This window comes from Streptomyces sp. NPDC043427, assembly GCF_056436655.1.
This window is the reverse complement of record NZ_JBWKCC010000025.1, coordinates 1-57671: the sequence shown is the minus strand read 5'-3', so window position 1 is coordinate 57671 and position 57671 is coordinate 1. Positions and strand designations below refer to the sequence as shown.

General features: G+C 70.4%; 43 protein-coding genes and 1 pseudogene (1 of these 44 running past the window's edge). 27 read left to right on the top strand and 17 right to left on the bottom strand.

The genetic code is table 11. The annotated features are described in order from the left end of the window. The 4 genes from AC067M_RS31890 to AC067M_RS31875 all read left to right on the top strand — a co-directional run. Positions 1 to 225 carry the end of a hypothetical protein gene (locus AC067M_RS31890; RefSeq protein ID WP_478700516.1) on the top strand. 528 nt of this gene lie to the left of the window's left edge, so only the last 225 of its 753 coding nucleotides appear in the window; its start codon lies off the left edge, out of view; its stop codon occupies positions 223 to 225. Continuing rightward, entirely contained in the window at positions 222 to 932 is a 711-nt protein-coding gene (locus tag AC067M_RS31885) for a DUF4166 domain-containing protein (RefSeq protein ID WP_478700515.1), read from the top strand. Before AC067M_RS31890 ends, AC067M_RS31885 begins: the two co-directional genes overlap by 4 nt. Further along, the gene (locus tag AC067M_RS31880; protein ID WP_478700514.1) at positions 929 to 1597 is read left to right on the top strand and encodes a TetR/AcrR family transcriptional regulator; all 669 of its coding nucleotides are present in this window, start codon (positions 929 to 931) and stop codon (positions 1595 to 1597) included. Before AC067M_RS31885 ends, AC067M_RS31880 begins: the two co-directional genes overlap by 4 nt. A 110-nt stretch (positions 1598 to 1707) precedes the next feature. Then, positions 1708 to 2568 (top strand): leishmanolysin-related zinc metalloendopeptidase, encoded by an 861-nt coding sequence (locus AC067M_RS31875; protein ID WP_478700513.1) that lies wholly within the window; start codon positions 1708 to 1710, stop codon positions 2566 to 2568. 84 nt (positions 2569 to 2652) lie between these two features. Here AC067M_RS31875 and AC067M_RS31870 read toward each other — a convergent pair whose 3' ends face one another. Continuing rightward, entirely contained in the window at positions 2653 to 3636 is a 984-nt protein-coding gene (locus AC067M_RS31870; protein ID WP_478700512.1) for an ArsR/SmtB family transcription factor, read from the bottom strand. Positions 3637 to 3710: 74 nt separating this feature from the next. Between AC067M_RS31870 and AC067M_RS31865 the strand changes: the two genes are divergently transcribed. The 4 genes from AC067M_RS31865 to AC067M_RS31850 all read left to right on the top strand — a co-directional run bounded on the left by AC067M_RS31865 (position 3711) and on the right by AC067M_RS31850 (position 7679). After that, positions 3711 to 4988: an MFS transporter gene (locus AC067M_RS31865; protein ID WP_478700511.1), complete on the top strand. Its 1278-nt coding sequence runs from the start codon at positions 3711 to 3713 to the stop codon at positions 4986 to 4988. A 22-nt stretch (positions 4989 to 5010) separates the two neighbouring features. Further along, positions 5011 to 5520 carry a MarR family winged helix-turn-helix transcriptional regulator gene (locus AC067M_RS31860; RefSeq protein ID WP_478700510.1) on the top strand — a complete coding sequence of 170 codons (510 nt, stop codon included), beginning with the start codon at positions 5011 to 5013 and terminating at the stop codon, positions 5518 to 5520. Positions 5521 to 5563: 43 nt separating this feature from the next. Next, a complete protein-coding gene (locus AC067M_RS31855; protein ID WP_478700509.1) occupies positions 5564 to 5902 on the top strand; it encodes a DUF3817 domain-containing protein in 339 nt (112 codons plus the stop codon). Between the two features lie 76 nt (positions 5903 to 5978). Then, positions 5979 to 7679, top strand: a complete 1701-nt coding sequence (locus AC067M_RS31850; RefSeq protein WP_478700508.1) for an acyl-CoA mutase large subunit family protein — start codon at positions 5979 to 5981, stop codon at positions 7677 to 7679. 215 nt (positions 7680 to 7894) lie between these two features. Here the strand turns inward: AC067M_RS31850 and AC067M_RS31845 are convergent, their stop codons facing one another. Next, positions 7895 to 8512 carry a TetR/AcrR family transcriptional regulator gene (locus tag AC067M_RS31845; RefSeq protein ID WP_478700507.1) on the bottom strand — a complete coding sequence of 206 codons (618 nt, stop codon included), beginning with the start codon at positions 8510 to 8512 and terminating at the stop codon, positions 7895 to 7897. A gap of 267 nt (positions 8513 to 8779) precedes the next feature. Between AC067M_RS31845 and AC067M_RS31840 the strand changes: the two genes are divergently transcribed. From AC067M_RS31840 to AC067M_RS31825, 4 genes are all read left to right on the top strand, one after another. Next, the gene (locus AC067M_RS31840) at positions 8780 to 9754 is read left to right on the top strand and encodes a tetratricopeptide repeat protein (protein ID WP_478700506.1); all 975 of its coding nucleotides are present in this window, start codon (positions 8780 to 8782) and stop codon (positions 9752 to 9754) included. 649 nt (positions 9755 to 10403) lie between these two features. Beyond that, entirely contained in the window at positions 10404 to 11036 is a 633-nt protein-coding gene (locus tag AC067M_RS31835) for a DUF6230 family protein (protein ID WP_478700505.1), read from the top strand. Between the two features lie 117 nt (positions 11037 to 11153). Next, positions 11154 to 11738 (top strand): DUF6114 domain-containing protein, encoded by a 585-nt coding sequence (locus AC067M_RS31830; protein WP_478700504.1) that lies wholly within the window; start codon positions 11154 to 11156, stop codon positions 11736 to 11738. Continuing rightward, positions 11728 to 13116, top strand: a complete 1389-nt coding sequence (locus tag AC067M_RS31825; protein WP_478700503.1) for a hypothetical protein — start codon at positions 11728 to 11730, stop codon at positions 13114 to 13116. The genes AC067M_RS31830 and AC067M_RS31825 overlap by 11 nt, the downstream gene beginning before the upstream one ends. A gap of 105 nt (positions 13117 to 13221) precedes the next feature. Here the strand turns inward: AC067M_RS31825 and pyk are convergent, their stop codons facing one another. The 3 genes from pyk to pta form a co-directional block, all read right to left on the bottom strand. Continuing rightward, the gene (gene pyk, locus AC067M_RS31820; protein ID WP_478700502.1) at positions 13222 to 14652 is read right to left on the bottom strand and encodes a pyruvate kinase; all 1431 of its coding nucleotides are present in this window, start codon (positions 14650 to 14652) and stop codon (positions 13222 to 13224) included. Between the two features lie 155 nt (positions 14653 to 14807). Then, the gene (locus tag AC067M_RS31815) at positions 14808 to 16013 is read right to left on the bottom strand and encodes an acetate kinase (RefSeq protein ID WP_478700501.1); all 1206 of its coding nucleotides are present in this window, start codon (positions 16011 to 16013) and stop codon (positions 14808 to 14810) included. After that, positions 16010 to 18112, bottom strand: coding sequence for a phosphate acetyltransferase (gene pta / locus AC067M_RS31810; protein ID WP_478700500.1), 2103 nt, complete (start codon positions 18110 to 18112; stop codon positions 16010 to 16012). Before pta ends, AC067M_RS31815 begins: the two co-directional genes overlap by 4 nt. A gap of 228 nt (positions 18113 to 18340) precedes the next feature. Here pta and AC067M_RS31805 point away from each other — a divergent pair, with 228 nt between their 5' ends. Continuing rightward, positions 18341 to 19366 carry an ATP-dependent 6-phosphofructokinase gene (locus AC067M_RS31805; protein ID WP_478700499.1) on the top strand — a complete coding sequence of 342 codons (1026 nt, stop codon included), beginning with the start codon at positions 18341 to 18343 and terminating at the stop codon, positions 19364 to 19366. On the opposite strand, the gene AC067M_RS31800 is transcribed toward AC067M_RS31805, so the two are convergent. Then, on the bottom strand, positions 19363 to 20070 hold the full coding sequence (locus AC067M_RS31800; RefSeq protein WP_478700498.1) for a helix-turn-helix domain-containing protein: 708 nt from the start codon (positions 20068 to 20070) through the stop codon (positions 19363 to 19365). The genes AC067M_RS31805 and AC067M_RS31800 overlap by 4 nt on opposite strands. Positions 20071 to 20247: 177 nt before the next feature. Between AC067M_RS31800 and AC067M_RS31795 the strand changes: the two genes are divergently transcribed. Further along, a complete protein-coding gene (locus AC067M_RS31795) occupies positions 20248 to 20709 on the top strand; it encodes a PPOX class F420-dependent oxidoreductase (protein WP_478700497.1) in 462 nt (153 codons plus the stop codon). 21 nt (positions 20710 to 20730) lie between these two features. Here AC067M_RS31795 and AC067M_RS31790 read toward each other — a convergent pair whose 3' ends face one another. Continuing rightward, complete coding sequence (locus tag AC067M_RS31790) at positions 20731 to 22716, bottom strand: tetratricopeptide repeat protein (protein ID WP_478700496.1); 1986 nt, start codon at positions 22714 to 22716, stop codon at positions 20731 to 20733. 88 nt (positions 22717 to 22804) lie between these two features. Then, positions 22805 to 23674, bottom strand: a complete 870-nt coding sequence (mtnN, locus tag AC067M_RS31785; RefSeq protein ID WP_478700495.1) for a 5'-methylthioadenosine/S-adenosylhomocysteine nucleosidase — start codon at positions 23672 to 23674, stop codon at positions 22805 to 22807. Between the two features lie 63 nt (positions 23675 to 23737). Between mtnN and AC067M_RS31780 the strand changes: the two genes are divergently transcribed. Further along, a complete protein-coding gene (locus AC067M_RS31780; RefSeq protein ID WP_478700494.1) occupies positions 23738 to 24301 on the top strand; it encodes a hypothetical protein in 564 nt (187 codons plus the stop codon). A gap of 7 nt (positions 24302 to 24308) precedes the next feature. Here the strand turns inward: AC067M_RS31780 and AC067M_RS31775 are convergent, their stop codons facing one another. Continuing rightward, positions 24309 to 25007 (bottom strand): response regulator, encoded by a 699-nt coding sequence (locus tag AC067M_RS31775; protein WP_478700493.1) that lies wholly within the window; start codon positions 25005 to 25007, stop codon positions 24309 to 24311. After that, complete coding sequence (locus AC067M_RS31770; protein ID WP_478700492.1) at positions 25004 to 26632, bottom strand: sensor histidine kinase; 1629 nt, start codon at positions 26630 to 26632, stop codon at positions 25004 to 25006. The genes AC067M_RS31775 and AC067M_RS31770 overlap by 4 nt, the downstream gene beginning before the upstream one ends. Before the next feature lie 122 nt (positions 26633 to 26754). On the opposite strand from AC067M_RS31770, the gene AC067M_RS31765 reads away from it, so the two are divergent. After that, entirely contained in the window at positions 26755 to 28182 is a 1428-nt protein-coding gene (locus tag AC067M_RS31765; RefSeq protein WP_478700594.1) for a cation:dicarboxylate symporter family transporter, read from the top strand. A 169-nt stretch (positions 28183 to 28351) separates the two neighbouring features. Here the strand turns inward: AC067M_RS31765 and AC067M_RS31760 are convergent, their stop codons facing one another. Then, positions 28352 to 28969 carry a TetR/AcrR family transcriptional regulator gene (locus AC067M_RS31760; RefSeq protein ID WP_478700491.1) on the bottom strand — a complete coding sequence of 206 codons (618 nt, stop codon included), beginning with the start codon at positions 28967 to 28969 and terminating at the stop codon, positions 28352 to 28354. Between the two features lie 155 nt (positions 28970 to 29124). Between AC067M_RS31760 and AC067M_RS31755 the strand changes: the two genes are divergently transcribed. Next, complete coding sequence (locus AC067M_RS31755; protein ID WP_478700490.1) at positions 29125 to 30894, top strand: MFS transporter; 1770 nt, start codon at positions 29125 to 29127, stop codon at positions 30892 to 30894. A 78-nt stretch (positions 30895 to 30972) separates the two neighbouring features. Continuing rightward, positions 30973 to 31608 (top strand): TetR/AcrR family transcriptional regulator, encoded by a 636-nt coding sequence (locus AC067M_RS31750; RefSeq protein ID WP_478700489.1) that lies wholly within the window; start codon positions 30973 to 30975, stop codon positions 31606 to 31608. On the opposite strand, the gene AC067M_RS31745 is transcribed toward AC067M_RS31750, so the two are convergent. Continuing rightward, a complete protein-coding gene (locus AC067M_RS31745; RefSeq protein ID WP_478700488.1) occupies positions 31592 to 32488 on the bottom strand; it encodes an aldo/keto reductase in 897 nt (298 codons plus the stop codon). The two genes, AC067M_RS31750 and AC067M_RS31745, sit on opposite strands and share 17 nt — an antisense overlap. A gap of 1 nt (position 32489) precedes the next feature. Further along, entirely contained in the window at positions 32490 to 33431 is a 942-nt protein-coding gene (locus AC067M_RS31740) for an NAD-dependent epimerase/dehydratase family protein (RefSeq protein WP_478700487.1), read from the bottom strand. Positions 33432 to 33470: 39 nt separating this feature from the next. Here AC067M_RS31740 and AC067M_RS31735 point away from each other — a divergent pair, with 39 nt between their 5' ends. The 9 genes from AC067M_RS31735 (at position 33471) to AC067M_RS31695 (ending at position 51228) form a co-directional block, all read left to right on the top strand. After that, positions 33471 to 33980, top strand: coding sequence for an Lrp/AsnC family transcriptional regulator (locus tag AC067M_RS31735; protein WP_478700486.1), 510 nt, complete (start codon positions 33471 to 33473; stop codon positions 33978 to 33980). Positions 33981 to 34009: 29 nt separating this feature from the next. Further along, positions 34010 to 34438 carry a MerR family transcriptional regulator gene (locus AC067M_RS31730; RefSeq protein WP_478700485.1) on the top strand — a complete coding sequence of 143 codons (429 nt, stop codon included), beginning with the start codon at positions 34010 to 34012 and terminating at the stop codon, positions 34436 to 34438. Continuing rightward, positions 34435 to 34767 (top strand): thioredoxin family protein, encoded by a 333-nt coding sequence (locus AC067M_RS31725; protein ID WP_478700484.1) that lies wholly within the window; start codon positions 34435 to 34437, stop codon positions 34765 to 34767. The genes AC067M_RS31730 and AC067M_RS31725 overlap by 4 nt, the downstream gene beginning before the upstream one ends. 189 nt (positions 34768 to 34956) lie before the next feature. After that, positions 34957 to 37188, top strand: a complete 2232-nt coding sequence (locus AC067M_RS31720; RefSeq protein ID WP_478700593.1) for a HelD family protein — start codon at positions 34957 to 34959, stop codon at positions 37186 to 37188. Positions 37189 to 37269: 81 nt separating this feature from the next. Further along, positions 37270 to 38676, top strand: coding sequence for a cytochrome P450 family protein (locus tag AC067M_RS31715; protein WP_478700483.1), 1407 nt, complete (start codon positions 37270 to 37272; stop codon positions 38674 to 38676). Between the two features lie 411 nt (positions 38677 to 39087). After that, positions 39088 to 43431 carry a LamG-like jellyroll fold domain-containing protein gene (locus AC067M_RS31710; protein ID WP_478700482.1) on the top strand — a complete coding sequence of 1448 codons (4344 nt, stop codon included), beginning with the start codon at positions 39088 to 39090 and terminating at the stop codon, positions 43429 to 43431. 158 nt (positions 43432 to 43589) lie between these two features. Continuing rightward, positions 43590 to 50552 (top strand): polymorphic toxin-type HINT domain-containing protein, encoded by a 6963-nt coding sequence (locus tag AC067M_RS31705; RefSeq protein WP_478700481.1) that lies wholly within the window; start codon positions 43590 to 43592, stop codon positions 50550 to 50552. Continuing rightward, on the top strand, positions 50549 to 50821 hold the full coding sequence (locus AC067M_RS31700; RefSeq protein ID WP_478700480.1) for a hypothetical protein: 273 nt from the start codon (positions 50549 to 50551) through the stop codon (positions 50819 to 50821). The genes AC067M_RS31705 and AC067M_RS31700 overlap by 4 nt, the downstream gene beginning before the upstream one ends. Before the next feature lie 5 nt (positions 50822 to 50826). Continuing rightward, positions 50827 to 51228, top strand: coding sequence for a hypothetical protein (locus AC067M_RS31695; RefSeq protein WP_478700479.1), 402 nt, complete (start codon positions 50827 to 50829; stop codon positions 51226 to 51228). Between the two features lie 71 nt (positions 51229 to 51299). Here AC067M_RS31695 and glgB read toward each other — a convergent pair whose 3' ends face one another. The 4 genes and pseudogenes from glgB to AC067M_RS31675 form a co-directional block, all read right to left on the bottom strand. Continuing rightward, a complete protein-coding gene (gene glgB, locus AC067M_RS31690) occupies positions 51300 to 54032 on the bottom strand; it encodes a 1,4-alpha-glucan branching enzyme (protein WP_478700478.1) in 2733 nt (910 codons plus the stop codon). A 37-nt stretch (positions 54033 to 54069) separates the two neighbouring features. Beyond that, complete coding sequence (locus AC067M_RS31685; RefSeq protein WP_478700477.1) at positions 54070 to 55458, bottom strand: maltokinase N-terminal cap-like domain-containing protein; 1389 nt, start codon at positions 55456 to 55458, stop codon at positions 54070 to 54072. An 87-nt stretch (positions 55459 to 55545) separates the two neighbouring features. After that, the gene (gene treS, locus AC067M_RS31680; RefSeq protein ID WP_478700476.1) at positions 55546 to 57246 is read right to left on the bottom strand and encodes a maltose alpha-D-glucosyltransferase; all 1701 of its coding nucleotides are present in this window, start codon (positions 57244 to 57246) and stop codon (positions 55546 to 55548) included. Beyond that, positions 57243 to 57671: pseudogene (locus AC067M_RS31675) on the bottom strand (alpha-1,4-glucan--maltose-1-phosphate maltosyltransferase); the annotation flags it as partial. The gene treS and the pseudogene AC067M_RS31675, both read right to left, overlap by 4 nt.

Below are 57671 nucleotides of genomic sequence, written 5' to 3'. Positions count from 1 at the left end.
ACCCTCTGCTGCACCGGACTCGGCCTCGGTTCCCTCCTGCGCCTCCTCGGCCCGTTCGCGGCGAACACGGCCTACCTGTGCCCGCTGCTGCTGGCCGTCGCCATCTGCGTCGCCCTGTTCAAGTCGCCGCTGGCCTGCACCCCGGCCGCCCGCCGCTGTCTGCGGCAACCGCCCACGCGCGTGCGTGCGCCACGCCTGATGCGAGCCCTGGAGAACCCGCGATGACTTCTGCCGCGCGCGACGCGACCGCTCCCGCCTCGATCTTCCGCACGGTGATGGGCGCCGACTTCCACCGCCTGCACCCGCGGCTCCAGCGCCGCTTCTCGGTCGGCCTCGCGAGCGGGGAGGCGTGTACGGGGCGCGGGGTGATGGACCGCGTCTGGCACGGCCGTGCCTTCGTGAAGCCGTTCCTGGCGCTCGGTTCCACCCGCAACATCCTTGTCCCCAGGGCCGGCCGGAACGTTCCCTTCGTCATCGAGAACGTTCCGTACACCGACACCTTCGGCCGTGAGACGGTGACCTTCGTGCGTACCTTCGACCTGCCCGGCCGCTCACGCCGCTTCGACGCCCAGATGGTGCTGAGCCCCAAGGGCGACCGCGTCCTCGACTACCTGGGCACCCACCAGCACCTCGCCAGCGACCTCCACTTCCACGCCGAGCCCGACGGTTCGCTGCTGATCCGCTCCGGTGAACACCGGTTCAGGGAAGGGGTGGTGGACGTGCGGGTGCCGGAGCTGATCGGGGCGAGTGCGGAGGTGCGGGAGTCGTACGACGACGTCACCGACCGCTTCCGTATCCGGGTACGGGTGGTGAACCGGTACTTCGGGCCGCTGTTCGGCTACGAGGGCTCCTTCACCGCGACCTACACCGATGTCCGGCGGTGCGGTGTGCGGGCCGGGCTGCGGCCGGTGCGCGAGGAGGTCCGTGCGTGAGTCCGGAGACGGCGAAGTCGCAGGAGACGAAGACCAAACTCCTGGAGGGGGCGCTGCGGACGCTCACCGAGCAGGGGATCGCGAAGGTCTCGGCGCGTACGATCGCGGCGGCCGCCGGGGTCAACCAGGCGTTGGTCTTCTACCACTTCGGCTCCGTGGACGAACTGCTGGCGGCGGCCTGCCGGTACGGCGCTGAGCGGACGGTGGCGCGCTACCGGGCCCGGTTCGCCGCGGTCACGTCGCTGTCCGAGCTGCTGGCCGTGGGGCGGGAGATCCATGAGCAGGAGCGGGCCGGGGGCCATGTCGCGCTGCTGGGCCAGTTGCTTGCGGGCGCCCAGACCCACGAGAGCCTCGGCCCCGCGACCGCGGCGGGTCTCGAACTGTGGATCGTGGAGATCGAGCAGGTGCTCGTACGGGTGCTCGCCCAGACGCCGTTCGCAGAATTCGTGGATGCACCGGGACTGGCGCGGGCGGTGGCGGGGTCCTTCGTGGGGATCGAGCTGTACGAGGGCGTGGACGCGGTGGGTGCCACCGCGGCGCTGGACGCCCTGGAGCAACTCGGCATGCTGGTAGGGGCGTTGGAGGAACTGGGGCCGGTGGCGCAGCGGGCGGTCCGGCATCGGCTGCGGCGCTCCGGCCGGCGTGGACCGACGCCACCCTCGTAGTTGTTCGCTCAACTGCATTGCGTGGGCGGCCGACAGGCACGCCTACTCCTTCCGGCCTAGCCTGGAACGCGGGGGTGGCCTCGTTGGGCCGGATCCGAAGGAGATGTGTGATGGGCAAAGTCATGAGCGCCTTCAGGACGTACAGGTCGGTCGCCAGTTTCGAGCGGGCGAAGGAAGTCGCGGACACGACGTCACCGTTCACCATCGAGGTCCGCTTCCTCGGCGGACTCACCCAGAGCCAGGAGGACGCCTTCGCGGCGGCCGCCGACCGCTGGTGCAGGGTCATCGTGGGGGACCTGGACACCGCGGTCGTCAGGGACGACGTCATCGACGATCTGCTGATCGAGGCCGAGGGCGTCGAGATCGACGGACCCCAGGGCGTGCTGGGCATGGCGGGTCCCACCGACTTCCGTGACGACAAGGCGCAGTTCGGCGCGTCCCTGCCGGCCAAGGGCGTGATGAGGTTCGACTCCGCCGATCTCGCCGAGATGGAGGCGGAGGGCACGCTCGTCGACGTCATCACGCACGAGATGGGGCACGTGCTGGGCATCGGCACCCTGTGGATCACCTTCGACCTCCTGATGGGCGCCGGCGGCGACGACCCCACCTTCGAGGGCCCGGGCGCCAAGGCCGAGTTCGCCGCGCTCATCGGCGAGGCCCAGCCGGTGTCGGTACCGGTCGCCAACTTCGGTGAGCCCGGCACCCGGGACAGCCACTGGCGTGAGGCCGTGTTCCTCGACGAGCTCATGTCGCCGTTCATCTCCGGCCCCGGCAACCCGCTGAGCAGGCTGACCGCGGCGAGCCTCGGAGACATGGGCTACCAGGTCGACCTCGACGGCGCCGAACCGTACACGCTGCCGAACCTGCTCGAGGCGGCCAGGGAAGGACGCGTGGTACCGCACACCGCGCCGATCGGCCGCGGCGTCATGCTGCCCGTCGTACCCACCCGGCTCCCCGCCGCGACACCCTGACCGGCACCCTGGAACGCCGCGGTCCACCCGCACGGGCGTGGGCCGCGGCCCACCCGCGACTCGCATCCACCCGCTATGACGTCGTCAGCCCCCGCCCGACGCCAACGCCATCCCCAGCGGCGTCCGTTCGTACAGCACCTGATGGCCGTACCGGCGCGCGACCAGCAGACCCGCGTCGCGCAGGGTCGTCAGGTGGGCGGAGACCGAGGACGGGGCGAGGGCGAGGCGGTGGGCGAGGGCGGTCGTGGTGGCCGGGTCGGTGAGGGCCATGAGGACGGTGGCCCGCCCGCGTCCCAGGAGGCGTACGAGCGCGTCGGGAGTGTCGGCGGCCGGCTCCGACCACAGGGCGGCGATCCCGCGGGCCGGATAGACCAGGGTGGGCTGCCACGGCGGGTCGAAGGCGCTGACGACATCCGGCCAGGCGAACGCGCTCGGCATCAACACCAGGCCCCGGCCGCCCAGGTGGCGCTCGTGCTCGCCCTTGGAGTCCACCGTCAGGGTTCCGGCGTGCCAGCCGCAGCGGCGGTTGATCTCCGGGAGCAGACCGCCCAGGCCCACCTCGGCGAGCCGCCGGGAGTGGAACGCCACGTCCGCCTCCAGCAGCGCGCGCAGTCTCGGCCAGTCGGGCTCGACGAGAGTGAGCCAGACCCGCTCCAGCGTGTCGGCCAGTTCCTCCACCATCCGCGCCGGGTCGGCGAGCCACGCCCGGCCGTGCGGCGAGTCGAGCGCGCCCGGCGTGTCCGCGAGGGAACGGGCCGTGTCCTCGCGGGCCGCCCCGGGATCGGCGGCCCGCACCGCGGCGATCTCCTCCTCGAAGGAGGCCGCCGGCCCCGCCGGCGGCGGGCACAGCCAGTCGGGCGAGTGGCCGCGGCGCGGCATCAGCAGCCACAGCCCGGTCAGGTCGAGCGCGTCGGCCGCCGTACGGACCCGGCGCAGCCAGGGCACGTGGTAGCCGTGCCGGTCGGGCCGCTTGAGCGTGCGCGCCACCTCCTGCGTCTCCCACAGCGGGGACACGGCGAAGCGGCAGCGGAGAAAGTCGTCCTCCCTGAAGTGCAGGCGTGAGGGCACGGTCACCTCCGGAGAAGATTCGGCTGCCGCCGAAACTCTACGCAGCGCCGCACGAACTCAGCACGCTGCTGCCCATGCCACCAGAACAGACGACGGACCACCCGACAGCATCCATTCCGACACCGCCCACCCCCACCGGCCACGGCCGCTACCCCGACGTCTTCGCCGTCCGTGAGTTCCGAGCCGTCTTCGCCGCCCATCTGCTGTCCATGCTGGGCCTGATCGTCAGCGAGATCGCGCTCTCCGTCCTCGTCTACGACCTGACCGGATCCCCGCTGATGAGCGCGCTGACGTTCGCGCTCGGCTTCCTGCCGTACGTCGTCGGCGGCACCCTGCTCGCGGGCGTCGCCGACCGCTTCCCGGCCCGGCGGGTGCTGGTGGCGTGCGATCTGGTGTGCGCCGGGTGCGTCGCACTCATGGTGACGCCGGGCGCCTCCATCGCCGTACTGCTGGCCCTGCGCTGCTGCCTCGCCGTCGTCTCGCCGGTGTTCGCGGGGACCCGGATGGCGACGCTGGCCGATGTGCTCGGCGACGGCGACCTCTTCGTGCTCGGCCGCTCCCTGCTGCGGATCACCGCCCAGAGCTCGCTGCTCGTCGGCTACGGCCTCGGCGGGCTGCTGCTCACCGTGGTCACCCCGCGCCACGCCCTCCTCATCACCGTCGGGACCTTCCTCGCCTCCGCCACGCTGCTGCGCTGCGGCACCCGGCATCGGCCCGCCCGGGCCGGGGACGGCGGGGCGGCGCTGGTGACGGACTCCCTCAAGGGCGCCCGCAAGGTCCTCGCCGACCGGCGGACGCGGGTCCTGCTGCTGCTCTTCTGGGTGCCGCCGATGTTCTCCGTCGCGCCGGAGGCGTTGGCCGCCCCGTACGCCGACGACCTCGGGGTCGGATCGACCGGCCTGGGCCTGCTGATGTGCGCGCTGCCCGTCGGTACGGTCGCCGGCGAGCTGTACGCGGGGGCCCGGCTGCGGCCCGACGCCCGGGAGCGGGTCGTGCTGCCGCTGGTCTGCCTCACTCTGCTGCCGTACCTCGGCTACGCCCTGTGCCCCGGCCTCGCCGTCTCGCTGCTCCTGCTGCTGGTCTCCGGGGCGGGGTCCGCGTACACGCTGGGCCTGGACCAGTGGTTCGTGCGGGCCGTGCCGGAGGAGCTGCGGGGCCGGGCGATGACGCTGCTCACGGCGGGACTGATGACCGTGCAGGGGGTGGGTATGGCGCTGGCGGGGTTGGCGGCGGAGCTCGTGGGGGTGACGGCGACCGTGACCGGGGCGGGTGTGCTGGGGACGGTGTGCTGTGCGCTGCTCGCCGTTCAGGTCCGCGGACCGAAGGGCGAGACGGGGCTGACCACCATGTGACCGGCCGGTAAGGTCTGGAGACGTGCCGAAGCCGCTCAGTCTCCCGTTCGACCCCATCGCCCGCGCCGACGAGCTCTGGAAGCAGCGGTGGGGAAACGTGCCGTCCATGGCCGCGATCACCTCGATCATGCGCGCGCACCAGATCCTGCTCGCCGAGGTCGACGCCGTGGTCAAGCCGTACGGGCTGACGTTCGCGCGGTACGAGGCGCTGGTGCTGCTGAACTTCTCGAAGGCCGGTGAGCTGACGATGTCGAAGATCGGCGAGCGGCTCATGGTGCATCCCACGTCGGTCACCAACACCGTCGACCGCCTGGTCAGATCGGGTCTGGTGGACAAGCGCCCCAACCCCAACGACGGCCGCGGCACCCTCGCCTCCATCACCGACAAGGGCCGCGAGGTGGTCGAGGCGGCCACCCGCGACCTGATGGCGATGGACTTCGGCCTCGGTGTCTACGACGCCGAGGAGTGCGCGGAGATCTTCGCGATGCTGCGGCCGCTGAGGATCGCGGCACACGACTTCGACGAGGACTGACCCGGGACAAGATCTCCCGGAACGCGTGGTTACGCTCGGTCCCATGAAAAAGAGCGTGCTGACCCGCTACCGCGTCATGGCCTACGTCACCGGCGTGCTGCTGGTCCTGCTGACCCTGGGCGTCATCGCCAAGTACCTGCTGAAGATCGACGGCGCCGACGGCTTCACGAGCGTGGTGGGCATCGCGCACGGCTGGCTCTACGTCCTCTACTTGATCGTCGCCTTCGACCTGGGCTCCAAGGCGAAGTGGCCGGTGCGCAAGCAGCTGTGGGTGCTGCTGGCCGGGACGGTTCCGACGGCCGCGTTCTTCGTGGAGCGCAACGTCACCCGCGAGCTGGAGACGAAGGTCGCGGACGAGTCGCCCGCGGTGGCCAAGGCGTAACCGGCACCGCCGTACGGATGAGCGTGCGGCGGTCTGCCATCGACAATTACTAGGACGTCCTAGTAAATTTGAGAGCATGGACGCTGACGCCATCGAGGAGGGCCGCCGTCGCTGGCAGGCCCGGTACGACGCCGCGCGCACGCGCGACGCTGATTTCACCACGCTCTCCGGCGATGCCGTGGAGCCGGTGTACGGGCCCCGGCCGGGAGACAGGTACGAGGGCTTCGAGCGGATCGGGTGGCCGGGGGAGTACCCCTTCACGCGTGGGCTGTATCCGACCGGGTACCGGGGGCGTACCTGGACCATCCGGCAGTTCGCCGGGTTCGGCAACGCCGAGCAGACCAACGAGCGGTACAAGATGATCCTCGCCAACGGCGGGGGCGGTCTGTCCGTCGCCTTCGACATGCCGACCCTCATGGGGCGCGACTCCGACGACCCGCGCTCGCTCGGCGAGGTCGGGCACTGCGGTGTGGCGATCGACTCGGCCGCCGACATGGAGGTCCTGTTCAAGGGCATCCCGCTCGGTGACGTCACGACGTCCATGACCATCAGCGGGCCGGCCGTGCCCGTCTTCTGCATGTACCTCGTCGCCGCCGAGCGACAGGGTGTGGATCCGGGGGTGCTCAACGGGACCCTCCAGACCGACATCTTCAAGGAGTACATCGCACAGAAGGAGTGGCTCTTCCAGCCCGAGCCCCACCTGCGCCTGATCGGCGACCTCATGGAGTACTGCGCGGCCGGCATCCCCGCCTACAAGCCGCTGTCCGTCTCCGGCTACCACATCCGCGAGGCCGGGGCGACGGCCGCGCAGGAGCTGGCGTACACGCTCGCCGACGGGTTCGGGTACGTGGAGCTGGGGCTCAGCCGCGGACTCGACGTGGACCTCTTCGCGCCCGGCCTGTCCTTCTTCTTCGACGCGCACGTCGACTTCTTCGAGGAGATCGCCAAGTTCCGCGCGGCCCGCAGGATCTGGGCGCGCTGGATGCGGGACGTGTACGGGGCGAAGAGCGAGAAGGCGCAGTGGCTGCGCTTCCACACCCAGACCGCCGGCGTCTCGCTGACCGCCCAGCAGCCGTACAACAACGTGGTGCGTACGGCGGTGGAGGCGCTCGCGGCGGTCCTCGGCGGGACCAACTCGCTGCACACCAACGCCCTCGACGAGACCCTCGCGCTGCCGAGCGAGCAGGCCGCGGAGATCGCGCTGCGCACCCAGCAGGTGCTGATGGAGGAGACGGGCGTCGGCAACGTCGCGGACCCGCTGGGCGGTTCGTGGTACATCGAACAGCTGACGGACCGGATCGAGGCCGACGCCGAGAAGATCTTCGAGCAGATCAAGGAGCGGGGGCTGCGGGCCCACCCCGACGGACAGCACCCGATCGGGCCGATCACCTCCGGGATCCTGCGGGGCATCGAGGACGGCTGGTTCACCGGCGAGATCGCCGAGTCCGCCTTCCGCTACCAGCAGTCCCTGGAGAAGGGCGACAAGAAGGTGGTGGGCGTCAACGTCCACACCGGGTCCGTCACCGGCGACCTGGAGATCCTGCGGGTGAGCCACGAGGTGGAGCGGGAGCAGGTCCGGGCGCTCGCGGGCCGCAAGGGCGCGCGGGACGACGCGGCCGTACGCGCCGCGCTGGACGCGATGCTCGCGGCCGCGCGCGACGGCTCCAACATGATCGCGCCGATGCTGGACGCCGTACGGGCCGAGGCGACCCTGGGCGAGATTTGCGGGGTGCTGCGGGACGAGTGGGGGGTCTACACGGAACCCGCCGGGTTCTGACGCCCCTGAGACGCCTGGGTCGTATCCGCAAAGCAGCGCCGTCTGCCCGCAGGGCAGGGCTCGCGGCGTCTGGTGCGGTGACTCGCAAGGCGGAGGGTCGCCTGCGTACTGGGCGTACGCGGGCGATCCCGACAACGCGGCGAGGGGCCGTGCCAGACGCCGCGAGCCAGACGGGACTTTGCGGACACGGCCCAGCGAGTGGGTGCGTGCCCGGCCTACGCGGACGACATCAGCCCCAGCAGCAGCACCCGCGTGAAGCTGCGCACCCACTCCTCGTCCGCCGGTTCCGCGCTCACCAGCGTGCGGTGGACGACCGCTCCCGCCACCATGTCGAAGATGAGGTCGACCGTGCGGGCGGTCTCCTCGGGGCTGGCCTCCGGGGGGAGTTCGCCGCGCGCCTGGGCCCGGGTGCGGCCCTGGAGGACCAGACGCTTCTGGCGTTCGACGATGGAGGCGCGGATCCGCTCGCGCAGCGCGTCGTCGCGGGTGGACTCGGCCACCACCGCCATCAGCCCGCTCTTGGCCTCGGGACGGGCCAGGATGGCCGCGAACTGCAGGACGACGCCCTCGGTGTCGGCGGCGAGGCTGCCCCGGTCGGGGAGTTCCAGTTCGTCGAAGAGTTCCGCCACCGCGTCGACGACGAGTTCGTGCTTGCCGGCCCAGCGTCGGTAGAGCGTCGTCTTCGCAACCCCGGCGCGCGTGGCCACGTCTCCGAGGGTGAGCTTCGACCAGCCCAGCTCGACCAGTGCCTGACGCGTGGCGGCCAGGATCGCGGTGTCCGCGGCCGCGCTGCGCGGGCGGCCGGGGCGGCCCGAGGGGGTGCTGGTCTGCATGCCTCGACCATAACCGGCCAGTGTGGTGGTGCCGTGAGGGAGATCACCGAGGCGTGGTGTTGCTCGACCCCCTCCTGCCATTACGCTACGACTCGTAGCGAAAGCTTGTGACGAGGCTCTCGTGGCTCTCGGGACGACGCCCGTGACGGACGTACACGGGCGACGATCACTCGGCGTGGGGTGGGGACCCGGCGCCGGACGGCACGGACCAGGCCTGCTTTTCATATCGCTTTTCGCGCACGCGCGAGTACGGGGGAGGATAGACGCATGCAGCCACGGAACATGTCCATGAGCGGGGTCGTCGACCTCGCCGCGGTGAAGGCGGCCCAGGAGGCCAAGGCGAAGGCGGAGCAGGCGCGCGCCCAAGCGGCCCAGCAGGGCGGCACGGGAGCCGTCTCCCCGGCCGATCTCGTCATCGACGTCGATGAGGCGGGGTTCGAGAGCGATGTCCTGCAGCGCTCCGCCGAGGTGCCCGTCGTCCTCGACTTCTGGGCCGAGTGGTGCCAGCCCTGCAAGCAGCTGAGCCCCGTCCTGGAGCGGCTCGCGGTCGAGTACAACGGGCGGTTCCTGCTCGCCAAGATCGACGTCGACGCCAATCAGATGCTGATGCAGCAGTTCGGGATCCAGGGGATCCCCGCGGTGTTCGCGGTCGTCGCCGGGCAGGCGCTGCCGCTCTTCCAGGGCGCCGCCGGCGAGGACCAGATCCGGCAGACCCTCGACCAGTTGGTCCAGGTCGCCGAGCAGCGCTTCGGGCTGACCGGCCTGGTCGTCGACCCCGAGGCCGACCCCGGTGGCCGTCCGGCCCCCGCCGAGGTGCCGGCCGGTCCGCACGACGCCCTGCTCGAGGCGGCCGTGCGCGCCCTGGACGCGGGCGACTTGGGCGGTGCCGTCCAGGCGTACAAGAACGTACTGATCGACGACCCGGGCAACATGGAGGCGAAACTCGGACTGGCGCAGGCCGAGTTGCTCCAGCGAGTGCAGGACGCGGACCCGCAGCAGGTGCGCAAGGAGGCGGCCGAGAAACCGGCGGACGCACAGGCGCAGATCGCCGCCGCGGACCTGGATCTGGTGGGCGGTCATGTCGAGGATGCTTTCGGCCGACTTATCGACACCGTGCGGCGCACGGCGGGCGACGACCGGGACGCCGTACGGCTGCGGCTGCTCGAACTCTTCGAAGTGGTGGGGGCCGAGGACCCGCGGGTGACGGCGGCGCGCAGGGCGCTCGCGCGCGCCCTGTTCTGAGCCGGTCGGAAGCCGTGTCCTGACCAGTCGCTAAACACTCGGGCATGTGATGCCGGAGTGAAAAATTGGCCGAGGATCATCGTACGCGGCCGCGCTTTACCAAATCTTGGTAATCGCGGCCGCTGTTACTGCCAGTAAGACATCGGCGTTGATCTGTCGGATTCTGTCCGCCCATTCATGGCTTTGTCCCACACCCCGGGACCACCCTGCGTCGCCGGTCGAGACCTGCGGGTCGTTGTTCGGTTATCCGGCCGTTACTAGCGAGTAACGAACCCCCTTGTGCCTGGCGCGAGAATGCACCACGATCGGCGACGCTCGGTCCATTCCCGTACCCCGACAGCCAATCGGGCCCGCGGGATCCTCTGGGTCCCCACCGAGCAGAGTCGACGGCCGATGCCGTCGGCTCTTGGACAGGGGGGTCTTCGCCCTTCGGGTGAAGCCTGTCCGGCAGGGTTGTGCGTGATGCGTGTCAGGCGCGACCAGTGGTTGTCGCTCGGGGGTGATCGCCGGTGATTCGGGCGCGGTTCGCGCCACCGAGCGCAGGCGCTCTCCCTTCCGAGGACGTAGCACTTCTCCCATCCCTGCCCGGCCGAGCCGCCGTCCGGAGGCGCGCCCGGGCCAGGAGATGTACGTCCGAGAAGGAGGAAATATGGAGTCCCAGGTGCGTGGCGGGACCAGATGGAAGCGGTTCGCTGTGGTCATGGTGCCCAGCGTCGCCGCCACGGCGTGTATAGGTATCGCCCTCGCGCAGGGCGCGCTCGCAGCGTCGTTCAGCGTGTCGGGCCAGTCGTTCAAGGTCACGGCAGACAAGCTCGTCGGTACGGGCTTCTCGCAGTACGGGGCCATTGACTCGGGTTACACGATGGACGGCAAGAAGACGGCTCACCCCGTCGCCGTCTCCGCGTTCAAGTCCGCGTCGATCACGAACATGTGCCAGTCCGTGGTCACCCCGAACATCCCGCTGCTCGGCTCGGTCAGCCTGACGCTGAAGGCGGGCGGCGGCGACAAGCCGGTCCAGGCCGAGAACCTGTACATCGACGTCGAGGACCTGAGCGCGGACGCCACGTTCAAGGGCATCGACATCGGTGTGGCCGGCAAGGACCTCAGCAAGGGTCCCGGCATCAAGAGCGGTGACTCGGCCAACCCGTTCGGCTTCGCCCAGCAGGCGGAGTCCGCGGAACTGACCGACGTGAAGCAGACGGCGTGGGCGACCACCGCCGGAACCTTCAAGCTCAGCGGCCTGAAGATGTCGCTGTCGACGGGTGTCAAGGAGTGCTACTAAGCACTCGCTGACGGGCGGGGGAGCCGGTGGCCCCCCGCCCGTCCACTCTGAAGCCCGGATCTTCACACGCAAGACAACTCACCACCACAGCAACGCCGCACCAGGGAGCTGTTTTCCATGAGCGCCGAGACTCCTGCCGCCCCCGGCCGCGATGAGCACTACATTTCGGTCATCAAGCGGAACTTCCGCGCTTGGCGGGGCGGTCGGCCGTTCTGGGCCGGCCTGTTCATCCTCCTCGGTGGTATCCCCATCGCCTACTTCCCGTACGCACACCTGCAGATCGGGCACCTGACGCTGGCGATGGCCACCACGGCGGGCGCAGGATCCCTGATCATCGGCGTACTGCTCGTGGTCCTCGGCATCAGCCTGTGGTTCCAGAAGCACGTACGGGTCTTCGCCGGTGTCGCGGCGATCCTGCTGGCCCTGGTGTCCATCCCGGTGTCCAACCTCGGTGGCTTCCTCGTCGGCTTCCTCCTCGCGCTCGTCGGCGGAGCGATGGCCGTTGCCTGGGCGCCGGGCGCGCCGGAGCACGCGCACGCGTCCACGGGATTCGGTGATGTCCCGCAGGGCGCGGTCGTCGACCCGGGCCCCGCGGGTCCGGTCGTACAGACCACCAAGAGCGCGGACGGGGTCGGCGAGCCGAACGATCTGTCAGGAACGAACCCGGCCAACGGGGCGAACGGGAGGCACAGTGCCGGCTGACGAGGTGACCCACGGGGCGGATGTGGACGCGTCCCGTGTGAGAACCGGGCCGCGCCATGCGGCACCCAAGAAGCCGCTGTTCACCAGGATCCACATGCCGGCCGGGAAGGCGATGGCCCTCGCGGCGATGCCGACCGCCGTCCTCATGGGGATGGGCTTCACGGCTAGCCTGGCGATCGCCGACAACAACAACTCGCCATCGCCGTCGAAGAGCCTGTCGGCCGACGAGTACAAGGACTGCGTCGCGGCGCTGGAGGACGGAGCCTCCCCGTCGGCGTCACCGTCGGCCTCGCCTTCGCCCTCCACCTCGGCGGGCGACTCCTCCGACGACACGACGGACGGCAAGGACGGCACCGGCGACACCGGCGGCAAGACCGACGACACGGGGTCGACGCCGGAGCCCACGGCCACGGGCGGCTCCGGCGGCGGGGACTCCTCGTCGGATTCGGGTTCCGACGACAAGACCGAGCCCACGCCGTCCCCCTCCGCCTCGGCGAGCAAGGAGGCCGAGTCCTCCGGCTCGGGCGCCGGCACGCCGAGCCCGTCGGCGTCGGAGACCGGTGGCGGCCTCCTCGACACCATCGGTGACACCCTCGAGGACGTCTTCACCGGCGGCAGCAAGGCCTCCTCGGACGCGAGCCCGACGCCGTCCCCCTCCGCCTCGTCCCCGGCGCCCGCCGCGGGCAGCGACAGCGGCGACGACGGCGACAGCAAGACCTCCGACTCGTCCGACCCCGTCAAGGAGACCACCGACAAGGTCACCGACACGGTGAAGGACACCGTCGAGGGCACCACCGACAAGGCGTCCGAGGCGGCCAAGAAGGCCGAGGAAGCGGCGAAGGACGCGGCCGACGCGGCCACCGCCACGCCGAGCCCGTCGGCGAGCCCCTCGCCGGACGCGGACGACTGCCCGGTCGCCACGGACGCCGAGGGCGGCATCGACAACAAGGTGCGGCTGCCCGACGAGCCCTGGACGCTGAACGCCACTTCGCTGCTGCTGAAGGGCGCCGACTACAAGGGCATCGTCAAGGTGAAGACCGCCAACGGCACGACCAAGGAAGTGCTGAAGTTCGTCGTATCCGACGGCACCGACATCGGTGACCTGCACCAGTCGGTCAAGGACCCCAACTCCGGGAAGACCTACCACGTGCAGGCGGGGAAGGGCACCACGTCCACGATCCGCGACGGCGACACCGTGATGTACACGGAGAAGATATCCGGCAACCTGTTCGGTCTGATCCCGGTGACCTTCGACCCGAAGAACCCGCCGCCGCTGAACATCCCGCTCATCTACTTCACCAACGTGACCGTGCAGCAGGCCGGTCAGTTCGGCGGCACCCTGCACGTGCCCGGACTGCATCAGTACGCGACCGGCTGAGCGGCCTTCACAAGCCCCTTCGGGAGCCGCACACGCCTGAGGGCGCCCCCTGACTCCAGGGGGCGCCCTCAGCGCCGTACAAGGGCCTTGTGGGCCCCGGGGAGATCAGTGCTGCGCGTTGCCGCCGAGGTGGTGGACGCGGAGCATGTTGGTGGTGCCGGGGACGCCGGGAGGCGAGCCGGCCGTGATGATGACGATCTCGCCCGGGTCGAAACGGTTGATCTTGGCGATCTCCTGGTCCACCATGTCGACCATCTCGTCGGTCGTGTTCACGAACGGCACGATGTGCGACTCGACGCCCCAGCTGAGCGTCAGCTGGTTGCGGGTGCCCTCGTCGGTGGTGAACGCGATGATCGGCTGCTGCGCGCGGTAGCGGGACAGGCGGCGGGCGGTGTCGCCGGACTGCGTGAAGGCCACCAGGCCGCGGCCGCCGAGGAAGTCGGCGATCTCGCACGCGGCGCGCGCGATCGAACCACCCTGTGTGCGCGGCTTCTTGCCCGGGACGAGCGGCTGCAGGCCCTTGGACAGCAGCTCCTGCTCGGCCGCGGTGACGATCTTCGACATCGTCCGCACGGTCTCGATCGGGTACGCGCCCACGCTCGACTCGGCGGACAGCATGACCGCGTCGGCGCCGTCCAGGATCGCGTTGGCCACGTCGGAGGCCTCGGCGCGGGTCGGACGGGAGTTGGTGATCATCGACTCCATCATCTGGGTCGCCACGATCACCGGCTTGGCGTTGCGCCGGCACAGCTCGATCAGGCGCTTCTGCACCATGGGGACCTTCTCGAGCGGATACTCGACGGCCAGGTCGCCACGGGCCACCATGACGGCGTCGAACGCCATCACGACGTCCTCCATGTTGTCCACCGCCTGCGGCTTCTCCACCTTGGCGATGACGGGGACCCGACGGCCCTCCTCGTCCATCACACGGTGGACGTCGGCCACGTCCTTGGCGTCCCGGACGAAGGACAGGGCGACCATGTCGCAGCCCATGCGCAGCGCGAAGCGGAGGTCCTCGACGTCCTTCTCGCTCAGCGCCGGGACGTTCACGGCCGCGCCGGGCAGGTTGATGCCCTTGTGGTCGGAGACCACACCGCCCTCGATGACGATCGTCCTGACCCGCGGGCCCTCGACGTCCAGGACCTTCAGCTCGACGTTGCCGTCGTTGATCAGGACCTGGTCGCCGCGCGAGACGTCCCCGGGCAGGCCCTTGTAGGTCGTACCGCAGATCTGCTTGTCGCCCGGCACGTCCTCGGTGGTGATGGTGAACTCGTCACCCCGCTCCAGCTCGACCGGGCCCTCGGCGAAGGTCTCCAGGCGGATCTTCGGGCCCTGGAGGTCGGCGAGGACGCCGATGGGGCGGCCGGTCTCCTTGGAGGCGGCACGGACACGGTCGTACCGGCCCTGGTGCTCGGCGTGGGTGCCGTGGCTGAAGTTGAAGCGGGCCACGTTCATCCCGGCCTCGATCAGCGACACGAGCATCTCGTGGGAGTCGACCGCGGGGCCGAGAGTACAGACGATTTTCGAACGGCGCATGGGACGATCCTATCGGTTTGTTTCGCTACGGAATATTCCGTCTGGCGGAAAATACAAATGGGCGGATGTGCGCTCAGGCGTGTTACTGGCGTGTCGTGTTATTGCCGGTTACTGCCGTGCATTGCTCAGCTGCCACGCGGCGGAGCCGCATATTGTTACTGTCCGACCAGTGCGTAGGTCTGTGTGGCGATCTCCAGTTCCTCGTCCGTCGGCACCACCGCGACCGCCACCCGGGCGTGCGCGGGCGAGATCAACCGCGCCTCGTCGGCCCGTACGGCGTTCAGCTCGTCGTCCACCGCGAGCCCCAGCTCCTCCAGGCCGGCCACGGCGGCCGCCCGCACCGGCGCCGCGTTCTCCCCCACCCCGGCGGTGAAGGCGACCGCGTCCACCCGGCCGAGTACCGCGTAATAGGCGCCGATGTACTTCTTCAACCGGTGAATGTAGATGTCGAAGGCCAATTGGGCCTGTTCGTCACCCTCGTCGGTCCGGCGCCGGATCTCCCGCATGTCGTTGTCCCCGCACAGGCCGATCAGCCCGCTCCTCTTGTTGAGGAGAGTGTCGATCTCGTCGATGGACATTCCTCCAACGCGCGCCAAATGGAAGATGACGGCCGGATCCATGTCTCCGGAGCGCGTACCCATCACGAGCCCCTCCAAAGGCGTCAGCCCCATGGAGGTGTCCACGCACTTCCCGCCCCGGACCGCGGAGGCGGACGCCCCGTTGCCGAGGTGCAGCACGATCACGTTGACGTCCTCGGGCGCCTTCCCCAGCAGCTTCGCCGTGGCCCGGGAGACGTACGCGTGCGAGGTGCCGTGGAAGCCGTAGCGGCGCACCCGGTGCTCGTCGGCGGTCCGTACGTCGATCGCGTAGCGCGCCGCAGACTCCGGCATCGTCGTGTGGAAGGCGGTGTCGAAGACGGCGACCTGGGGCAGGTCGGGGCGCAGTGCCTGTGCGGTGCGGATGCCGGTGAGGTTGGCGGGGTTGTGCAGCGGGGCCACCGGGATCAGCCGCTCGATCTCGGCGAGCACGGACTCGTCGATCACCGTCGGCTCGGTGAAGGACTTCCCGCCGTGCACCACCCGGTGCCCGATCGCCGCCAACTCCGGCGAGTCCAGGCCCAGCCCGTCCTTGGCCAGCTCTTCCGCGACGGCTTTCAGGGCGGCCTCGTGGTCGGCGATGGCGCCGCTCCACTCGCGGGTCTCGCCCGTGCCGAGCGGTGTGTGCTTCAGGCGGGCGCTCGATTCCTCACCGATGCGCTCGACCAGGCCCAGCGCCAGCCGGCTGCCGTCGCTCATGTCGAGCAGCTGGTACTTCACCGACGAGGAGCCGGAGTTGAGGACGAGGACGCGGGTCGCGGTCACTGGGCGGTTGCCTTCTCGCTCGGGGACAGGGCGGAGGTCTGGGCCTGGATCGCCGTGATGGCGACGGTGGTGACGATGTCCTGGACGAGGGCGCCCCGGGACAGGTCGTTGACGGGCTTGCGCAGACCCTGCAGGACCGGGCCGACGGCGATCGCGCCGGCCGAGCGCTGCACGGCCTTGTAGGTGTTGTTGCCGGTGTTCAGGTCGGGGAAGATCAGCACGCTGGCCTGCCCGGCCACCTCCGAACCCGGCAGCTTGGTCGCCGCCACCGTCGGCTCGACGGCCGCGTCGTACTGGATCGGCCCCTCGATCTTCAGGTCGGGGCGCCGCGTGCGGACGATCTCCGTGGCCTGGCGCACCTTGTCGACGTCGGCGCCCGAACCGGACGTACCCGTCGAGTACGACAGCATCGCGATCCGCGGCTCCACGCCGAACTGCTCGGCGGTCGCGGCCGACTGGATGGCGATGTCGGCGAGCTGCTCGGCGTTCGGGTCGGGGTTGACCGCGCAGTCGCCGTAGACGAGGACCTTGTCGGCCAGGCACATGAAGAACACGGACGACACGATCGAGGCGTCCGGCTTGGTCTTGATGATCTCGAAGCCGGGCCGGATGGTCGCGGCCGTGGAGTGCACGGACCCGGACACCATCCCGTCGGCCAGCCCCTCCTGCACCATCAGCGTGCCGAAGTAGTTCACGTCCGAGACGACGTCGTAGGCCAGCTCCACCGTGACGCCCCGGTGGGCGCGCAGCAGGGCGTACTGCTCGGCGAAGGAGTCGCGCAGCTCGCTGGTGGCCGGGTCGATCAGCTGGGAGTCGCCCAGGTCGATGCCGAGGTCGGCGGCCTTCTTGCGGATCTGGTCGGCCGGACCGAGCAGGGTCAGGTCGCACACCCCGCGCCGCAGCAGCACCTCGGCCGCGTGCAGCACGCGCTCCTCGGTGCCCTCCGGCAGGACGACCCGGCGCCGCTCGGAGCGGGCCCGTTCGATCAGCTTGTGCTCGAACATCATCGGCGTGAGGCGGTCGTTGCTGGGGGCGGAGACGCGCTGGTTGAGGCCGGCGGTGTCCGCGTAGCGCTCGAAGAGGCCGAGCGCCCGTTCCGCCTTGCGCGGGGTGGCCGCGTTCAACTTCCCCTCCAGGGAGAAGAGTTCAGCGGCGGTGGGGAAGCTGGTGCCGGGCACCGAGATCACCGGGGTGCCCGGGGCGAGGCGGGCGGCCAGGGTGAGGACGTCGTCGCCGGGCACCTCGTCCAGGGTGAGCAGCACGCCGGCGATCGGCGGGGTGCCGGCGCTGTGCGCGGCGAGCGAGCCCACGACCAGGTCGGCGCGGTCGCCCGGGGTGACGACCAGGCAGCCCGGGGTCAGGGCGCCCAGGAAGTTCGGCAGCATGGCCCCGCCGAAGACGAAGTCCAGCGCGTCCCGGGCCAGCCCCGAGTCGTCGCCGAGCAGGACCTTCGCGCCGAGCGCGTGGGTGATCTGGGCGACGGTGGGGGCGGAGAGGACCGCGTCGTCGGGGAGGACGTAGCACGGCACCGGAAGCCGGGCGTCGAGCCCGTCGGCTATCGCGTCCCGGTCGGCGGGGGAGACCCGGTTGGCGACCATGGCCAGCACGTCACAGCCGAGACCCTCGTACGCGCGGTAGGCGTTGCGGGTCTCGGCGAGCACGGACTCGGGGGTCTGCTTACGGCCGCCCACGACCGGGATGACGGAGGCGCCGAACTCGTTGGCGAGCCGGGCGTTGAGGGACAGCTCGTCCGGGACCTGGGTGTCGGCGAAGTCGGTGCCGAGGACGAGGACGACGTCGTAGTCCCGGGCGACGGAGTGGAACCGGTCGACGAGCGCCGAGACCAGCTCGTCCGTGCCCTGTTCGGCCTGGAGGGCGGACGCCTGCGCGTAGTCCATGCCGTAGACGGTCGTCGGGTCCTGGGACAGCCGGTAGCGGGCCCGGAGCAGCTCGAACAGGCGGTCGGGCCCGTCGTGGACGAGGGGGCGGAAGACCCCGACCCGGTCGACCTGCCGGGTCAGGAGCTCCATGACTCCCAGCTCGACGACCTGGCGGCCGTCGCCGCGGTCGATACCGGTCACGTACACGCTGCGCGTCACGCGGGATCTCCGTTTCGTCTGAGCGTACAGATGTGCGTACAAAAATCGCCCACCGAGGTGAGCAGAACCCTCTTGACAATACCTCCGGCGATGGTTAAGGCGCGCGGAGCAAGGGTGGAGTGGAAGGGGAGTGGTGGTGGAGCTGGACGGAAACGACACGGGTCCGGACGGCATGAAACAATCGGGACTGGCTCACCGGTATCCACACGGAGCAGGAGACACAGCACGATGCGTATCGGAGTTCTCACCGCAGGCGGCGACTGCCCCGGCCTGAACGCCGTGATCCGGTCGGTCGTGCACCGCGCGGTCGACAACTACGGCGACGAGGTCATCGGCTTCGAGGACGGATACGCCGGTCTGCTCGACGGCCGCTACCGGGGCCTCGACCTGGACTCGGTCAGCGGCATCCTGGCCCGCGGCGGCACCATCCTCGGCTCCTCCCGCCTGGAGCGCGACCGGTTGCGCGAGGCTTGCGAAAGCGCCTCCGACATCGTCCACGACTTCGGCATCGACGCCCTGATCCCCATCGGGGGCGAGGGCACGCTGACCGCCGCGCGCATGCTGAGCGACGCGGGTCTGCCGGTGGTCGGCGTCCCCAAGACGATCGACAACGACATCTCCTCCACGGACCGCACCTTCGGTTTCGACACCGCGGTCGGAGTCGCCACGGAGGCGATGGACCGCCTGAAGACGACTGCCGAGTCACACCAACGAGTGATGGTCGTCGAGGTCATGGGCCGGCACGCGGGCTGGATCGCCCTGGAGTCCGGCATGGCGGCCGGCGCCCACGGCATCTGCCTCCCCGAGCGCCCCTTCGACCCGGCGGACCTGGTCAAGATGGTCGAGGAGCGCTTCTCCCGCGGCAAGAAGTTCGCGGTGGTCTGTGTCGCCGAGGGCGCCCACCCCGCCGAGGGCACCATGGACTACGCCAAGGGCGACATCGACCAGTTCGGCCACGAGCGCTTCCAGGGCATCGGTACGGCCCTCGCCTACGAGCTGGAGCGGCGCCTCGGCAAGGAGGCCAAGCCGGTCATCCTCGGCCACATCCAGCGCGGCGGCGTGCCGACCGCGTACGACCGGGTCCTCGCGACCCGCTTCGGCTGGCACGCGGTGGAGGCCGCGCACCGGGGCGAGTTCGGGCGGATGACCGCGCTGCGCGGGACGGACGTCGTGATGGTGCCGCTCGCGGAGGCGGTGACCGAGCTGAAGACGGTCCCCAAGGACCGGATGGACGAGGCGGAGTCGGTCTTCTAGGGCGTGTTGCCGCCTTCGAGCCCGGCCCAGAACCGCTCGACGATCCCGTCGAGGAAGTCCCGGCCGGCCTCACCCCGGTCGCCGGCCCCGTCCCAGCTCAGGGTGGCGGCCATCTGCCCCTGGTAGACGCCGTGCAACTCCTGGAGGACCCCCTCCAGGAGACGCCGCTCCAGGGGCACGACCTTGCCCACCGGCCGTACATACCCCTGCCAGCGCGTGGTGACCGCGCCGCGCAGCAGGTCGGCCAGCTCGGCGTCGCGCCCCGCGACGGTCACGAAGTCCGACACCGACAGGCCGAGCAGCTCGGCGAGCACGGCGGACTGCCGCTCGCTGCCCCGCCATCGCTCGCTCTCCTCCATCCGCAGATACGCCCCGAGTTCGTACCCGACGGCCCGGGCGACGTCCGCCGGCGGGAGTCCACGGGCGATCCGGTGCTCGCGCAGGGTCCGCGGACGGCCGATGAGTTCACCGGGGGAACACCACAACACACCCGCGAGAGCTGTGAGTTCGGGGCTGCTCGGGGTGGTGGCCCCGCGTTCCCAGGCGAGGACGAGGTCCGGGGTGACGTAGGGGAGCCCGTACGAGGAACGCAGGCCGTGGGCGACGTGCTCGGGTCCCATGCCGAGGGCGGCGCGAAGGCGACGGGCGGCGGGGGCGTCGAAGGGGGGACCGGGCTGGTTCGGCAGAGCTGGGGGGCGGCGCATTGGCCACACCGTAGGGGCGGGACGAGGTGCTGACTACGTTCTGTTCGGCCAGTATCACTCATCGTAGGAACATACGGTTTCGGGCGTTGGGTAGGGGTGGCCGAAGATCGTCTGTCAACGGGGCAGCACCGGTCGCGAGGATGGCGTCGGGCCGCCGGAGGGGACCCGGGGAGGAGCGTGACTTTCGTGTACGAGGTGAACGGCAAGGTCGAGGGGCATGTGCGCGAGCGGCTGCTGGCGCCGAACTTCTGGCATCTCGCGACGGTCGGCCCCGACGGGACGCCGCAGATCTCGCCCATGTGGGCGGACATCGAAGACGAGTTCGTCATGGTCAACACGGCGATCGGCCGGGTGAAGGAGGCGAACCTGCGGCGCAATCCGAACGTTTCCCTCTCCCACCACGACCCGGACAACCCCTACGACCGCGTGGAGATCCGGGGCCGGGTCGTCCGTTTCGTCGAGGGCGAGGAGGCGGAACGCGCCATGGACCGCCTCACCCGCAAGTACATCGGCGAGGACCGCTACCCATGGCTCCTCCCCGGCGAACGCCGCGTGATGCTGCTGATCGAGCCGGTACGGGTGCGCAGGGTGGTCGGCGTGGAGCCGTTCCGGCCGGGGGTGCTGCCTGAGGGTGACTAGAAGCCACCCGGGCAAGTCACGTCAGGTCAATGCGTCTGCCGAGGATTGGGCCGCGGCCGCTTCGGCGGTGGCGTCGGCCCTTGTGTAGGCGTCGGTCGCCTCGAGGTAGGTGGTACGGGCCTTGACACGGTCGCCGAGATGTTCGTGGGTGAGCGCCAGGTTGCACAGGACGCGGCCGATTCGGTGCCAGTCCTCGAACTTCCGATGGATGGCCAAGGAGGCGCCGTACGGCTCGATGGCCTCCTGGAAGCGGCCCGCCCTGCACAGGGCCACGGCGATGTTGTGCAACGCCAGGCCCTCGCGGTTGAGGTCGCCGACCACACGGAAGAGGTCACGGGCGCGGATGTGGGCATCCAGCGCCTCCGGAAAGCGGCCCATGTCCTGCAGGGCCACGCCGAGATGGTTCCACTCGTTGCCCTCATTGCGGCGGTCCCCCGCTTCCTCGTGGAGCTCGCGGGCACGGATGTAGGCCTCGACCGCTTCTTCCGCCCGGCCGGCTTCGGAGAGGGCGATGCCGAGTTCGCCCCAGGCGATGGCCTCGCCCTCGCGGTTCTCGACGGCCTGGTAGTAGTCGCGGGCGCGGACACAGGCGTCCACCGCTTCCTCCGCTCGACCTACCCCCCGCAGGACCATGGAGAGACGCGTCAGCGCCATGGCTTCGGCCAGCGGGTCTCCGCAGCGTCGGGCGGCCTCGACGGCCGTACGGCCGACGGTGAGCCCGTCGTCCAGGTGCCGCCACCACTCCAGGTATCGCATCAGCCGGCGGGCCAACCGCACCGCCATGCGCGCGTACCGTTCCTCGTGGGCCCACTGCACCGCCGCGACCAGACCGGCGCGTTCCCGGTCCAGCCACGCCAACGCCTGTGCCCAGTCCGCGAACCGCTCGGGCTCCGGATGCCCCGGCACCCAGTTGAGCCGATCGTCTGCCGCCCTCGCCCACCGGTGGAAGAAGACCAGAACACGTTCCCGTGCCGCTTCGGCCTCCTCCCGCAGGCTCGCCTCCGAGGCCACGACGCCCTGCCCGAACACGCGCACAAGGTCGTGCACCCGCCACAGCAAGGCGGAGGCGGAGCCGTCGGCGCTCGGGACGGGAGTGACGAGGTGCCTGGCGGCGAGGTCCTCCAGAAGGGACAGCACGGTGTCCTCGTCGGAGCCCGTCAGCGCGGTGACGGCCTCGGTGCTCGACTCCGCGCCGGGGGCGACGGCCAGCAGGCGCAGCAGCCGGGCCTGGGCGGGCGGCAGTCGGCGGTAGGAGGTCTCCAGGACGGGGCGCAGGACCAGTGAGCGGCCGTACAGGTCGGTGCCCGGGCTGCCGCGGTCCAGGACGCTGGTCGGGTCCCCCGCCGACTTGATCTCGCTCACCAGCGAGGCGATGCCACGGTGGCGGCGCCGGCGCAGCAGCGCGGCGGCGATCTGCAGCGCGAGCGGCAGGTGGCCGCAGAGCGACGCCAGCTCGCGCAGGGCGTCCGGCTCGCGCGCCGCCCTGTCGTCGTTTTCGTCGGCGTCCCGCAGGGCCCGGGTCAGGAGGGCGGCGGAGTCGTCCGGATCGAGTGTTGTCAGGTCGAACTTGCGTACGGGCAGGGCGTCCGGGCGGTCTCGGGAGGTGATCAGCACCTGGTGGCGGTCGGTACCGGGCAGCAGGTCGAGGAACTGGGCGGGGGCGGAGGCGTTGTCCAGGATGAGCAGCGTCCGGTCCCGCCGCTCGGTCAGCAGGGTCCGGTAGGTGTCGTACTGGCCGGTCGGTGTCGTCGGCAGGTCGGGGCCCCGAACCTCCAGCGCGTCGAGCAGCGCCACCACCGCCTGGTCCGCGGTCACGGGGTTCTCGTCGTAGCCCCGCAGGTCCACGAAGAGCGTCCCGCCGGGGAACCAGCCCTTCGCGCGCGCCCGGTGTGCCGCCTCCGCCGCCAGGGCCGTCTTGCCGATGCCGCCCATGCCGGTGACCGCGAAGATCAGGACGGGGCGGGCGTCGTCGGAGGTGGGGGCGAGTTGGGTGAGCAGGCGGTCCATCTCCGCCTCGCGGCCCGTGAAGCCCAGCGGGCGGGGCGGCAGGGCCGCGCTCGCTCTCGGGACCGGGCCGTGGACCGTGCCGGTGGGTCTACCCCCGTCCCCCGTTGATCTGCTTGCCGATGACGGTCCCGTGGAACGTCCCGCCCCGGAAGTCGAAGTGGTCCCCGGAGTTGGACACAGGTCCGACGGGGCCGCGATGGGGACCCTCCTCGGAGCCGGCGGAGTCGGAGGTGGCTCTCGGCCGGTGCTTGCGCAGCACGCCCATGGCGACCGCCGCCGCCTGCTCGGCCGCCCGCTGCTGGGAGCCCGAGGCGTCGGCGTGGTGTTTCGCCACGTCGGCGAGGTCGCTGATGCCCCGGATCACGAGCGCGCCCACCTGGCCGTCGAGATGGGCCGCGTGGGCCGCCCCCGAACCCTCCATCTCGATGGCCGCCGCGTCGTTGTAGTGCGCGCGCAGGTGCCGGGCGATCTCGGAGCGGGTGTCCGCCAGCACCACGTCCCCCGTCGCGATCGGCTTGAGGTGCGCCCGTACGCCGTCCATGTCCCGAACCGCGGAACGCGCCGCCTGGACCAGCGCGTGGGAGGCCGGCCAGGCCTCGGGGCGGACGAGGAAGCCCTCGGGGGTCTGCTTGCCGCCGTGGATGCCGTAGACCTTCGTGCCGACGACGACGTCCCCGATCCCGATGTCGTCCTTCAGGCTGCCCGCCACCCCCACGAACAGCACCGCCTGCGGCCGCAGCCACGACACGAGCCGTGTCGTGAGCACGGCGGCGTGCGCAGCGCCCTCGCCGAGCTCCGCGAGGGCGACCGTCCACGGCGTGCCGTCGAGCCGGCCGCGTTCGACGACGGTCCCGTCCTCGGAGACGAGTTCCGAGCGGTCGGTGATGTGGGCGCGCACGGCGGTGTACTCGACCGCGAGGGCGGTGAGGATCACGACGGTGGGAGGTGTCTCGGGCACCCCTTTAAGGTACTGGTAAGTCGCCGACGCCGGAGTGTCGTTGGCAGCGGGGGAGGGGCACACGTGGCGGAGCGGGAGGATCTCGGGGTCGGGCAGTTGCTGCTCGCCGAGTACCAGAGCGTCAAGGACGAGCAGAAGGCCCGGATCGGATTCAGGGACAACCTGCTGTACGTGACCCTCGCGGTCGTCGCCGCCGTGATCGCCGCCGCGGCCCAGGCCAAGCAGACGTCCATGCTGCTCGCGCTGCCCCCGGTGTGTGTCGTGCTCGGGTGGACCTATCTGGTCAACGACGAGAAGATCTCGGCGATCGGCGCCTATGTGCGGGGGGACCTCGGGCCCCGGCTCGCCGAACTCGCGGGGGAGGGGCGCACGAACGCCTTCCGGTGGGAGACCTTCCATCGCGATGACGCCCGTCGGGTGTCGCGGAAGGTCGTGCAGTGCGTCGTCGACCTCCTCGCGTTCTGCCTCGTGCCGTTGAGCGCGCTGGTCGTGTACTGGATCGGTGGGCAGGTCACCCCGGGTCTGCTCGTGCTCTCGGTGGTGGAGGCGCTCGCGGTCGTGGGGTTGGGGGTGTACATCGTGGTCTACGCGGTGCCGTTCGGGGCGGTGAGCGGCGGCACCGGGTGACCCGTCGTCACCGGACGCGGCCGTCCCGTACCCACCGGTACACCAGCTCGGGCCTGCCCACCTGCCCGTACAACGGCTTCCGTTCGGCTCTTCCACCCTCCACGAGGTGCTCCAGGTACCGGCGCGCCGTGATGCGTGAGATGCCCACGACCTCGGCCACCTTGGCCGCCGTGATGCCCTCGTCCACCTCCCGCAGCGCCTCCGTGACCCGTTCCAGCGTCGGTCCGCTCAGACCTTTCGGCAGGGCCGCCGGGCTCGGCGCGCGCAGCGCCGCCAACGCGCGGTCCACCTCGTCCTGACCGCTGGCCTCTCCGGCGGCTCCCCGGAACTCCGCGTACCGCACCAGGCGGTCGCGCAGGGTGGCGAAGGTGAACGGCTTCAGGACGTACTGGACGACACCGAGGGACACGCCCTCGCGTACGACCGTCAGGTCCCGCGCGGACGTCACCGCGATGACGTCCGCGTGATAGCCGGCCGCCCGCAGGGTCCGCGCCAGTTGCAGGCCGTGCACGTCGGGCAGGTGCAGGTCGAGCAGGAGCAGGTCGACCGCCGTACGGTCGAGCATCCGCCGGGCCTCGGCGCCCGAGTGGGCCTTGCCGACGGCGACGAAGCCGGGGACCCGGCTGACGTACAGGACGTGCGCGTCCGCGGCGACGGGGTCGTCCTCCACGACCAGGACACGGATGGGCTGCTCGGCCGTCGTCACACCGCACCTCCGGAGGCGGTGGCGGGGGCGGAGGCCCGCAGGGGCAGGCGTACCTCGAACTCCGCACCACCCCCCTCCGCCTCCGCGACCGCCAGCGTGCCCTCGTGCCGGTGCGCGGCCTGCCGGACCAGGGCCAGGCCCAGGCCTCGGCCGCCCGGTCCGGACGGTTTCGTCGAGAAGCCGCGCTCGAAGACGAGGGAGGCGTGCGCGGGGTCGACGCCCGCCCCCGTGTCCGACACCCGCAGCAGCAGTTCGGCGCCCTCGGTGCGCGCGGTCACCGTCACGCGGGCCCGCAGGCTGCCCTGGGCCGCGTCCACGGCGTTGTCGATCAGGTTGCCGAGGATCGTCACCAGATCGCGGGCCGGGAGTGACTCCGGCAGCAGCCCGTCGTCCAGGCCGCTGTCCTCCGACACCACCAGTTCCACGCCCCGTTCGTTGGCCTGGGCCGTCTTGCCGAGCAGCAGGGCCGCGAGCACCGGCTCGCTCACCGCCGCCACCACCTGGTCGGTGAGGGCCTGGGCCAGTTCCAGTTCGGCCGTCGCGAACTCGACGGCCTCCTCCGCCCGGTCCAGCTCGATCAGGGACACGACGGTGTGGAGGCGGTTGGCGGCCTCGTGCGCCTGTGAGCGCAGCGCTTGGGTGAAGCCCCGCTCGGAGTCCAACTCTCCCATCAACGACTGCAGTTCGGTGACATCGCGCAGTGTCACGACCGTTCCCCGCCGCTCACCGCCCGACACCGGGGAGGTGTTCACCACCAGGACCCGCGAGGACGTCAGGTGCACCTCGTCCACCCGCGGCTCCGACGCCAGCAGCGCTCCCGTCAGCGGCGCCGGGAGGCCCAGGTCCGCCACCGACGTGCCCACGACGTCACCGGGCACGCCCAGCAGCTCCCGGCCGCCGTCGTTGATCAGCGCCACCCGGTACTGACCGTCGAGCATGAGCAGCCCCTCGCGTACGGCGTGCAGCGCGGCCTCGTGGTAGTCGTGCATGCGGCTGAGCTCGGCCGAGTTCATGCCGTGGGTGTGACGGCGCAGGCGGGCGTTGACGACGTACGTGCCGATGGCGCCGAGCGCGAGCGCGCCGGCCGCGACGCCGAACAGGGCCGTCACCTGGTCCCGCACCCGCGCGCTGATCGCCTCGACCTTGATGCCGGCGCTGACCAGACCGATGAGCCGCCGGTCGCCGTCCTCGATGGGGACGACCGCGCGGACCGAGGGGCCGAGAGTGCCGGTGTAGGTCTCGCTGAAGGCCTCGCCCTTCAGGGCAGGGGCGGTGTGGCCGCGGAAGCGCTGCCCTATCTGGTCCTCGTCGGGGTGGGTCCAGCGGATGCCCTGCGGGTTCATGATCGTGATGAAGTCGACCTCGGTGTCGTGCATGACCCGCAGCGAGTACGGCTGGAGCGCGGCCGACGGGTCGGGGCTGCGGATCGCCGACTGGACGGAGGGCGCGTCGGCGACCGAGTGGGCCACCGCCATGGCCTGGCTGCGCGCCGCGTCCTCGGCCTGGCGGGCGTCACTGACATACGTGAAGAGCGCATATCCAGCCACGACGACGGCGATCAGCACCGCCTGCATGGCGAAGAGCTGACCGGCCAGGCTCCGGGGTCTCGGGACGGGGATCCGCATGTCGTCAGTCTGCCTCTTGGCCGATTGTGAACTAAATGAACGGAAGGGTGACCGCGCTCACAGAGAGGTGAATAGTCACGGACAACCCCCACACCCATCCGGACGTGAGCCGCACGCCGGTGATGCCGACGAAGACGTCAAGGAGGGCAACCGTGGCCGCCGCCAGCAACTCCCCAACGGCACCTGCCGCACCCGCAGCCAAGCGGGACCGCACGCACTATCTCTACATCGCGGTGATCGTCGCGGTGGCCATCGGTATCGCGGTGGGTCTCATCGCGCCCGACTTCGCCGTCGAGCTGAAGCCCATCGGCACCGGTTTCGTGAACCTGATCAAGATGATGATCTCGCCGATCATCTTCTGCACCATCGTGCTCGGTATCGGTTCGGTACGGAAGGCCGCGAAGGTCGGTGCCGTCGGCGGTATCGCCCTGGGCTACTTCATGGTCATGTCGCTGGTGGCGCTGGGCATCGGCCTCGTCGTCGGCAACATCCTGGAGCCGGGCACCGGCCTCGCGATCACCGACGCGGTCAAGGAGACCGGCCACGCGCAGGTGTCGGCGGAGGCCAAGGACACCACCGAGTTCCTGCTCGGCATCATTCCGACCACGATGGTCTCCGCCTTCACCGACGAGTCGGTCCTGCAGACCCTGCTGATCGCCCTGCTCGCCGGCTTCGCCCTCCAGGCGATGGGCCCGGCCGGCCAGCCGGTCCTGCGCGGCATCGAGCACATCCAGCGGCTCGTCTTCCGCATCCTGGGGATGGTCATGTGGGCCGCCCCGATCGGCGCCTTCGGCGCCATGGCCGCGGTCGTCGGCTCGGCCGGTGTGGACGCGCTGAAGAGCCTCGCCGTGCTGATGCTCGGCTTCTACGTCACCTGCTTCCTCTTCGTGTTCATCGTGCTCGGCGTGCTGCTGCGGGTCGTCGCGGGCCTGAACATCCTCACGCTCTTCAAGTACCTGGGCCGTGAGTTCCTGCTGATCCTTTCCACCTCCTCCTCCGAGTCGGCGCTGCCGCGCCTCATCGCGAAGATGGAGCACCTGGGTGTCAGCAAGCCCGTCGTCGGCATCACCATCCCGACCGGCTACTCCTTCAACCTCGACGGCACCATGATCTACATGACCATGGCGTCCCTGTTCATCGCCGACGCCATGGGTACGCCGATGGCCCTCGGCGAGCAGATCCCGCTGCTGCTGTTCCTGTTCGTCGCCTCCAAGGGCGCGGCCGGTGTCACCGGCGCCGGCATGGCGACCCTGGCCGGCGGTCTCCAGTCGCACAAGCCCGCCCTGGTGGACGGCATGGGCCTCATCGTCGGTATCGACCGCTTCATGAGCGAGGCCCGCGCCCTCACCAACTTCGCGGGCAACGCGGTCGCCACCGTCCTGATCGGCACCTGGACCAAGGAGATCGACAAGGACCGCGTCCAGCAGGTCCTCGCCGGCGAGGTGCCCTTCGACGAGAAGACCCTGCTCGACGACGGCCACGGCGGTGCCGACGACGCCGACCTGCCCGAGCCGCGTGAGGACGGCGAGAAGGAGCTGGCGAAGGCCTGAACTCCCGCCCACCCGCTCCGGGTGTCCGGCCCGGCCTGAACCCGGGCCGGGCACCCGGCACACACTCCGGGCGGCTGAGTACTCCCCCGTATGCTCAGCCGCCCGGTCCCGTGACCGACAGGACCTAGGACCTGTCGTTCGGATCACGCCGCAGACGGAACGACAGGACCTAATCGCTCAGCTCGGCCACCAGCGAGGTGGCCCTGGAGGCGGGTACGCCCGCCGTGGTCAGCAGTGTGACCGCGGCGGAGCGGCCCGCCTCCTGTGCTGCCAGCAGTCCGTCGTTCACCGCCTCCATGAGCGCGAACAGCATCTGCTCGTGCACGTACGCCAGTGCTTCCGGCGGTAGCGGTGAGCTGAAGACCCCCTGCTCCAGGCCGCGCCGGAGCAGTTCGGCGACGGCGGCGCGGGCCGGCGCGAGCCGCTCGCGGATGCCCTGCACGGTGACGCTGCGCTGGGCCAGCGCCACCAGGATGCGATAGCGGTCGGCGACCTCCCAGACCGCGAGCGTGGAGCGCGCCACCGCCTCCGCCGGGTCCCGGGCGCCCTCGCAGCCCGCGGCGTGCGCCGCCTCCACCGCCTCGACCGCACCGTCGAGCAGTGTGCTGATCAGTGCCTCACGGCTGGGGAAGTGCCCGTACACCGTCCGGCGGACGACGCCCGCGGCGCGCGCGATCTGGTCCATGGACGCGTCGGGGTCGCGCAGCAGCTCGGCGAGGGCGACATCGAGGATGCGGAGCCGGTTTGCGTCGGCGCGGCTGGTGCTACCCGTGGTCATGCCCGCCATTCTGCCTCGCCGGTGAGCGCGGCCCTTCGGCGATCAAGGGCGTCACCTCCTCTATTTGCACAGTGCTGTGCAACAGGCGTACATTGCACAGAGTTGTGCAATTGCACGTCCATGTGCAATTCCCTCGGGAATCCAGAGGAAGGCGAACCCAGGCCATGCACCTCGTCATGAACGAACCTGTCGAGCGGATGGAGAGCCCCTACCGACGGCGTTGGTGGGCGCTCCTCGTGCTCTGCCTCAGCCTGCTGATCATCGTGATGGCGAACACCGCCCTCACGGTCGCGGCGCCGGACATGACCCAGGACCTGGGCCTGTCCAGCGCCGACCTCCAGTGGGTCATCGACGGCTACACCGTCCCGTACGCGGCGCTGATGCTGCTGCTCGGCGCGATCGGCGACAAGTACAGCCGCCGCGGCGCCCTGATCCTGGGGCTCGTCGTCTTCGGCGGTGGGGCGGTCTCCGGCTACTTCGCCGACAGCTCCACGGCGGTCATCGCGGCCCGCGCCGTGATGGGTGTCGGTGCGGCACTCATCATGCCCGCGACGCTCTCGCTGCTCGCGGCGACCTTCCCGCGCGCCGAGCGCGCCAAGGCGATCACCCTGTGGACCGCCACCGCCGGTCTCGCCATCGCGGCCGGGCCGCTGGTCGCGGGCGCGCTCCTGGAGGACCACGGCTGGTCGTCGACGTTCCTGATCAACGTGCCCGTCGCCGCCGTCGCGCTCGTCGGCGCCCTCGTCCTCGTACCGCCGTCCAGGTCCGGTCACCGTGAGCGGATCGACTACGTCGGCGGCCTGCTGTCGGTGGTCTGGATCGGCACGCTCGTCTACATGATCATCGAGGGGCCGCACTTCGGCTGGGGCGTGAAGGCGGTCACCGCCGCGGTCGTCGCGGGCGCGGGTCTCGTCACCTTCGTCCTCTGGGAGCTGCGCCATCCGCGCCCGGTCCTGGACGTCCGCCGCTTCGGCAACCGCCGGTTCGCGGGCTCCAACCTCGCCGTGGCCCTGTTCTTCCTGGCCGTCTTCGGCGCGTTCTACTACCTCACCCAGCACCTCCAGTTCGTCCTCGGCTACGACGCCCTGGACACCGGCCTGCGCATGCTGCCGCTGGCCGGCGCGGTCTTCGTCGGCTCGGCGCTGACGGGCTACCTCACTCCGCGCGTCGGCATGAAGTGGACGGTCAGCGCCGGCATGGTCGGCGGCACCACCGCCCTCGCGCTCCTCGGCTCGGTGGACGCCACCTCGTCCTACGGCGACTTCGTGGCGCCCCTGGTCATCCTCGGCCTCTCCATCGGGCTGGCCCTCTCGCCCTGCACCGACGCGATCATGGGGGCGTTCCCCGAGTCGCAGCTGGGCGTCGGCGGCGCGGTGAACGACACCTCGCTGGAGCTCGGCGGCTCGCTCGGCATCGCGCTCCTGGGCTCGCTGCTGGCGACGTCCTACGGCGACCACCTCACCGACGCCACGGCGGGCAGCAAGCTGCCGGCCTCCTCCCTGGCCACGGCGCAGGACTCGGTCGGCGCGGGCTACGCGGTCGCGCGGGGCCTCGGCGACCGGGCCCATGAGCTGGCGGGACAGGCCTCCCACGCGGCCGATCCACAGCAGGCCGCGCACCTCAAGGCGCAGGCGGACCAACTCGCCCAGGGCGCCCACAGCATGTCGGACGCGGTCGCCTCCTCCTTCTCCGACGCGGTCGCCCACACCAGCCTGGTCGGCGCGGTGATCCTGGGCGCGGGCACGATCCTGGTGGCACTGCTGCTGCCGCGCCACGACAAGGCGGCCGAGCCGGCCGAGCCGTCCGAGCCGTCCGACCCGGCCGAGCCGTCCGACCCGGCCGAGCCGTCCGAGCCGTCCGACCCGGCCGAGTCCTCCGAGTCGAGCGGGTCCCCCGACCCCGACAGGGAGCCGACGACCAGCGGGGCGCGCTGAACCGTGCCGTGCTGATGTGCCTCAGAACTAAGCGCACGATCGATCGTGCATATCGCTCATCTGTGGCAGGATGACGGAGTGAATGAGCCGGTACAGCGTGCGGGGACGGGGACACGGGTGCGGGACGGGCGGCTGCTGCGCGGCGTCCGGAGCCGGCAGGTGGTCGCCCGGCGGGCCGCCGACGTGGCCTCCGTGGAAGGGCTCAACGGGCTCAGCATCGGACGGCTGGCCGCCGATCTGGGCCTGAGCAAGAGCGGGGTCCAGACGCTGTTCGGGACGAAGGAGCGGCTCCAGGTGGCCGCCGTGGAGTTCGCCCAGCGGGCGTTCGTCGAGGCGGTCGTACGGCCCGCGTCCGCCGCCCCGCGCGGAGCGGCCCGGCTGCGCTCGCTGGTCGAGCACTGGATCGCCTACGCCGAGGCCCCGTTGTTCCCCGGCGGCTGCTTCTGGGCCGCCAACCTCGCCGACTTCGACAGTCGCCCCGGCGTGGTCCGAGACGCCCTCGCCGCCCAGCACCGCGACTGGCTCGACCTTCTCGCCGGGGAGTTCCGGGAAGCCGTACGCACGCGTGACGCCGCGCCCCTGGACGCCGACCTCACCGCCTTCCAACTGGACGCGGTCCTCACCGCCGCGAACATCGCCCTGCGCCTCGGGGACTGCGACGCGGTGGACAAGCCGCGGCGCGTCCTGGCGGAGCTCCTCACCCCGCCCGCCTGACCTCCTCGTCGAGGCGCGACAACTCCTCCGCCCCCAGCACCAGTTCAGCCGCGGCCGCCGAGTCCCGGATCGTCTCCGGGCGGCTCGCTCCCGGGATCGGGATCACGGTCGGGGACTGCGCCGACAGCCAGGCCAGGCAGACCTGTTGTGGACTCACGCCGCGATCGCGGGCGATCTCGTGGAAGGCCCCGTACCTCCGCTCGCCCACCAGGTGGGACGGGCCGTCCAGGGAGCTGCGGGAGATACCGCCGAGCGGGCTCCACGGGAGGAACGCCAGCCCGAGCTCGGCGCACAGGCGCAGTTCGGGGTCGCTGTCGCGCACCGCGGGCGAGTAGCGGTTCTGTACGGAGACCAGTTCGTCGCCGAGGATCTCGTGGGCGGCGCGGATCTGCCGCACGTCCGCGTTGGAGATGCCGGCCAGCCGGATCTTGCCCTCGTCCAGCAGATCGCGCAGGGCGCCGACCGACTCCTCGAAGGGGATTCCCGGGTCGGGCTTGTGGAGTTGGTAGAGGCCGATGGCCTCGACGCCGAGCCGCTTGAGGGAGGCCTCGGCGGCGGCCCTGAGGTGGCGCGGGGAGCCGTTCACCGTCCAGTCGGCGCCGGCCGGTCTGCCTCGGCCGCCTTTGGTGGCGACCAGCACGTCGGTCGTGTCACCGCCGTAGGCGGCGAGGGCGCGGGCCAGCAGGTGCTCGTTGTGGCCGGGTGCCGCGCCCGGCAGATGGTAGGAGTCCGCCGTGTCCAGCAGCGTCACGCCCGCGTCCAGCGCCGCGTGGACGGTGGCCAGGGCGCGGGCCTCGTCAGGGCGGCCCTCGATCGACAGCGGCATCGCGCCGAGCCCGATCGCGCTCACCCGCAGGCCGCCCAGGGCGCGGTGGCGCATCTCAGGCCCCCTTCCCGGCGGCCTCGACGGTCTCCGCCACCGCCCGCGGCAGCCACCGCCGTACATGGTCGAAGGTGAAGCCGAGCCGAGTGGCCCGGGAGTTGTCCATGCCGTAGGAGCGGGTGAAGGCGTACGGGGAGAGTTCGCCCACCTCGACCTCGTGGAAGAGGGTCTTGCCGTCGGGGAGTCGGTCGGCCACCGCCGCGCACAGGTCCTCCGTCGTCAGCACACCGTGCGACGCCGCGTTGACCGGGCCCGTGAAGTCCTCGCCGACCGCCCAGAACAGGAAGTCGGCGATCTCCTCGACATGGATGTACGTCGCCGGCTGGTTCGCCGGGGGTACGGCGATCGGCTCGCCGGCGCCGATCCGGTCCACGTAGTGCCGCAGGCGCCCGGTGAAGTCGTCGTCGCCGCCCAGCACATGGGCGACCCGTATCGAGGTGTGGGGGAAGGAGGGGTCCGCCGCGAGCACCGCCTCCGCCTGCCGCTTGCCCTCGCCGTAGTGGGAGTCGAGGAACTCCGGGTCGCTCCAGGGGAGTTCGAGGTCGACCGTGACGGTCGTCGGGTCGACGTCCGCCTCGCGCACGAGGGTGATGGAGTCCTCGTACTCGTACACCTCGGCTGTCGAGGTCATCACATAGCGGCGGGTGCGGCCGGTGAGGACGCGGCGGGCGATCGCCGCGTGGAGCGGGGTGTAGCAGACCTGGTCGACCACGACGTCGAACCTGCGGGAGGCGAGCGCCTCATTCAGCGACTTCTCGTCCCCGCGGTCGGCGACCAGATGGATCACTCCGGGAGGGGGAGCGGAAGAACCGCGATTGAGGACCGTCACCCGGTCTCCGGCGGCCAGCAGACGTTGTATCAGGCGCTTGCCGAAATAGCGGTTTCCGCCGATGACCAGGATCTCTCGGGCCTTTGCCCCGTGCTTGCTTTCCATGACCATAATTCTCCCGGCGTACACGCTCGTCCTGAAGGGGGAACCATGGGAGTTCCGGCCGCCGCACCGAAAGAACCACGGCATCTGCGCTCCGCCGCCAACGAAACGCCGGTGGCCTTCGACGCGTTGGACCGACAGATCCTCCAGCTGCTCCAGACCGACGGCCGGATCAAGCTGAGCGAGCTGGGCCGCAGGGTCCGGCTCAGCCCTGCCGCGGTCACCGAGCGGGTACGGCGGCTGGAGTCCGCCGGAGTGATCGGCGGCTACGGCGCCCGGGTCGATCCGGCCCGCCTCGGGTACGGCATCCAGGCGTTCATCCGGGTCAATCCGCACGGCGGATACAACCTGCGGCACCCGAGGACCCTGGAGCTGATCGAACGTCCCGAGATCATGGAGGTGCACCACGTGGTCGGCGAGGACTGCTGGATCCTGAAGGTCGCCGTGCGGGACACCGTCCACCTGGAGGAGATCCTGGAGGCGATCTCGGCCCTGGGGCGCACGACGACGTCGATCGTGCTCACCTCGCCGGTCGAGCGAAAACCGCTGTTGCCTTGACGTCGGCGTCAAGCCGTACGTTCGTTGGCATGCGAATCGGCGAGCTGGCCGCTCGGGCCGGGACCACGACCCGCACGCTGCGGTACTACGAGTCACGGGGGCTGCTGCCCGCGCGTCGCGACGACCAGGGCTACCGGTCCTACGACGAGCGCGATCTGCGGCTGCTGCAACAGATCAGGACGCTGCAGGACTTCGGGTTCGACCTGGAGGAGACGCGGCCCTTCGTGGAGTGTCTGCGGGCCGGGCACCCGGAGGGCGACTCCTGCCCCGCGTCCCTCGTGGTCTACCGGCGCAAGCTGGACGAACTGGACACGCTGATCGGTGATCTGCGGGCGGTGCGGGAGAAGGTCGCCCAGCAGCTCGCACGGGCCGAGCGGGCGCGCGACGAGCTGGGCGCCGAGTCGCTGGTTCCGGGGAGCCCGGAACCGAGGTGCGAACTGGGAGGGCAGGAGCTGTGATCAAGGCAGCGGGTGTGGCCGAGGTGACGGACGCGGACTTCGAGACGGAGGTGATCGGGGCCCGGCTTCCGGTGCTGGTGGAGTTCACCGCCGACTGGTGTCCGCCGTGTCGGCAGATGGGGCCGGTGCTCACCGCCCTCGCCGAGGAGGAAAGCGAGCGATTCAGGGTCGTCCAGCTGGACGTGGACACCAACCCGGAGACCACGAACGCCTACAAGGTGCTGTCCATGCCGACGTTCATGCTGTTCCGCGACGGCGAGCCCGTGAAGGCGATGGTGGGGGCGCGGCCCAAGCGCAGGCTCCTGGAGGAGCTCGCCGACGTGCTGTAGATGTGTGCGGTAAGCGTCCCGGACACGAAGAAATCCCCCGAGCAATTGCGCTCGGGGGATTTCCTTGCGTATATTGAATAGTTCGCGACTTCAAGGAGATTGAGTCGCAAAGAAGTTCAGTGAGCACAGTATATCCGGGCGGGAGCAGAATTGTCAAACACGTCGAACTCCGAATTGCCAGACGGTGAAATCCGCAGCGAACAGGAATTCATCGACGGGCTGTACGCGCGCGTGGACGCGCTGCGCGGTGACACCGAGACCTCCGTCACGGACGCCCTCGCCCAGGGCCACACCCCCAGGCAGGCCAGGCTGGAGCGGGACATCCTCGTCGCCGAACGCTCCGGGCTGCTCGCCGCGCTGAACGCGGTGGAAGGCTCGCTCTGCTTCGGCCGGATCGACCTGACCTCCGGCGACGGCCACCACATCGGCCGGATCGGCCTGCGCACCGACGACGCCGACCGCACCCCGATCCTCATCGACTGGCGGGCCGACGTCGCCCGCCCCTTCTACCTGGCCACCGGCCACACCTCGATGGGACTGCGCAGGCGCCGGCACATCACCACCGAAGGCCGCCGGGTCACCGCCCTGCACGACGAGATCCTCGACCTCGGCGACGCCACCCGCACCGGCCACGAGGACCCCACCGGCGACGCCGTGCTGCTCGCCGCGCTGGACGCCGCCCGCACCGGCCGTATGCACGACATCGTGCAGACCATCCAGGCCGAACAGGACGAGATCATCCGTGCCCCCCACCGCGGGGTGCTGGTGGTCGAGGGCGGCCCGGGCACCGGCAAGACCGCGGTCGCCCTGCACCGCGCCGCCTACCTCCTCTACGAACACCGGGAGCTGCTCGCCAAGCGCGCCGTCCTGATCGTCGGCCCCAACCCCGCCTTCCTCGGCTACATCGGCGAGGTGCTGCCCTCCCTCGGTGAGACGGGCGTCCTGCTCGCCACGGTCGGCGAGCTGTTCCCCGGCGTGCGGGCGACGGCCGCGGACACACCCGAGGCGGCCGCCGTGAAGGGCCGCGCCGAGATGGCCGACGTGCTCGCCGACGTCGTACGGGACCGGCAGGCGCTGCCCGATCCGGTGATCGCGATCGAACACGACCGCGAGATCCTGATGCTCGACGACGGCCTGGTGGGTGTCGCCCGCGAGCGCGCGCGGGAGGCGAAGCTGCCGCACAACGCGGCCCGCGAGTACTTCGAGGGCCACATCCTCAACACCCTCACCGAGCTGTACGCCGAACGCGTCGGCACCGACCCCTACGACGGGTCCAGCCTCCTGGACCCCAGCGACATCACCCAGATCCGCGACGAAGTCGCCGAGAACCCCGAGGTCTGGGCCGCGATCGACCAGCTGTGGCCGCGCCTGACCCCGCAGCGCCTGGTCGCCGACTTCCTCGCCGACCCCGAGGGCTATGTGAGCGACGAGGACGCGGCCGCGATCCGCCGCCCGGTGACCCGGGCGTGGACCGTGGCGGACGTACCACTGCTCGACGAGGCGGCCGAACTGCTCGGGGAGGACGACCGCTTGGCGCGTGCGCGCGCCGAGCGCGAACGGGAGACCCAGATCGCCTACGCGCAGGGCGTCCTCGACGTCTCCTACGCCTCCCGGACCTACGAGTTCGACGACAAGGAGGACAGCGATCCCGATGCCTCCGAGGTGCTGTCCGCGCACCACATCATCGACGCCGAGCGGTTCGCCGAACGCCAGGAGGAGGACGACCACCGCAGCGCCGCCGAGCGCGCGGCGGCCGACCGCACCTGGGCGTTCGGCCACATCATCGTCGACGAGGCGCAGGAACTGTCGCCGATGGCGTGGCGGCTGCTCATGCGGCGCAGCCCGACCCGCTCGATGACCCTGGTCGGCGACCCCGCGCAGACCGCGGAGGCGGCCGGCGTCGGCGCGTGGGCCGACATCCTCCAGCCGTATGTGGAGGACCGCTGGGAGCACACCCGCCTCGGCGTCAACTACCGCACCCCCGCCGAGATCATGGAGATCGCGGCGGCCGTGGTCCGCGCCGAGCACCCCGGCTTCGAGCCGCCGAGTTCGGTGCGCTCCACCGGTGTACGGCCCTGGCTGCGCGCCACCGACGACCTGCCCGGCGCCGTCGCCAAGGCGGTCGAGGAGCTCACCCCCGCCGAGGGGCGGCTCGCGGTGATCGCCCCGCGCGACCTGCACCGCGGGCTCGCCGCGCGGCTCGACGGGGTGACCGCGGGCGCGGAACCCGACCTGACCCGCACCGTCGTCCTGCTGGACCCCCGCCAGTCCAAGGGCCTCGAGTTCGACTCGGTGCTCGTGGTCGAACCGGGGCGGTACGGCACGAGCGACCTGTACGTGGCGCTGACCCGGGCCACGCAGCGGCTGGGGGTGCTGCACACGGGTTCCGTGCCGCATGCGCTGGCCAAGGCGTTCGCGTAAGGATCCGGAATCGTGTAGGAGCCGTAACAGTTCGTGACACGATCACTGCGTGTGCACGGCCGGTGCGGTATGCGTTGCGGTATGGATGTCCATCCCTACGCCACCGCACCGGCCGACAGCCCCACGCTGGCGTCACTGCCGGTGGAACCGCTGCTCACCGCGGAGTTCGACACCGACCCCGGCGCGGTGTACGCGCGGCTGCGGCACACCTACGGTCCGATCGCACCCGTCTGTCTGTCGGGCGTACCGGTGTGGCTGGTCCTCGGCTACCGCGAGGTCCTGGAAGTGCTCAGGAACGAGAGCCAGTGGCGGCGCGACATCCGCTACTGGCGGGCGCGGGCGCAGGGCCACCTGCCCGCCGACTGGCCGCTGCTCGCCGGGTACGAGGTGCGGCAGACGATGTTCATGGACGCGGAGGAGCACCAGGCGGCGCGGCGCACGCTGCACTCGGCGCTCGGCCCCTTCCGCGCCACGGCGGGCCCCGAGGGCTGGGCGCTGCGAGCGGCCGTCGAACGCCACGCCGACGACCTCGTGGCCCTGCTCGCCGCGGACTCGGGCACCTCCGGCTTCGCCGACCTCGGCGCGCAGTACACCCGGCCGCTGCTGCTGATGGTCACCACCCAGCTGTTCGGCTGCCCGGTCGAGCTCGGCGACGAACTGGTGATGGACCTGTGGCGGATGCTGGACGGCGGCCCCGACGCCGGGCCCGCCACGGCACGCGCGCTGGCCGCGATGACACGGCTCGCCGCTCACCGCAGGGCCCGCCCCGGCGACGACCTCACGTCGTACATGCTGCTCGCCGACCCGGAGCTGAGTGACGAACAGCTCGGCCGGGAGCTGTTCATGAACGCCGTCTACCTCAACGACATCACTGGCAACATGGTCCTCAACACCCTCCTGGAGGTGCTGCGCGGCAACGTCACCGTGCGGCGCAGCCTGTCCGCCGGGCAGCTCGGCGAGACGGTGAACCGGGCCGCACTCGCCAACCCGCCCGTCGCCAACATGTGCTTCCGCTTCGCCGCGCGGGACGTCCGGCTCGGCGAGTTCTGGGTGCGGGCCGGGGACATCGTCTCGCCGTCCGCGGCGGCCGCGCACCAGGACCTGCTGGCCATCGGCTCCTCGCACATGGTGGGCACCACCGTCAGCACCCGCGCCCACCTGGGCTGGGGCGCCGGACCCCATCAGTGCCCGACCGCCGCCCGCGAGTTGGGCGCGCTGATCGTGAACACCGCCGTCGGCCGTGTCTTCGACCACTTGACCAAGGTCGAACTGACTCTCCCACACGACCAGTTGCCCTGGCGTTCGGGCCCGGTGGTCCGCGGCCTGCGCCTGCTTCCGGTGCGCTACGAAATGGCGGCCACCGCCCCGTCCGCCCGTCGACCGGAGCCCCGTCCCGCCACCACCGGCGCACACGCCGGCGACGGCCACGCCAGGGGACTGCTGGCAGCCCTGCGCCGACTGATGCACGGCGGTAAGAGGGAGGGCTGACGCGCCTTCAGACCCGGTGAGAGTGGCTTGATGCTTGTGCAAAGAGCCTCAAATTCCGGTAATGGGCTGCGGTGTTCGGGTTGTCGTGGTACGGAGGCCGACGGTCGCGCACCGTCGGCCCGCCGATGCTGTATGTCCTGATCCGTCCCTGGGTGCAAAGGGGGCAAGAGGGGATCAGGCCGTCCTGGACGGGCGCGACGCGCGCACGGCCGGCAGGGCGCGCTTTACCTAAAAGGTCGGCCAGGAGAGGCGGAAGCGCTCTCTTGACGTGCGCAAGTAAGGGCCAGTTAAGGTCCGTCCGCTTTTGAACTTCCTATGGCCCCCGGGTGGGGACTCTGTGTGGTCGCGAAGGGGGCGGTGGGGATGAGTGCGTCTCGAAGACGGCGGCAGGCCGGCAGAACACTGATCGGAGTGATCACGGCAGCGGTCGTGGCGGGCGCCGTGCCGGCGTTGGGCACCGGAACCCCCGCGCAGGCCGCGCCCCGCTCGACCCCCGCCGTTGCCGGTCCGAAGGCGCCGAAGACCGCGACGACGCTGTCCGCCGCCGAGCACGCGGCCACCGCGGGCGACGCCGACGTCGAGGTCACCTCGCTGCGCACCGAGTCGAGCGAGGTGTACGCCACCCCCGACGGCCAGTTGGAGGCGGTGCAGCACCTCAAGCCGGTCCGCACCCGCGTCGCCGGGCAGTGGAAGGCGATCGACAACACCCTCGCCAAGCAGCCCGACGGTTCGGTGGCCCCGCACGCGGCCGCCGTCGGGATGACCTTCTCCGGCGGTGGCAAGACCCCGCTGGTCACCTTGGAGCGGAGCGGTCGCAAGCTGGCGTACTCCTGGCCGACCCCGCTGCCCGCCCCGGTGCTCGACGGGGACACGGCCACCTACGCCGACGTGCTGCCGGGCGTGGACCTGAAAATGCGGGCCACCACCGACGGCTTCTCCGAAGTGCTCGTGGTCAACACCCCCCAGGCGGCCAGGAATCCGGCGCTCACCCAGATCGAGCTGGGCGTCGACTCCCCGGGGCTCGACCTGCGCGCCACGTCATCCGGCGGCCTGGAAGCCGTCGACGACACGGTGGGCGGTGTGGTCTTCCAGGCACCCACGCCCCTGATGTGGGACTCCGGGACGCGACGAGCCACGGCGGCCGCGGGCGCGCAGAGCCGCACGGCGGCGCAGAGCGACACCACCGCCTCCGCCACTCCGTCGAAGGCTCCCGCCACTGTCCCCGCCACCGTTCCCGCCGCCGAGCAGGACGGTCCGCAGGGCCCCGGTGACGCGGCGAAGGTGGCGCCCCTCGGCGTCCAGGTCGCCGCCGACCACAAGGAGCTGCGACTCACCCCCGACCACGGGCTGTTGACGGCCACGGACACCACGTTCCCGGTGTACATCGACCCGCAGACCTCCACCCCGAAGGCCGGGGAGTGGACCATGGTCTCGCACTACTGGTCGTCCTCCCCGCAGTGGCGGTTCAACGGCGACTCGGACGCCGGCGTCGGCTACTGCGGCTGGGACTACTGCGCCCCGCACGACATCAAGCGGCTCTTCTTCAAGTTCCCCACCTCGAAGTTCTCCGGGAAGTCGATCCTGAGCGCGACGTTCGTGGGGCACGAGACGTGGTCCGGCTCCTGCGACACCCGCACGGTCCAGCTGTGGCGCACGAAGTCCTTCGACTCGGGCACCACCTGGGACAGCTCCTCCGACAACTGGCTGGACCACCTCGACTCCCGGGACGTCGCCAAGGGAGGCAGCTCCTCCTGCCCCAGCGGTGACGTGGAGTTCGACGCGACCTCCGGGGTGAAGTACGCGGCCTCGCACGACTCGGCGTACACCTCGTTCGGTCTGAGGGCGGCCGACGAGGGCGACGCCTACGGCTGGAAGCGGTTCTCCGACGACGCCTATCTGCGGGTGAAGTACAACCAGTCGCCCAAGCAGCTCACCATGAGCCAGCTGACGATGTCGCCGGGCAGCAGCTGCCACAAGCCCGACAGCAAGGTCGCGATCCGCTCCCTGCCCCAGATCATGGCGAACGATGTCACCGACCCGGACGGCGACCAGGTCAGCGTGCAGTTCCAGGTGTGGTGGGACTCCGGGAGCGGCTTCCAGGCCCAGTGGACCTCCGCCAAGCTGACCCCGCGCGCCTCCGGCAAGGACTTCAGCCTCACACTGACGGAGACCCTCTCCAACGGCAAGAAGATCCCGCAGAACAAGACCGTCGCCTGGTACGCCCGGGCCGTCGACTACGACGAGGGCAACTACTACAGCTACTCGCCCTGGTCGGGGGCCGGTTCGGCGACGGGCTGCTACTTCGTGTGGGACACCTCCGTGCCCGTCGGCCCCGCCGTCACCTCCGGCGACTACCCGGCCAAGGACGACAGCGACCCGGGCGACCCCGTCTACGACGGAGTGGGCCGCTACGGCACCTTCACCGTCGACTCGCCCGACACGGACGTCGTGAAGTACTGGTACGGCATCAACGAGGACGCCTCCTCCGCCAACGAGGTCACCACCTCCGGCGGCGCGGCCCGCACCGTGAGCTTCCGTCCGACCCGCTCGGGCACCAACTTCCTCAACGTGCAGGCCGTCGACTCGGCCGGCCGGGTCAGCGAACCCACCACCTACGGCTTCCGCGTCAAGGCCGGCCAGCCGACCCGCGCCGAGTGGAAACTGGACGAGGCGTCCGGCGCCACCCAGGCCGAGGGCAGCGCGGAGAGCCGCACCGTGGACCTGAAGGGCAACCCGACCCTGGGCGCGCCGGGCAAGAAGGGCACCGCGGTCTCCTTCGACGGCGTCGACGACTACCTGGTGTCGGACATCCCGACGGTGGACACCTCCTTCAGCTTCTCCGTCGCGGCCTGGGTCAAGCTCGACAAGATGCCCGGCACCGCGGCCGTCGTCGCCGCGCAGCCGGGCAACAACGCCCCGGGCTTCGAGCTGTACTACTCCAAGACCTACGACCGATGGGCCTTCAACCAGTACAGCGCCGACACCGCCTCCGCCACCCCGGTGCGCGCCATGCAGGCGGCCGCCGGCGGTGTCACCGCGGGCCAGTGGGTGCACCTCGTCGGCACCTACAGCACCGCCAACAACCTGCTCTCCCTCTACGTCAACGGCGCGCTGGCCGGGACCACCTCGTACTCCACCCCGTGGGACGCGCGGCGCGGCCTGCAGATCGGCGCCGGCTCCTACAGCGGAGCACCCGGCTCCTTCTTCCCCGGCACCATCGACGACGTCCGCATCTTCGAGAAGCCCCTGTCGGCGAACGAGGTCAGCGGCCTCTACAGCAGCGGCTCCATCGGCAGCGGCCGCCCGGCCCGCGCGGTCTTCCCGCTGGACGAGCCGGCCACCGACTCCGACGGCGCCCCGACCACGCAGATCACCGGCCGCGCCGACGTCAACCCGCAGGTGCTCCAGAACGGGGCCAACCTGGGCCGGCCGGGCCGTGAGGGCACCGCGCTGACCCTGGACGGCGTGGACGACTACGCCACCACCTCCGGACCGCACCTCAACAACCAGCGCAGCTTCTCCGTGGGCGCCTGGGCGAAGCTCCCCACCACCAAGCCCACCCACGCCGGTGTCATCGCCGGCCAGGAGGGCAGCGTGATGCCGGGCTTCGAGCTGTACTACTCGCCCACCTACGGCTGGACCTTCGACCAGTACTCGCAGGACTCCACCAGCGGCACACCCATACGCGCCAACCAGGGCGACGCCACCCTCGCCCCCGGCGGCGAGTGGACGTACGTCGTGGGCTCCTACGACGCCGTCAGCGACGACCTGCGGCTGTACGTGCAGGGCAAGTGGGTGTCGACCGCCAAGGTCACGGCCCCCTTCTACGCGGGCGGTCCCGTGATGATCGGGGCCAGCAGGTTCAGCGGCAGCCCCGGCAGCTTCTTCACCGGCCAGATCTCGGACGTGCAGTTGTACGACCGGGCCCTGTCCGCCCCGGAGATCGCCGCGATGTTCGACAGCCAGGCCACGGTCGAGGGCCGCTGGAAGCTGGACGGGTCCTCGGGCAGCCCGGCCACCTCCCCGGACGACCTGGTGCGCGACGACCACACCGCGCACCCGTTGACCCTGGGCAGCGGAGCCGCCGTCGACACCACCAGCTTCACCAACATGATCGGCACCGGTGACCTGACCCTCAACGGCACCAGCACCGGTTACGCCTCCACCAGCGTCTCGCCCGTCGACACCAGCAAGAGCTTCACGGTGTCCGCCTGGGTGACCGCACCGAGCCGGCCGACCAAGGCGGTGACGGTGCTGAGCATGGCCGGCGCCAGTACCAACGGCTTGGCGGTGCGCTACGTGCCGGACACCGCCGACCCGGCGAACGCCGGCCGCTGGCAACTGGTCATGGCCAACGCCGACAGCGCGACCGCGACCACGGCCACCGCCGAACACACCAACTTCCAGAACAACACCTCCTGGAACCACATCGCCGTCGTCTACGACGCCTTCGCAGGCCGGATGACGCTCTACGTCGACGGCCAGCCGCAGGTCAGGTCCTGCCTGGACAGCGACGACAACGGGCTGCCGGACGACCCCGACTGCACCGAGCAGGTCTCCTGGAACACCTCGGTGCTGCCCTTCGCCGCCACCAAGGGCCTGCAACTCGGGCGGCTCAAGACGGGCGCGAGCACCTGGGGCGAGTACTGGAGCGGCGCCATCGACGACGTCTGGGTCCTCCAGGGCGCGGCGAACGACAGCCAGATCGCCGCACTCGCGGGCGGCGCCGACCTGGACACCACGGCAGGACCCTGACCGGGCCCACACTTCACCCCCCTTCACCCCCCTCACCCCACACACACCAGGGCCGTACCACGGCTCACCTACCGCAGTCACCAGCGTGAGCGTGCGGCGACGCACCGCGCGCTCAGGCACAACCCCCGGGAACCACGAGGAATGAGGACGGAGCGATCGTGAAGCGAGCACGGATGGGGGGCACGCGCCTGTGGCGCCGCGTCGCCCTCCTGGTCCCGGCCTTCCTGGTGGGCTCGATCCTCCAGGCCTCGGCCGTACCCCTGGCCGACGCCGGTGTCGGCGACCGGCCCCATGTGCCCACGGCAGAGAAGCCGCTGACCGGACACGGCCTGGCCCCACGCCACCGCACGAGCGACGGCGAACCACGCGTGCCGAAGACCGCCCCCCACCACGCCTGGGCCGAGGCGGGCTCGGCGACGGTCACCCTGAAGCCCCAGGCCAACGCGGCCACGGTGCACGCGGGCAGCCTGCCGGTCTCCCTGATCACCCTGAAGACCACGAAGGCCAAGGCCAAGTTCCGACAGCGCACCCCCCTGTCCGGCCCCGCAACCGTCCGCGTCCTCGACCAGAAGACCACCCGCCGCGCCGGCGTCGACGGCCTGCTGTTCTCCCTCGCGCCCCAGCGCGGAGCCAAGGGGAGCACGGTCGGCGTCCGCGTGGACTACGCCAAGTTCGCGCAGGCCTACGGCGGTTCCTACGGCGCCCGGCTCAAGCTCGTCCGGCTGCCCGCCTGCGCCGCGACCCGCCCGACCGACCCGATGTGCACCACGGCGACCCCGGTCGCCTCCGACAACGACACCGCCACCCAAACCCTCACCGCCTCCGCGGTGGCCATGTCCACGTCCACGTCCACGCAGAGCACCGCGGCACCCATGCTGATGGCGGCCACCACCGGCTCCTCCAGCGATCACGGCGACTACTCGGCGAGCCAGCTCTCCCCCTCCGCCGCCTGGCAGACCAACCTCAACACCGGTGATTTCTCCTGGTCCTACGACATGCCGGTGCCGGGCGTCCCCGGCGCGTTCGCCCCGAAGGTGGGCCTCTCGTACTCCTCGGGCGCCATCGACGGCCGTACCGCGAACACCAACAACCAGTCCTCCTGGGCGGGCGACGGCTTCAGCCTGTGGCCCGGTTCCATCGAGCGCAGCTACAAGTCCTGCGCCGACGACGGTGTGCAGAACGCCGACGGCAGCAAGCCCGGTGACGTGTGCTGGGCCTACGACAACGCGACCCTGTCGTTCAACGGACACTCCGGTGAGCTGATCGCGACCGGTACCGACAGCTTCCGTATCAAGGGCGACGACGGCACCAAGGTCGACCGGCTCTACGGCTCCTCCACCAACGTCCGGGCCAACGGCGCGCACAACGACGAGTACTGGCGGGTCACCACCACCGACGGCACCCGCTACTACTTCGGCTACAACCGGCTCACCGGCTGGGCCTCCGGCAACCCGGAGACCAACTCGACGTGGACGGTGCCGGCGTTCGGCGACGACGCCGGCGAACCCTGCCACGCCGCCGCGTTCGCCGACTCGTGGTGCCAGCAGGCCTGGCGGTGGAACCTCGACTACGCCGTCGACACCCATGGCAACACGATCGCCTACTACTACAACAAGGAGACCAACTACTACGCCCGCGACCTCAAGCCGGCCGACGAGACGGTCTACGACCGGGGCGGCTACCTGGACCGCATCGAGTACGGGCTGCGCAGCTCCTCCAACTATTCCGCCAAGGCGTTGGCGAGGGTCCGCTTCACCTCGGCCGAACGCTGCCTGCCGGAGACCGGGGTCACCTGCGACCCGTCCACGATCGACACCGACTCCTTCCACTGGTACGACACCCCCTGGGACCTGAACTGCAAGTCCGGCGAGGACTGCACCAAGTCGTACTCACCGAGCTTCTGGACCCGTAAGCGCCTGACCGGTGTCACCACCGAGACGCTCCAGTCAGGCGGCACGTACGCCGCCGTCGACAACTGGACGCTCGCCCACCGCTGGGGCACCTCGGACATCGACTACCAGCTGCTGCTCGACTCCCTCCAGCACACCGGCAAGTCGGCGAGCCCCGAGATCCAGCTGCCGAAGGTCACCTTCGACTACGACCAGCGCGCCAACCGCCTCGACATCAACGGCGACGACACCTCCCCGTTCATCAAGGAACGCCTGTCCGGCGTCTCCGACGAGTCCGGCGGAGAACTCGCCGTCCAGTACTCCACCGCGGCCTGCGACGCCTCGAACCTGCCGACCCCGCAGACGAACACGACCCGCTGCTTCCCGGTGTACTTCACCAAGGAAGGGGACGTGGACCCGAGCCTGCAGTGGTTCAACAAGTACGTCGTCGACTCCGTCACCCAGATCGACCGCACCCAGTCCTCTCCGGAGATGGTCACCCGCTACAGCTACCTCGACGGGGCGGCCTGGCACTACGACGACGATGACGGGCTGACCAAGGAGAAGTACAAGACCTGGTCCACCTGGCGCGGCTACTCCCACGTCCGGGTGCAGACCGGCGGCCAGGACCCGGTCGGCATGAAGTCGCAGACCGACCACTACTTCCTGCGCGGCATGGACGGCGACCGCGCCGGACCGTCCGGCGGCACGAAGACGGTGACCGTCTCCGACGACCACGGCGGCACCATCACCGACGACGACGCCGTCTCGGGCTTCGAGTACAAGACGGAGAACTACAGCGGCCCCGGCGGCAACGTCCTGGAGAAGACCGTCAGCACGCCCTGGCACCACCAGACGGCCACCCGCGTACGCACCTGGGGCACCACCACCGCCGACCTGACCGGTGTCGCCTCCACCCGCAACTGGACCTCCCTCGACGACGGCGCGGGCGCGAGCTGGCGCACCACGTACAAGACCAACACCTTCGAGAACACCGCCGGGCGCATCGTCCAGACCGACGACTTCGGCGACGAGACCACCTCGGCCGACAACCAGTGCACGCGTACCACCTACGTCGACAACACCAGCGCCTGGATCCTCACCAAGCCGTCCCGCTCGGAGACCGTCGCCGTCAAGTGCGCCGACACCCCCGACCGCTCCAAGGACGTCGTCTCCGACACCCGCTCCGCCTACGACGGCCAGGACTACGGCGCGGCCCCCACCAAGGGTGACGCCACCCGGACCGCCTCCCTGCAGAGCGACGACGGGACCACCGCCACCTACCTGGAGGCGGGGGCGACGTTCGACACGTACGGGCGCCAGCTCACCTCCACCGACATCACCGCCACCGTCAAGGCGACCGAGACCACCGCCCCGGTACGCACGGCCCGCACCGACGGCCACACCACCACCACGGCCTACACCCCGACGACCGGCTTCCCGACGAGCTCCACCGTCACCACACCACCGGCCACCGCGAGCGACTCCACCACGGCCCAGACCACCACCACGACCTACGACGCCGTCCGCGGTGCTCCGGTCACCGTCGTGGACGCCAACAGCAAGCGCACCGACACCACCTACGACGCCCTGGGCCGTTCGCTGAAGGTGTGGCTGCCCAACCGTGTGAAGGCCAACGGCGACACCCCGAACTACGAGTTCTCCTACACCCTCACCGACGGCAAACCCCCCGCCATCGGCACCACCACCCTGTACGGCACCGGCCGCAGAACCTCGTACACGCTCTACGACGGCTTCCTGCGAGCGCGCCAGACCCAGGCGCCGGGCCCGGACGGTGGCCGGCTCACCAGCGACACCTTCTACGACGAGCGCGGCCTGACCAGCAAGACCTTCGCCCCCTACTACAACACCAGCGCACCGTCGTCGGACCTGCTCGTCCCGGACAACGCGCTGTCCGTGGAGACGCAGACCTGGAACTCGTACGACGGGATGGGCCGAGTCACGCAGTCGCAGCAGGTCGCGGGCAACGGCGACCACGGCACGGTGCTGGCCACGACGACCACCGCCTACGGCGGCGACCGCACCACCGTCACCCCGCCCAACGGCACGACCCCCACCACCCGGGTGACAGACGCCCGCGGCAACACCACCGAGCTGTGGCAGTACCACGGAGCCACGCCCACCGGCACCCCGGACAAGACGTTCTACCAGTACAACGCGAGGGCCAAGCTCACCAAGCTCACCGATCCCGCGGGCAACGCCTGGACGTACCAGTACGACCAGCGCGGCAACGAGATCCAGGCGACCGACCCGGACAAGGGCACCACGACCACGAAGTACGACGACTTCGGGCAGCTGACCTACACCCTCGACGCCAACCAGAAGAAGATCACCCACGTCTACGACAACCTCGGTCGGGAGCTCGAGACCCACGACGGTGACGCCTCCGGGCCCCTGCTGACCAAGCACGTCTGGGACCCGACCGGCTTCAAGGGCCAGCCGGCCTCCACCACCCGCTACGTCGGCGGTGCGACCGGCAGCGCCTACACCACCACCTACAGCCTCTACGACACCCTCTACCGGGCGCACCGCACCACCGTCACGATCCCGTCCTCCGAAGGGGCGCTGGCGGGCTCCTACCAGACGAACACCCAGTACAACGTGGACGGCACGGTCCAGTCGACGAGCTACCCCGCAGCCGGCGGCCTCACCGCCGAGACGATCACCCCGACGTACGACGACGCGCTGCGGGTGAAGACCCTCAACGCCGGTACCAGCGCCACCTACCTCACCAACACCGTCTACAGCTTCACCGGCAAGCCGCTGCAGTACACGTACCAGGGGGTCGGCGGGAGCAAGACGGATCTGACCAACACCTACGAGTGGGGCACACAGCGGCTGCACAACTCCAGCGTCAACCGCGACGGTGTCCCCGGCACCGACAAGTCGGCCACCTACTCGTACGACGAGGCCGGTGACATCACCGCCGTCGCGGACGTCTCCCGGGACGGCACCGACAACCAGTGCTACTCCTACGACTACCTGGACCGGCTCACCGAGGCCTGGGCGCAGAACACCACCACCTGCGCGGCCACTCCGTCGTCCTCGGTCCTCGGCGGACCCGCACCGTACTGGCAGTCGTACACCTACGACCTCAGCGGCAACCGTCGCACGCAGACCGAGCACGACATCACCGGTGACACCACCAAGGACGTCAAGCGCACCTACAGCTACCCGGCCCCGGGCGGCACGCGCCCGCACGCCCTGACCCAGGTCGACACCACCGGGCCGAACGGCGTCTCCCAGGACACCTACAGCTACGACAACGCCGGCAACACCCACATCCGCACCGTCGGTGGTGACCAGCAGACCCTCACCTGGGACGGCGAGGGCCACCTGACCCAGGTCACCAAGCCCAACGGCAGTGGCGGCACCGCCACCACGTCCTACGTCTACGACGCCGACGGCAACCGGCTGATCACCCGCACCGATGCCGACACGACGCTCTTCCTCGGCGGTACCGAGCTGACCCTCGCCAAGGGTGCCTCCGCGGCGAAGGCCACCCGCTACTACGACCTCGGCGGCGGCAACCAGGCCGTCCGTACCAGCGACAACAAGCTGTCCTTCCTGATCGGCGACCAGAACGGCACGTCCCAGCTCGCCATCGACGCGGCGGCCGGCACGCTCAAGCAACGCCGCTCCACGCCGTTCGGCACGGCGCGGGGCACCGCACCGACCAGCTGGCCGGGCGACAAGAGCTACGTCGGCGGCACCCAGGACGCGACCACGGGTCTGGTCCACCTGGGCGCCCGGGACTACGACCCGACCACCGGCCACTTCCTGTCGGTCGACCCCGTGCTGGACCCCACGGACCCTCAGCAGCTCAACGCCTACGCCTACGCCAACAGCAGCCCCGTCACCTTCAGCGATCCGAGCGGGCTCTACTACTGCCGCAACGGCCGCTCCGACAACTGCGACGTGCACGGCAACCCCCGCGGTGACGGCGCGTGGTGCCCCAGCTACGACGACCCCTACTGCGGCGACCGGCCCATCGACCACGGCGGCAGCGGCGGGGGTGGCGGCGGCGGTGGCGGCGGTCATCACACGAGCGCCGGACCGGGCGTCAGCAAGGACCAGAAGAAGAAGATCAAGAAAATCTACGACTACTTCTTCAACCCCAACCAGTGCTTCGGCAACGCCATCAACCCGGACCCGAGATTCGACGTCTGCTACACCCAGGCGGAGATCGACGCGGACAAGCGACTCGGGAAGGAAATGCTCTCCGCACTGGGCGACATGACCGTCGTGGTGCCCTGGGTGCAATGCGTCCGAGGAAACCAGGACGAGTGTGACGTCCTCGGGGAGGCCATCTCCACCTGGGACGTGGGGGCGGTCGAGGCGGGATCCGCGCGGTTCATCAGAACCGTCGCCCGGGACGTGAAGCGGTTCTGCAGCTTCACGCCGACGACCGAGATCCTGATGGCGGACGGGAAGAAGAAACGCATCGCGGCCATCCGGCCGGGCGACAAGGTGGAGGCCGCCGATCCCCGCAGCGGCAGACACGTCGGCCCACGCCGGGTGACGGCCCGGATCGACCATGCCGACACCGACCTCGTGGATCTGCTGGTCCGCGAAGGAAAGGGCCGTTCCTCGGTCGTCCACACCACAGCCAACCACCCCTTCTGGAGCGACTCGGCCCAGGCATGGCAGCGCGCCGACGAACTCCGGTCGGGCAGTGTCCTGGTGACCGACACCGGTCGGCACGTGCGGGTCGAGCGCACCGAGGAGCGCCTGGACACCGCCCGGATGTACAACCTCACGGTGGAGGACCTCCACAGCTACTACGTCCTGGCCGGTGACGCCCCCGTCCTGGTGCACAACTGCGACGGCGTGGTCGACTGGGTCACCGAAGGCAGACGCATGGGAGCGGCACAGGACTTCGAGGACGGTGCCTACGGCGCCCGGTCGCGGGTCTCCACCCAGAAGCGAGAGGTACCCGCCCTCGACTTCATCACCCTCGACGGCGACACGAAGCAGGTCAAGTTCGACGGATTCGACGAGGAGAACGGAGTCCTGATCGACCGCAAGTACGGCAGCGTGGTGACCACGACCAAGGTGCAGAACGCCGTGATAAACCAGTCTCTCGCACTTGAACAGAACGGCTTCCGAGGGTTGTGGGAAGTGACGAACCAGCGCTCCTACAACAAGGCGGTCCGTATGTTCTCCCGGCTTGGTGTCGACAACATCGACGTGAGGATCGTGACGCCATGAGTTATCGCGCAGTCGTCAAAGCCCTGGTGGATCTGACCGTCTCCATCGATCTGACCGATGAGGACACCGTGGATTCAGGTTTCGCCGCGGCGGTCTTCGGCGACGTGGCCGTCACCCTCCGCACCATGCCGGTGGAGACCAGGGAAGAATTCCTCCGCATCGTGGGGGAGTTGGCCGAGGAGGAGGAAATCCCGGAAAGGCGCGAGCTGCTTCAGGAATTCGCCGAGAACTTCGACCTCCTGGACGAGGAGGACGAGGGGAACGAGTAGGGCACATGGCCTTCGAATACGGCGTTCTGGGCCGCTCCGGCGGCCGGACCGCGCCCGCCGCACTGGAGCAGCTGCTGGACTTCCTCGAGGCGCAGGACCCGGACGTCTCCCGCGGTGGGATCACCCTGGGGGACGGCTGGGCCGCCACCGATGTCCGGATCCACCGTCCGGGCGAGACGGAACTGGAGCAGTACGTGCAGGTGAGTGCGGGCGGCGAGATCCCCCAGCTCTACGCCGAGCTCGCCGCCGCCTCCAGCGAGATCGACCTCACGGGCGTGGACCTGATGCTGACCACCACCCTCAGCGGAGTCACGGACCCCGTCCTGAACGACCTCATCCAGACCTACGCCCTGCCGGAGTGGAACGGAGTCCTGTGGGACGAGACATCGGGGTTCCATCTGCGGTGACGTTCATGGCCTGAAACAGGCGTCCGGGTCCCCTTCCATGAGGGAACCCGGACGCCCAGTGCTTTCGCGGCTCAGGCCGGGCGCAGCCAGACCGTAGCCAGCGGGGGCAGCGTCAGACGGATGCTCGCCGGGTGTCCGTGCCAACCCGTGGCCTCCGGCTTGACCGCGTCGGGGTTGGTGACGTCGCTGCCGCCGTAGCGGGCGGCGTCGGTGTTGAGGACCTCCAGCCAGGCGGGGACGTCGTCGGGGACGCCGATGCGGTAGTCGTGGCGGACCACGGCGGAGAAGTTGCTGACGGCGAGGAGCGGGGTGCCGTCGGCGTCGTGGCGCAGGAAGGCGAACACGTTGTCGTCGGCGGCGTCACCGACGATCCAGCCGAAGCCGGCGGGGTCGGTGTCGCGCTCCCACAGGGCCGGGGTGTGGCGGTAGACGGCGTTGAGGTCGCGGACGAGATCCCTGACCCCGCGGTGGTCGGCCTCCGCGCCGTACGCGGGATCCAGCAGCCACCAGTCGGGGCCGTGGGCCTCCGACCACTCGGCGCCCTGCGCGAACTCCTGCCCCATGAAGAGCAGCTGCTTGCCGGGATGGGCCCACATGAAGCCCAGATACGCCCGGTGGTTCGCGCGCTGCTGCCACCAGTCGCCCGGCATCTTCGACACCAGTGCGCGCTTGCCGTGGACGACCTCGTCGTGGGAGATCGGCAGGACGTAGTTCTCGCTGTAGGCGTACACCATCGAGAAGGTCATCTCGTGGTGGTGGTACTTGCGGTGCACCGGCTCGTGGCTCAGGTACTGGAGCGAGTCGTGCATCCAGCCCATGTTCCACTTCAGACCGAACCCGAGCCCCCCGAAGCCGCTCGGCCCCTGGTGGTGCGTGGCCCGGGTGACGCCGTCCCAGGCGGTCGACTCCTCCGCGATCGTCACCACACCCGGCACCCGCCGGTACACCGTGGCGTTCATCTCCTGCAGGAAGGCGACCGCGTCCAGGTTCTCCCGGCCGCCGTGCTCGTTCGGCGTCCACTGGCCCGCCTCGCGCGAGTAGTCGAGGTACAGCATCGAGGCGACCGCGTCCACGCGCAGGCCGTCGATGTGGAACTCCTCGCACCAGTACACCGCGTTGGCGACCAGGAAGTTGCGCACCTCACGGCGGCCGAAGTCGAACTCCAGCGTGCCCCAGTCGGGGTGCGCGGCCCGCAGCGGGTCCTCGTGCTCGTACAGGGGACGCCCGTCGAACTCCGCGAGGGCCCAGTCGTCGCGGGGGAAGTGTGCCGGCACCCAGTCCATCAGGACGCCGATGCCGGCCTGGTGCAGCGCGTCCACCAGGTACTTGAAGTCGTCGGGGGTGCCCAGCCGGGCGGTCGGCGCGTAGAAGCCGGTGACCTGGTAGCCCCAGGAACCGCCGAAGGGATGCTCGGCGACCGGCATCAGCTCCACGTGCGTGAAGCCCAGTTCCTTGACGTACGCGGGGAGCTGCTCGGCGAGTTGGCGGTACGTCAGTCCAGGTCGCCAGGACGGGAGATGGACCTCGTACACCGAGAACGGACCCTCGTGCGCGGGGCGCTCGGCGCGCTGCGCGAGCCACTGGGCGTCGCCCCACTCGTGCTGCGAGGCATGCACGATCGACGCGGTCTCCGGCGGAGCCTGGGTACGGCGGGCCAGCGGGTCGGCGCGCAGGGTCTTCGTGCCGTCGGGCCGGGTGATCTCGAACTTGTACTGCTCGCCCTCGCCGATGCCCGGCACGAACAGCTCCCAGATGCCGGAACCGCCCAGCGAGCGCATCGGGAACCCGGTGCCGTCCCAGTAGTTGAAGGTGCCGGTCACCCGCACACCCCGGGCGTTCGGCGCCCACACCGTGAACCGCGTGCCGGTCACGCCCTGGTGCGTCATCGGCTCCGCGCCCAGCGCCCGCCACAGCTCCTCGTGCCGGCCCTCGCCGATCAGGTGCAGGTCGAGCTCGCCCAGCGCGGGCAGGAAGCCGTACGCGTCCTCGGTGTCCTGGACCGTCCCCTCGTAGGTGACGAGGAGACGGTAGGGCGGGACCTCGGACAGCGGGAGCAGGCCCGAGAAGAAACCGTCCCCGTCGTCGTGCAGCTCGGCGCGCAGATCACCGGCGACGACGGTGACGGCCAGCGCGTACGGCCGCAGGGCCCGGAACACCACTCCGTCGGCGACCGGGTGTGCGCCGAGCACGGAGTGGGGGGCGTGGTGTGTGCCGTCGAGCAGCCGGTCGCGGTCGCCGCCGTCGAGCGCGGGGGAGAAGGCCACGCGCTGGGGGCGGACCGGCTCGTCCTGCGGTGACGCCTGCTGGGGGATGAGCTTCCTGGCGGGTGCCTTCCTGGCCGGTGCCTTCTTGGCCACGGCCTTCTTCGTCACGGCCTTCTCGGCCACCACCTTCTTCGCGACAGCCTTCTTCGCGACCGCCTTCTTGGCCACGGTCTGCTTCGTCACGGTCTTCTTGGCCACGGTCTGCTTCGTCGCGGTCTTCTTGGTCGTGGCCTTCTTCGCCGGCGCTGTCTTCGCGGCCGTCTCCTTGGCCGCGGCCTTCTTGGCGACTGTTTTCTTCGCGGTGGCCGTCTTCTTCGCCGCGACCGTCTTCTTCGCGGTGGCCGCCTTTTTCGCCGGGGCCGTCTTCTTCGCCGCCGTCTTCTCGCCCGTCGCGGCCTTCTTCGCCGTCGTCTTCTTCGCGGCCGCCGCTTTCTTCGTCGTGCTCTTCTTCTGTTTCGGTACAGCCGCCGGCTGCTCGGTGCTCTTCTCCTCGGCCGTCTTCTTCGGGTGCGGACCGCTGGACGGGGGACTGGGGGTCACGGACGGTGCCTCCTGGGCGAAGGAAGGTGCGGGTGGGTCAGGACAGGTCGGGTGAGGCGAGGCGGCGTATCGCGGAGAGGGGGACCGCGAGCCAGTCGGGGCGGTGACGGGCCTCGTAGACCACCTCGTAGACCGCCTTGTCGGTCTCGTAGGCCCGCAGCAGCACCGGGTCGGTGCGCGGGTCGACGCCGCTGACGTCGGCGTACCCGGAGCAGTACGCCGCCCGGCACGCCTCGGCCCAGCCGGGCGTCGGCGGGGTGGCCGAGTGGGCGGCGTAGTCGAAGGAGCGCAGCATGCCGGCGACGTCCCGCACCGCCGGCTGCGGCATCCGCCGTTCGGCCAGCGGCCTGGCCGGCTCCCCCTCGAAGTCGATCAGCGACCACTGACCGGAGGGCGCCCGCAGACACTGCCCGAGATGCAGGTCGCCGTGGATGCGCTGGGCCGTCCAGGCGTGGCCCTCGGCGGCCAGGTCGGCCAGCGCCTCGAAGGCGGAGTGCAGCCCCGGCACGTACGGGCGCAGGGCGGGCACCGCCTGTGCCGCCGCGTCGAGGCGTTCGACCATGCCGTCGACCAGCGGCTGGAGCTGGGCCTGCCCCAGGGTGACCGTGGGCAGCGCGCGGGCGAGGGCCGTGTGCACCTCGGCGGTGGCCCGCCCGAGCGCCCTGGCCTCCCCGGCGAAGTCCTCGCCCTTGGCCAGCTCCCGCAGCGCCAGCTCCCAGCCGTCCGCCGCGCCCTGCACGAACGGCTGCAGCACGCCCAGGACGTACGAGTCGCCGGCGAGCTCCGCGTGCATCCACGCCGTCGGCTCGGGCACCCGGGGGCAGCCCTCGCGCGCCAGCGCCAGCGGCAGCTCCAGGTCGGGATTGACGCCGGGCACGACCCGACGCAACAGCTTTAGGATGAACGTATCTCCGTACACGACCGAGGAGTTGGACTGCTCGGAGGTCACCATGCGGGGCACCAGGCCCGACCGGATCTCCCGGTCGGGGGCCCGGTCGAAACGCAGACCGCCGATACGGGCCCGGGCGCGCAACGCCTCCAGGAGCACCTCGGCGGGCCGCAGGTCGTACAACGCGTCGTACACCGTTCCTCCGGCGAGCGGTCCGTCCTCGACATGACCGATCAGCGCGGGCGCCAGCCGGGGCGGCAGCGCCTCGCGCACGCCTATGAGGAGTTGGTAGCAGTCACCGGGCTGGGCGGGGGCGCCCAGCGTGGGGGGCTGATGGGCGCGCACGAGCAGGTGGTACAGGCTGAGCCGGGTGCCGGTCGGCAGCAGCTCGGTGGCCGCCGCCAGTGTGAACCCGGTGACCGGACGTCCCTTGCCCGCGAACCAGCGCTGGCGCGGGAGCCACTCCCGCAACAGCGGATCCAGTGACGCGAGGAGACCGGGAGTCGTCGTGCTGGATCGTGTGACAGTGTCCGCCATGGCGTCACGTCCTTTCCCCGGGGGCGGTCGGGGTGCTACTGATGCGTGCCCCGGGTGGGACGGTGGAAACCGCCCCACCCGGCCGTTCTACGCGGCGTCCTTGCGGAGCCGCAGCCAGTAGAAACCGTGGCCCGCCATGGTCAGCAGGTACGGCAGTTCGCCGATCGCCGGGAAGCGCACCCCGCCGAACAGCTCGACCGGATGCCGTCCGCTGAACCTGCTCAGGTCCAGCTCGGTGGGCTGGGCGAACCGGGAGAAGTTGTTCACGCACAGCACCAGGTCGTCTTCGTACTCGCGCAGGAACGCGAGAACCGCCGGGTTCGACGACTGCAGCTCGGTGTAGGAGCCGAGCCCGAAGGCGGGGTTCTGCTTGCGGATCTCGATCATGCGGCGGGTCCAGTGCAGCAGCGACGAGGGCGACGACATCGACGCCTCGACGTTGGTGACCTGGAAGCCGTAGACGGGGTCCATGATGGTCGGCAGGAACAGCCGGCCGGGGTCACAGGACGAAAAACCCGCGTTACGGTCAGGTGTCCACTGCATCGGCGTGCGCACCGCGTCGCGGTCGCCGAGCCAGATGTTGTCGCCCATGCCGATCTCGTCGCCGTAGTAGAGGATCGGCGAGCCGGGCAGGGAGAGCAGCAGGGCGGTGAACAGCTCGATCTGGTTGCGGTCGTTGTCGAGGAGGGGCGCGAGGCGGCGGCGGATGCCGATGTTGGCGCGCATGCGCGGGTCCTTGGCGTACTCCGCGTACATGTAGTCGCGCTCTTCGTCGGTGACCATTTCGAGCGTGAGCTCGTCGTGGTTGCGCAGGAAGATGCCCCACTGGCAGCTGGAGGGGATCGCCGGGGTCTTGGCGAGGATTTCCGAGACCGGGTAGCGCGACTCGCGGCGCACCGCCATGAAGATGCGGGGCATGACGGGGAAGTGGAACGCCATGTGGCACTCGTCGCCGCCGGAGGCGTAGTCGCCGAAGTAGTCGACGACGTCCTCGGGCCACTGGTTGGCCTCCGCCAGCAGCACCGTGTCCGGGTAGGAGGCGTCGATCTCCTTGCGCACCCGCTTGAGGAAGTCGTGCGTGGCCGGGAGGTTCTCGCAGTTGGTGCCCTCCTGCTGGTACAGGTACGGCACCGCGTCCAGCCGGAAGCCGTCGATGCCGAGGTCCAGCCAGAACCGCAGCGCGGAGATCATCTCCTCCTGCACGGCCGGGTTCTCGTAGTTGAGGTCCGGCTGATGGGAGAAGAACCGGTGCCAGAAGTACTGCTTGCGGACCGGGTCGAAGGTCCAGTTGGAGGCCTCGGTGTCGACGAAGATGATCCGCGCGTCCTGGAACTGCTTGTCGTCGTCGGCCCAGACGTAGTAGTCGCCGTACGGGCCGTCGGGGTCCTTTCTCGACTCCTGGAACCACGGGTGCTGGTCGCTGGTGTGGTTCATGACGAAGTCGATGATGACGCGCATGCCGCGCTGGTGGGCGGCGTCGACGAACTCGACGAAGTCGGCGAGGTCACCGAACTCGGGCAGGACCGCGGTGTAGTCGGAGACGTCGTAGCCGCCGTCCCGCAGGGGTGACTTGAAGAAGGGCGGCAGCCAGAGGCAGTCGACGCCGAGCCACTGGAGGTAGTCCAGTTTCGCGGTGATGCCCTTGAGGTCGCCGACTCCGTCGCCGTTGCTGTCCTGGAAGGAGCGGACGAGGACTTCGTAGAAGACGGCGCGCTTGAACCAGTCCGGGTCCCGGTCCTTGGCCGGTGTGTCCTCGAAGGTGTCCGGGACGGGCTCGTTGACGATCATGTGGGTGACCCTCCGATCTGCGGGGTGGACGGTCGCAGAACCGTCAGGACGTGCGCCGGCCGGTCGCCCGGTTCGAGACGCACGTAGTTGGCCCTGCCCCAGTGATAGGTCTCGCCGGTGAGCTCGTCGCGCACCGGCACCGACTCGTGCCATTCCAGGCCGAGGTGCGGCATGTCCAACGAGACCGTCGCCTCCTGGGTGTGGTGGGGGTCGAGGTTGGCGACCACCAGAACCGTGTTCGAACCCTGTCGTTTCGAATACGCGATCACCGCTTCCTTGTCCGTCTGGTGGAAGTGGAGATCACGCAGCTGCCGCAGGGCCGGGCTGTTTCGTCGGATGGTGTTGAGTTTGGTGATGAGGGGGGCGATGGTGCGGCCCTCGCGGGCGGCGGCCTCCCAGTCGCGGGGGCGTAGCTGGTACTTCTC

Coding starts and splice junctions, on each gene's coding strand:
- AC067M_RS31700 (WP_478700480.1), top strand. CDS start 50,549: ATGAGTTATCGCGCAGTCGTCAAAGCCCTGGTGGATCTGACCGTCTCC.
- AC067M_RS31745 (WP_478700488.1), bottom strand. CDS start 32,488: ATGCGCCACCGCGCCCTGGGCGGCCTGCGGGTGAGCGCGATCGGGCTC.
- AC067M_RS31685 (WP_478700477.1), bottom strand. CDS start 55,458: ATGGCGGACACTGTCACACGATCCAGCACGACGACTCCCGGTCTCCTC.
- AC067M_RS31715 (WP_478700483.1), top strand. CDS start 37,270: ATGGATGTCCATCCCTACGCCACCGCACCGGCCGACAGCCCCACGCTG.
- AC067M_RS31805 (WP_478700499.1), top strand. CDS start 18,341: ATGCGTATCGGAGTTCTCACCGCAGGCGGCGACTGCCCCGGCCTGAAC.
- AC067M_RS31755 (WP_478700490.1), top strand. CDS start 29,125: ATGCACCTCGTCATGAACGAACCTGTCGAGCGGATGGAGAGCCCCTAC.
- treS (WP_478700476.1), bottom strand. CDS start 57,246: ATGATCGTCAACGAGCCCGTCCCGGACACCTTCGAGGACACACCGGCC.
- AC067M_RS31855 (WP_478700509.1), top strand. CDS start 5,564: ATGAAAAAGAGCGTGCTGACCCGCTACCGCGTCATGGCCTACGTCACC.
- AC067M_RS31760 (WP_478700491.1), bottom strand. CDS start 28,969: ATGGCGGGCATGACCACGGGTAGCACCAGCCGCGCCGACGCAAACCGG.
- AC067M_RS31800 (WP_478700498.1), bottom strand. CDS start 20,070: ATGCGCCGCCCCCCAGCTCTGCCGAACCAGCCCGGTCCCCCCTTCGAC.
- AC067M_RS31835 (WP_478700505.1), top strand. CDS start 10,404: ATGGAGTCCCAGGTGCGTGGCGGGACCAGATGGAAGCGGTTCGCTGTG.
- AC067M_RS31765 (WP_478700594.1), top strand. CDS start 26,755: ATGCCGACGAAGACGTCAAGGAGGGCAACCGTGGCCGCCGCCAGCAAC.
- AC067M_RS31875 (WP_478700513.1), top strand. CDS start 1,708: ATGGGCAAAGTCATGAGCGCCTTCAGGACGTACAGGTCGGTCGCCAGT.
- AC067M_RS31885 (WP_478700515.1), top strand. CDS start 222: ATGACTTCTGCCGCGCGCGACGCGACCGCTCCCGCCTCGATCTTCCGC.
- AC067M_RS31845 (WP_478700507.1), bottom strand. CDS start 8,512: ATGCAGACCAGCACCCCCTCGGGCCGCCCCGGCCGCCCGCGCAGCGCG.
- AC067M_RS31695 (WP_478700479.1), top strand. CDS start 50,827: ATGGCCTTCGAATACGGCGTTCTGGGCCGCTCCGGCGGCCGGACCGCG.
- AC067M_RS31850 (WP_478700508.1), top strand. CDS start 5,979: ATGGACGCTGACGCCATCGAGGAGGGCCGCCGTCGCTGGCAGGCCCGG.
- AC067M_RS31865 (WP_478700511.1), top strand. CDS start 3,711: ATGCCACCAGAACAGACGACGGACCACCCGACAGCATCCATTCCGACA.
- AC067M_RS31735 (WP_478700486.1), top strand. CDS start 33,471: ATGGGAGTTCCGGCCGCCGCACCGAAAGAACCACGGCATCTGCGCTCC.
- AC067M_RS31730 (WP_478700485.1), top strand. CDS start 34,010: ATGCGAATCGGCGAGCTGGCCGCTCGGGCCGGGACCACGACCCGCACG.
- AC067M_RS31770 (WP_478700492.1), bottom strand. CDS start 26,632: ATGCGGATCCCCGTCCCGAGACCCCGGAGCCTGGCCGGTCAGCTCTTC.
- AC067M_RS31790 (WP_478700496.1), bottom strand. CDS start 22,716: ATGGACCGCCTGCTCACCCAACTCGCCCCCACCTCCGACGACGCCCGC.
- AC067M_RS31740 (WP_478700487.1), bottom strand. CDS start 33,431: ATGGTCATGGAAAGCAAGCACGGGGCAAAGGCCCGAGAGATCCTGGTC.
- AC067M_RS31830 (WP_478700504.1), top strand. CDS start 11,154: ATGAGCGCCGAGACTCCTGCCGCCCCCGGCCGCGATGAGCACTACATT.
- AC067M_RS31840 (WP_478700506.1), top strand. CDS start 8,780: ATGCAGCCACGGAACATGTCCATGAGCGGGGTCGTCGACCTCGCCGCG.
- pyk (WP_478700502.1), bottom strand. CDS start 14,652: ATGCGCCGTTCGAAAATCGTCTGTACTCTCGGCCCCGCGGTCGACTCC.